This window comes from Streptomyces sp. NPDC001108, from assembly GCF_053598535.1.
The window spans coordinates 227973-285643 of the sequence record NZ_JBSFKL010000004.1 but is presented as its reverse complement, the minus strand read 5'-3'; the positions used below and the strand labels follow the sequence as shown (position 1 = coordinate 285643).

47 protein-coding genes and 2 tRNA genes (2 of these 49 cut by a window edge) are annotated in these 57671 nt (G+C 71.3%); 42 read left to right on the top strand and 7 right to left on the bottom strand.

Features of this window, described 5'->3' with window-relative positions; all coding sequences use genetic code 11:
• From ACWC97_RS12725 to ACWC97_RS12700, 6 genes are all read left to right on the top strand, one after another.
• Nucleotides 1–1198, top strand: partial view of an Rne/Rng family ribonuclease gene (locus ACWC97_RS12725; protein ID WP_450649080.1) — the 3' end only. It extends 2723 nt beyond the left edge of the window; the window shows 1198 of its 3921 coding nt (coding positions 2724–3921); its start codon lies off the left edge, out of view; the stop codon is at nt 1196–1198.
• 380 nt (nt 1199–1578) lie between these two features.
• Nucleotides 1579–2697, top strand: coding sequence for a DegT/DnrJ/EryC1/StrS family aminotransferase (locus tag ACWC97_RS12720; RefSeq protein ID WP_450649078.1), 1119 nt, complete (start codon nt 1579–1581; stop codon nt 2695–2697).
• Nucleotides 2694–3713: a Gfo/Idh/MocA family protein gene (locus ACWC97_RS12715; protein WP_450649076.1), complete on the top strand. Its 1020-nt coding sequence runs from the start codon at nt 2694–2696 to the stop codon at nt 3711–3713. The genes ACWC97_RS12720 and ACWC97_RS12715 overlap by 4 nt, the downstream gene beginning before the upstream one ends.
• Entirely contained in the window at nt 3703–5280 is a 1578-nt protein-coding gene (locus ACWC97_RS12710) for a glycosyltransferase family 4 protein (protein ID WP_450649074.1), read from the top strand. Before ACWC97_RS12715 ends, ACWC97_RS12710 begins: the two co-directional genes overlap by 11 nt.
• Nucleotides 5281–5333: 53 nt before the next feature.
• Nucleotides 5334–6920 (top strand): glycosyltransferase family 2 protein, encoded by a 1587-nt coding sequence (locus ACWC97_RS12705; protein ID WP_450649257.1) that lies wholly within the window; start codon nt 5334–5336, stop codon nt 6918–6920.
• Nucleotides 6921–6922: 2 nt separating this feature from the next.
• Nucleotides 6923–8206, top strand: a complete 1284-nt coding sequence (locus tag ACWC97_RS12700; protein WP_450649072.1) for a nucleotide sugar dehydrogenase — start codon at nt 6923–6925, stop codon at nt 8204–8206.
• A 100-nt stretch (nt 8207–8306) separates the two neighbouring features.
• On the opposite strand, the gene ACWC97_RS12695 is transcribed toward ACWC97_RS12700, so the two are convergent.
• Nucleotides 8307–8909 (bottom strand): acyltransferase, encoded by a 603-nt coding sequence (locus tag ACWC97_RS12695; RefSeq protein ID WP_450649070.1) that lies wholly within the window; start codon nt 8907–8909, stop codon nt 8307–8309.
• Nucleotides 8910–9192: 283 nt separating this feature from the next.
• Between ACWC97_RS12695 and rplU the strand changes: the two genes are divergently transcribed.
• The 10 genes from rplU (at nt 9193) to ACWC97_RS12645 (ending at nt 20760) form a co-directional block, all read left to right on the top strand.
• Nucleotides 9193–9513: a 50S ribosomal protein L21 gene (gene rplU, locus ACWC97_RS12690; RefSeq protein WP_042812502.1), complete on the top strand. Its 321-nt coding sequence runs from the start codon at nt 9193–9195 to the stop codon at nt 9511–9513.
• Nucleotides 9514–9527: 14 nt separating this feature from the next.
• Nucleotides 9528–9785 (top strand): 50S ribosomal protein L27, encoded by a 258-nt coding sequence (gene rpmA, locus ACWC97_RS12685; RefSeq protein WP_018103204.1) that lies wholly within the window; start codon nt 9528–9530, stop codon nt 9783–9785.
• A gap of 178 nt (nt 9786–9963) precedes the next feature.
• On the top strand, nt 9964–11400 hold the full coding sequence (obgE, locus tag ACWC97_RS12680; protein WP_450649067.1) for a GTPase ObgE: 1437 nt from the start codon (nt 9964–9966) through the stop codon (nt 11398–11400).
• A 304-nt stretch (nt 11401–11704) separates the two neighbouring features.
• The gene (locus ACWC97_RS12675; RefSeq protein WP_450649065.1) at nt 11705–13204 is read left to right on the top strand and encodes a D-ribitol-5-phosphate cytidylyltransferase; all 1500 of its coding nucleotides are present in this window, start codon (nt 11705–11707) and stop codon (nt 13202–13204) included.
• Between the two features lie 150 nt (nt 13205–13354).
• On the top strand, nt 13355–15385 hold the full coding sequence (locus ACWC97_RS12670) for a hypothetical protein (RefSeq protein WP_450649255.1): 2031 nt from the start codon (nt 13355–13357) through the stop codon (nt 15383–15385).
• Between the two features lie 141 nt (nt 15386–15526).
• Entirely contained in the window at nt 15527–16756 is a 1230-nt protein-coding gene (locus tag ACWC97_RS12665) for a glycosyltransferase family 2 protein (protein ID WP_352275288.1), read from the top strand.
• A gap of 132 nt (nt 16757–16888) precedes the next feature.
• Complete coding sequence (locus ACWC97_RS12660; RefSeq protein WP_352275286.1) at nt 16889–17959, top strand: glucose-1-phosphate thymidylyltransferase; 1071 nt, start codon at nt 16889–16891, stop codon at nt 17957–17959.
• Complete coding sequence (gene rfbB / locus ACWC97_RS12655; RefSeq protein ID WP_352275285.1) at nt 17956–18942, top strand: dTDP-glucose 4,6-dehydratase; 987 nt, start codon at nt 17956–17958, stop codon at nt 18940–18942. The genes ACWC97_RS12660 and rfbB overlap by 4 nt, the downstream gene beginning before the upstream one ends.
• A gap of 32 nt (nt 18943–18974) precedes the next feature.
• Nucleotides 18975–19823 (top strand): dTDP-4-dehydrorhamnose reductase, encoded by an 849-nt coding sequence (rfbD, locus tag ACWC97_RS12650; protein WP_385205163.1) that lies wholly within the window; start codon nt 18975–18977, stop codon nt 19821–19823.
• Between the two features lie 142 nt (nt 19824–19965).
• Nucleotides 19966–20760: a class I SAM-dependent methyltransferase gene (locus ACWC97_RS12645; protein ID WP_352275281.1), complete on the top strand. Its 795-nt coding sequence runs from the start codon at nt 19966–19968 to the stop codon at nt 20758–20760.
• A gap of 62 nt (nt 20761–20822) precedes the next feature.
• On the opposite strand, the gene rfbC is transcribed toward ACWC97_RS12645, so the two are convergent.
• Entirely contained in the window at nt 20823–21422 is a 600-nt protein-coding gene (rfbC, locus tag ACWC97_RS12640) for a dTDP-4-dehydrorhamnose 3,5-epimerase (protein ID WP_352275280.1), read from the bottom strand.
• Between the two features lie 60 nt (nt 21423–21482).
• Entirely contained in the window at nt 21483–23522 is a 2040-nt protein-coding gene (locus ACWC97_RS12635; RefSeq protein WP_450649062.1) for a glycosyltransferase family 2 protein, read from the bottom strand.
• Between the two features lie 428 nt (nt 23523–23950).
• Between ACWC97_RS12635 and proB the strand changes: the two genes are divergently transcribed.
• The 5 genes from proB to ACWC97_RS12610 all read left to right on the top strand — a co-directional run bounded on the left by proB (nt 23951) and on the right by ACWC97_RS12610 (nt 29116).
• Nucleotides 23951–25084 carry a glutamate 5-kinase gene (gene proB / locus ACWC97_RS12630; RefSeq protein ID WP_352275276.1) on the top strand — a complete coding sequence of 378 codons (1134 nt, stop codon included), beginning with the start codon at nt 23951–23953 and terminating at the stop codon, nt 25082–25084.
• A 154-nt stretch (nt 25085–25238) separates the two neighbouring features.
• Nucleotides 25239–25739, top strand: coding sequence for a hypothetical protein (locus ACWC97_RS12625; protein ID WP_352275275.1), 501 nt, complete (start codon nt 25239–25241; stop codon nt 25737–25739).
• A gap of 82 nt (nt 25740–25821) precedes the next feature.
• The gene (locus tag ACWC97_RS12620; RefSeq protein ID WP_450649060.1) at nt 25822–27105 is read left to right on the top strand and encodes a glutamate-5-semialdehyde dehydrogenase; all 1284 of its coding nucleotides are present in this window, start codon (nt 25822–25824) and stop codon (nt 27103–27105) included.
• A gap of 67 nt (nt 27106–27172) precedes the next feature.
• The gene (locus ACWC97_RS12615) at nt 27173–27757 is read left to right on the top strand and encodes an SCO2584 family spore wall biosynthesis protein (protein WP_450649059.1); all 585 of its coding nucleotides are present in this window, start codon (nt 27173–27175) and stop codon (nt 27755–27757) included.
• 294 nt (nt 27758–28051) lie between these two features.
• On the top strand, nt 28052–29116 hold the full coding sequence (locus ACWC97_RS12610; RefSeq protein WP_450649057.1) for an SCO2583 family membrane protein: 1065 nt from the start codon (nt 28052–28054) through the stop codon (nt 29114–29116).
• Here the strand turns inward: ACWC97_RS12610 and ACWC97_RS12605 are convergent.
• Nucleotides 29103–30236, bottom strand: coding sequence for a M48 family metallopeptidase (locus ACWC97_RS12605; protein ID WP_352275270.1), 1134 nt, complete (start codon nt 30234–30236; stop codon nt 29103–29105). The two genes, ACWC97_RS12610 and ACWC97_RS12605, sit on opposite strands and share 14 nt — an antisense overlap.
• 110 nt (nt 30237–30346) lie before the next feature.
• Between ACWC97_RS12605 and ACWC97_RS12600 the strand changes: the two genes are divergently transcribed.
• The 7 genes from ACWC97_RS12600 to ACWC97_RS12570 all read left to right on the top strand — a co-directional run bounded on the left by ACWC97_RS12600 (nt 30347) and on the right by ACWC97_RS12570 (nt 34740).
• Nucleotides 30347–30499, top strand: coding sequence for a hypothetical protein (locus ACWC97_RS12600; protein WP_352275269.1), 153 nt, complete (start codon nt 30347–30349; stop codon nt 30497–30499).
• A gap of 84 nt (nt 30500–30583) precedes the next feature.
• Entirely contained in the window at nt 30584–30748 is a 165-nt protein-coding gene (locus tag ACWC97_RS12595) for a hypothetical protein (protein WP_352275268.1), read from the top strand.
• 38 nt (nt 30749–30786) lie between these two features.
• Nucleotides 30787–31404, top strand: a complete 618-nt coding sequence (gene nadD / locus ACWC97_RS12590; protein WP_450649054.1) for a nicotinate-nucleotide adenylyltransferase — start codon at nt 30787–30789, stop codon at nt 31402–31404.
• A gap of 19 nt (nt 31405–31423) precedes the next feature.
• Nucleotides 31424–33166 (top strand): LCP family protein, encoded by a 1743-nt coding sequence (locus tag ACWC97_RS12585; RefSeq protein WP_450649052.1) that lies wholly within the window; start codon nt 31424–31426, stop codon nt 33164–33166.
• 280 nt (nt 33167–33446) lie between these two features.
• On the top strand, nt 33447–33878 hold the full coding sequence (rsfS, locus tag ACWC97_RS12580; protein WP_366291371.1) for a ribosome silencing factor: 432 nt from the start codon (nt 33447–33449) through the stop codon (nt 33876–33878).
• Entirely contained in the window at nt 33875–34528 is a 654-nt protein-coding gene (locus tag ACWC97_RS12575) for a histidine phosphatase family protein (protein ID WP_352275459.1), read from the top strand. The genes rsfS and ACWC97_RS12575 overlap by 4 nt, the downstream gene beginning before the upstream one ends.
• A gap of 139 nt (nt 34529–34667) precedes the next feature.
• Nucleotides 34668–34740, top strand: a tRNA-Ala gene (locus ACWC97_RS12570).
• A gap of 110 nt (nt 34741–34850) precedes the next feature.
• Here the strand turns inward: ACWC97_RS12570 and ACWC97_RS12565 are convergent.
• Nucleotides 34851–35732: a helix-turn-helix transcriptional regulator gene (locus ACWC97_RS12565; protein ID WP_450649050.1), complete on the bottom strand. Its 882-nt coding sequence runs from the start codon at nt 35730–35732 to the stop codon at nt 34851–34853.
• Between the two features lie 102 nt (nt 35733–35834).
• On the opposite strand from ACWC97_RS12565, the gene ACWC97_RS12560 reads away from it, so the two are divergent.
• The 9 genes from ACWC97_RS12560 (at nt 35835) to ACWC97_RS12520 (ending at nt 48100) form a co-directional block, all read left to right on the top strand.
• The gene (locus tag ACWC97_RS12560) at nt 35835–37328 is read left to right on the top strand and encodes an MFS transporter (protein WP_450649048.1); all 1494 of its coding nucleotides are present in this window, start codon (nt 35835–35837) and stop codon (nt 37326–37328) included.
• Between the two features lie 274 nt (nt 37329–37602).
• Nucleotides 37603–37836 (top strand): hypothetical protein, encoded by a 234-nt coding sequence (locus tag ACWC97_RS12555; RefSeq protein ID WP_015608461.1) that lies wholly within the window; start codon nt 37603–37605, stop codon nt 37834–37836.
• Nucleotides 37837–37974: 138 nt separating this feature from the next.
• Nucleotides 37975–38047: transfer RNA gene (locus tag ACWC97_RS12550), tRNA-Ala, on the top strand.
• A 278-nt stretch (nt 38048–38325) separates the two neighbouring features.
• Nucleotides 38326–41199 (top strand): leucine--tRNA ligase, encoded by a 2874-nt coding sequence (gene leuS, locus ACWC97_RS12545; RefSeq protein ID WP_450649046.1) that lies wholly within the window; start codon nt 38326–38328, stop codon nt 41197–41199.
• Nucleotides 41200–41363: 164 nt separating this feature from the next.
• A complete protein-coding gene (locus ACWC97_RS12540) occupies nt 41364–42089 on the top strand; it encodes a hypothetical protein (protein ID WP_385204259.1) in 726 nt (241 codons plus the stop codon).
• A 321-nt stretch (nt 42090–42410) separates the two neighbouring features.
• The gene (locus ACWC97_RS12535) at nt 42411–43256 is read left to right on the top strand and encodes a DegV family protein (protein ID WP_352275259.1); all 846 of its coding nucleotides are present in this window, start codon (nt 42411–42413) and stop codon (nt 43254–43256) included.
• A gap of 499 nt (nt 43257–43755) precedes the next feature.
• Nucleotides 43756–44433: a ComEA family DNA-binding protein gene (locus tag ACWC97_RS12530; RefSeq protein ID WP_352275258.1), complete on the top strand. Its 678-nt coding sequence runs from the start codon at nt 43756–43758 to the stop codon at nt 44431–44433.
• Complete coding sequence (locus ACWC97_RS12525; protein ID WP_450649043.1) at nt 44430–47072, top strand: ComEC/Rec2 family competence protein; 2643 nt, start codon at nt 44430–44432, stop codon at nt 47070–47072. The genes ACWC97_RS12530 and ACWC97_RS12525 overlap by 4 nt, the downstream gene beginning before the upstream one ends.
• Before the next feature lie 146 nt (nt 47073–47218).
• Complete coding sequence (locus ACWC97_RS12520) at nt 47219–48100, top strand: YceI family protein (RefSeq protein ID WP_450649041.1); 882 nt, start codon at nt 47219–47221, stop codon at nt 48098–48100.
• 33 nt (nt 48101–48133) lie between these two features.
• On the opposite strand, the gene ACWC97_RS12515 is transcribed toward ACWC97_RS12520, so the two are convergent.
• The gene (locus tag ACWC97_RS12515; RefSeq protein WP_352275253.1) at nt 48134–48379 is read right to left on the bottom strand and encodes a hypothetical protein; all 246 of its coding nucleotides are present in this window, start codon (nt 48377–48379) and stop codon (nt 48134–48136) included.
• Between the two features lie 94 nt (nt 48380–48473).
• Between ACWC97_RS12515 and holA the strand changes: the two genes are divergently transcribed.
• Nucleotides 48474–49460: a DNA polymerase III subunit delta gene (gene holA / locus ACWC97_RS12510; protein ID WP_450649039.1), complete on the top strand. Its 987-nt coding sequence runs from the start codon at nt 48474–48476 to the stop codon at nt 49458–49460.
• Between the two features lie 419 nt (nt 49461–49879).
• Here holA and rpsT read toward each other — a convergent pair whose 3' ends face one another.
• The gene (gene rpsT, locus ACWC97_RS12505) at nt 49880–50146 is read right to left on the bottom strand and encodes a 30S ribosomal protein S20 (protein ID WP_352275249.1); all 267 of its coding nucleotides are present in this window, start codon (nt 50144–50146) and stop codon (nt 49880–49882) included.
• 216 nt (nt 50147–50362) lie between these two features.
• Between rpsT and lepA the strand changes: the two genes are divergently transcribed.
• The 4 genes from lepA to hemW all read left to right on the top strand — a co-directional run.
• On the top strand, nt 50363–52237 hold the full coding sequence (lepA, locus tag ACWC97_RS12500) for a translation elongation factor 4 (RefSeq protein ID WP_352275247.1): 1875 nt from the start codon (nt 50363–50365) through the stop codon (nt 52235–52237).
• Between the two features lie 328 nt (nt 52238–52565).
• On the top strand, nt 52566–54455 hold the full coding sequence (locus ACWC97_RS12495) for an AMP-dependent synthetase/ligase (protein WP_352275245.1): 1890 nt from the start codon (nt 52566–52568) through the stop codon (nt 54453–54455).
• Nucleotides 54456–54683: 228 nt separating this feature from the next.
• Nucleotides 54684–56639, top strand: coding sequence for an ATP-binding SpoIIE family protein phosphatase (locus ACWC97_RS12490; RefSeq protein WP_352275457.1), 1956 nt, complete (start codon nt 54684–54686; stop codon nt 56637–56639).
• A gap of 72 nt (nt 56640–56711) precedes the next feature.
• Nucleotides 56712–57671: the 5' portion of a radical SAM family heme chaperone HemW gene (gene hemW, locus ACWC97_RS12485; protein ID WP_450649036.1), read on the top strand. It continues 273 nt past the right edge of the window; 960 of the gene's 1233 nt are visible here — the first part of the coding sequence; it begins with the start codon at nt 56712–56714; its stop codon lies beyond the right edge, outside the window.

The following is a 57671-nucleotide window of genomic DNA, read 5'->3' as shown; positions in this document are numbered from 1 at the left end:
CCTCGGTGGCATCGTCGTCGTCGACTTCATCGACATGGTGCTGGAGTCCAACCGGGACCTGGTGCTGCGGCGCCTGCTGGAGTGCCTGGGCCGGGACCGTACGAAGCACCAGGTCGCCGAGGTCACGTCGCTGGGCCTGGTCCAGATGACCCGCAAGCGGGTGGGCCAGGGGCTGCTGGAGTCCTTCTCCGAGACCTGTGTCCACTGCAACGGGCGCGGTGTGATCGTCCACATGGAGCAGCCGACGTCGGTCGGTGGCGGCGGCAAGCGTTCCAAGAAGCGCGGCCGGGGCGGTGCGGACCACGAGCACGTGGCCGAGGCCGTGACGGAGACCGAGGTCGAGGCCGAGACCGAGGCGGAGGTCGCCGCCGAGGCGGCCGCCCCGATGGCGCTGCCCGAGCCGGAGTTCGCCCCGGACGAGGAGCTGTACAGCAGCGCGGCCGAGGCCGAGGCGGCGGTGTCCCGCGGCCGTGGCCGCCGTCGGGCGACCCGCAAGGCGACGGCCCCGGCCGGTGCCCCGAAGGCCGTCGAGCCGGAGCCCGTCGTGGCCGCCGAGCCCGCCGAGCCCGAGGCCGAGCCGGTCGTGGTTCCGGAGCCGGTGGCCGAGGCCCCCGCCCCGGTTGCCGAGGAGACCCCCGCGGCCGAGGCCCCCAAGGCCCGTACCCGCCGCCGGGCGACCCGCAAGGCGACCGCACCGGCCGGCTCCCCGGCCCCGTCCGAGGAGGCCCCGGCCGAGGCGGCACCCGTCGAGGCGGCACCTGTCGAGGCGGCCGCCGCGGCGGAGCCCGCCGAGCCCGAGCCGGCTCCGGCCGAGCGGCCCGCCGCTCCGGAGGGCGCACCCGAGGAGGCGCCCGCCGAGGCCGCCCCGCCGCGTGCGCGTCGCCGGGTGACCCGCAAGGTCACCGCCCCCGCGGGTTCGCCCGCGGGTGGAGAGGGGGCCGAGGTCGTCGTGGTGACCGCCCCGTCCGAGCCCGAGCCCGAGGCGACGGCGGACGCGGAGGCCGAGACGGCGGCCCCGGCCAAGAAGGCGGCCCGCAAGACCGCCAAGAAGGCCACGGCCAAGAAGGCGGCCACGAAGAAGACGGCCGCCAAGAAGACCGCCGCGAAGAAGACGACGGCCAAGAAGGCGGCGACGAAGAAGGCCGCCACGGCGGAGAAGGCGGCGAAGGCCGCCGCTCCCGCCGACGTCGAGAGCTGACCGGCGGCCGGAACACGACGGAGGGGGCGCGGACCGATGGTCCGCGCCCCCTCCGCGCTTTCACTCTTTATGGATCACCGCTGAGGCGTGCGTCACGTTGCCTTTTACCTTCACGAAACCTCCTGTGAAAAGCCTGATAATGTGACGCGGCTGCCACCGAACAGTCTGATTTCAGAGGGTTGGGTGGTGTGTCAGCCTGCGTCGGCAGAACCAGAAAGCCTTCCGCCCGGGTGCGTCACACCCGAGGCAAAAGGGCGATTTGTGCACAAATTTTGGTACGGAATCGGCCATGCGCCGGGGCGGCGGAGCCTCATCCGACATTCGCAGGCCCTCGGAGTCATCGCCTTTCACGTGATCTTGCGGTGTCAAGGAGGGTGTCCATGTCGAGCGACAACGGGGAGATGATCCCCGCAGCCCGGCCGGTGATCGGTGAGGAAGAGATCGAGGCCGCCGTGCGCGTACTGCGCAGCGGCCGCGTCGTGCAGGGGCCTGAGGTCGCGGCCTTCGAGGAGGGCTTCTCGGAGCTGGTGGGCGGACGCCACTGCGTGGCGGTCAACTCGGGCACCTCGGCGCTCCATTTGCTGCTGCTCGCGCTCGGGATAGGCCCCGGCGACGAGGTGATCGTCCCGTCGTTCTCCTTCGCGGCCTCCGCGAACGCGGTCCGCCTGGCCGGCGCCGACGTGGTCTTCGCGGACATCGAGCCGGGCAGCTTCGGGCTGGACCCGGCCGCCGTCGAAGCGGCGATCACGCCCCGTACGGCCGCGATCATGCCCGTCCACCTGTACGGCCACCCGGCCGCGATGGACGCGCTCATGCCGATCGCGCAGAAGCACGCCCTGGCCGTCGTGGAGGACGCCTGCCAGGCGCACACCGCGGCGCTGGGCGGGACCCCGGTTGGCGCCTTCGGTTCCGGCGGTGCCTTCAGCTTCTACCCCACCAAGAACATGCACTCTCTTGAGGGCGGCATGATCACCGCGGCCGATGCCGAGGTCGCACGCACCCTCAGGCTGCTGCGCAACCAGGGCATGGAGCAGCGGTACGCCAACGAGATCGTCGGCGCCAACATGCGGATGACCGATGTCTCCGCCGCCGTCGGGCGCGTACAGCTCGGGAAGGTGCTCGGCTGGACCGAGCAGCGACGCGCCAACGCCGCCTATCTCGACCAGCACATCAGCGCGCCCAACATCACGGTTCCACCCGTCGCCGAAGGTGCACGTCACGTTTACCACCAGTACACCATCCGGGTGCAGGGTGACCGGGATGCCGCCATGGCCAGGCTGACCGAGGCGGGCATCGGCAACGCCGTGTACTACCCGACCCCGATCCACCGGCTGAAGCCGTACTGGGAGCCCGACCAGAAGGCCGGGCGTAACTGGGACCTGCCGCAGACCGAGCGCGCCGCTGCCGAGGTCGTCTCCCTGCCCGTGCACCCGTCGCTGACGCAGCACGACCTCGAGCGCATCGTTGCCGCAGTGAACTCGCTGGGAGAAATGCAGTGACCGCAGGACTGAGAGCGGGCCTGGTCGGCCTCGGCTCGATGGGCCGCCACCACGCCCGTGTGCTGGCCGGCCTGGAAGGCGTGGAGCTGGTCGGCGTCGTCGACCCGATGGGGGACAAGAACGGCTGGGCGCAGGGCGCCCCCGTCCTGTCGACGGTCGACGAGCTGATCGCCCAGGGCCTCGACTACGCCGTCGTGGCCTGCCCCACCGCGCTCCACGAGGAGGTCGGGCTCCGCCTGGCCGAGGCCGGGGTCTGCGCGCTGATCGAGAAGCCGCTCGCCGACACTGTGGAAGGCGCTCGGCGCCTGGTCGAGGCGTTCGAGTCGCGGGGCCTGGTCGCGGGCGTCGGCCATATCGAGCGCTGCAACCCGGCGCTCCGGTCGATGCGGGCCAGGCTGGAGGCCGGCGAGCTGGGCGAGGTCTTCCAGGTCGTCACCCGGCGCCAGGGCCCCTTCCCGCACCGTATCGCCGACGTCGGCGTGGTCAAGGACCTCGCCACCCACGACATCGACCTGACGGGCTGGGCGACGGGGCAGACGTACGAGTCGATCGCCGCCCACACCGTGTCGAAGTCCGGCCGTCCGCACGAGGACATGGTCTCGGCCGTGGGCCGGCTCTCCGACGGGACTATGGTCAACCACCTGGTCAACTGGCTGAGCCCGCTGAAGGAACGTTTCACCTCCGTTACTGGCGAGCGCGGCACGTTCATTGCGGACACCCTCACCGCCGACCTGACCTTCCACTCGAACGCCGCGGTCGCCACCGAGTGGGAGGCGCTCCAGGCGTTCCGGGGCGTCTCCGAGGGCGACATGATCCGCTACGCCATACCCAAGCGCGAGCCGCTGCTGGTCGAGCACGAGCTCTTCCGGGACGCGGTACGCGGCATCGAGAAGGACATCTGCACCTTGCGTGACGGTCTCCGCACGGTCGAGGTGGCCGCGGCGGTATTGGAATCGGCGCGGAGCGGACGCACCATCACGACCTCCGCAGGAGAGCTGGCCACACATGGATCCTGAGAACAACACGACGCCGCGCCTCGGTACCCGGGGTCGGATCGTCATGCTCGTCGACAACGCGGTGAACGGGGACTCCAGGGTCCAGAAGGAAGCCCGCTCCGCGGCGGAGGCGGGCTGGGACGTCATCCTGCTCGGCAAGTCGCCCAGCAAGTCCGAGCAGCACTGGATGCTCGGCGACGCACAGGTCCGGCTGCTCAAGGTGCCCGCACCGATGCAGCGCCGCCGCCACGAGTACCGGCGTGCCCCGCTGCGCTCCCCGCTGGCCTATCGGCCTGGACCGCTCGCCGCCTACCGCAAGCAGAAGATGAAGGCATGGCGGGCCGACCTCAAGCTGCGCCGGATCATGGCGAACGAGAACGGCGCGGCGCTGTCGAAGGCGGCGCTCCTTCCCGAGCGGGTCGGGGCGAAGGTGGCCAGCCGCTGGGTCGACACCCGGGTGCGGAGCACTCTTGCCCTGGAGCAGCGGCGCAAGCGGATGGATGCTCCGCTGGACCGGTTCACCACGGCGTTCTGGCAGCGGACGATGGGCGATCGGGCCTGGCGCAAGCTCGACCCCTTCCTCCTCGACCTCGACCTCGCCTACGGCAAGGTGATCGACGAGCTGAAGCCCGACCTGATCCACGCCAACGACTTCCGCATGCTGGGCGTTGGCGCCCGGGCCGTGATGCGGGCGCGCGCGGAGCGGCGTGACATCAAGCTGGTGTGGGACGCGCACGAGTTCCTGCCCGGCATCAAGCCGTGGGACCCGCACCCCCGTTGGCACGCAGCGCAGTGCCTCCACGAGCTGGCTTACTCCAGGTACGCCGACGCGGTCACCACGGTCTCGTCCACCCTCGCGGACATGCTGGTCGAGCGGCACGGGCTCGCCGAGAAGCCCGCGGTCGTCCTGAACGCCCCGGACGCCGAGGTTTCGCCCGAACAGGCCGCGGAGCCGGTCCCTGACCTGCGCGAGCTGTGCGGCATCGGCCCCGATGCGCCGCTCGCGGTCTACAGCGGTGCCGCGGCGCCGCAGCGCGGCCTGGACATCATGATCGAGTCGCTGCCGCAACTGCCGGATCTGCACGTCGCGTTCATCGTGCTGCGCCCGAAGTCCGCGTACATGACCGGGCTGGCGGAGCGCGCGGAGGAGTTCGGTGTCGCCGACCGGGTGCACATCCTCCCGTACGTGCCGCACTACCAGGTAGTCCGCTTCCTGTCGGCCGCGGACCTCGGGGTCATCCCGATCCACCACTGGCCGAACCACGAGATCGCTCTGATCACCAAGTTCTTCGAGTACTCGCACGCCCGGCTGCCGTTCGTGGTCAGTGATGTGAAGACGATGAGCGCCATGGTCGCGGAGACCGGTCAGGGTGAGGTCTTCAAGGCGGAGGACGTGGCGGACTACGTCCGCGCGGTGAAGGCGGTCCTCGCCGACCCGAAGAAGTACCGGGAGGTCTACGACCGGCCCGGTCTGCTCGACCAGTGGACCTGGGAAGCCCAGGCGGCGGAGCTCGACGAGGTGTATACGAAGCTGCTGCCCGGTAGCCGTCGCGTATCCGCCGAGAGACCCGCCGAGGTGACGGTGTGACCGGCAGGACCGCTGCCCCCGATGTCACGGTCGTCGTGGCCGTGTACAACACCATGCCGTACCTCACCGAGTGCCTGAACTCGCTGATGAGGCAGTCCATCGGACTGGACCGCCTGGAAGTCGTCGCGGTCGACGACGGCTCGACCGACGACAGCGGTGCCGAACTCGACCGGTTCGCCGAGCGCTACCCGGACACGGTCAAGGTCGTCCATCAGGCCAACTCGGGCGGTCCGGCCATGCCGAGCAACCGGGCACTGGACCTGGCCACCGGCCGGTACGTCTACTTCATCGGCTCCGACGACTACCTCGGCGAGGAGGCGCTGGAGCGGATGGTGGCCTGCGCGGACGCCAACGGCTCCGACGTCGTCATCGGCAAGATGGTCGGCACCAACGGCCGGTACGTGCGCCAGTCGCTCTACAAGGCCAACGACCCCGACATCAGCCTTTACGGCCCCGAGCTGCCGTTCGCCCTGGCCAACACCAAACTCTTCCGCCGTGACCTGGTGGAGCAGCACAAACTGCGCTTCCCCGAGGATCTGCCGGTCGGCAGCGACCAGCCGTTCACCATCGAGGCCTGCGTACGCGCGCGCAAGATATCGGTGGTCGCGGACTACACCTGCTACTACGCGGTGAAACGCGGGGACGCCAGCAACATCACCTACCGGGCCAACCACCTGGCGCGGCTGCGCTGTACCGCCGAGATCATGGACCGGACGGCGGAGCTGGTCGAGGCCGGACCGAAGCGTGATGCCGTCCTCAAGCGTCACTTCACCTGGGAACTCTCCAAGCTCATCCAGAAGGATTTCGTCGCGCTCGATGGCGAGACGAAGGGGAGCGTCTGCGCCGGAATCGCCCGGCTCGCCGATGCCTATCTGACGGACGCGCTGAGCGACGCGCTGCCGGTGAAGCTCCGGGCGCGCCTCCGGCTCGCACAGCGCGGCGCCATCGACGAGCTCTGCCGAGCCATCACCGAGGAGGCCGAGCACGGAGCGCCGCCCTTCCACCTGGAGGACGGCCGGGCCTTCGCCCGCTACCCCGGTTTCCGCGACGTCGGTCTCGGACTGCCCGACCGCTGCTTCGAACTGGTCGGGGAGGCCGTCCCCGGCCGACTCGCCGACAAGACCGCGCTGGTCGAGTCGGAGTGGTTGCAGAAGGGCGACGAGCTGGCGCTGGCGCTGGCCGTACGGATCGGTGTCGTGGGTGACACCGGCTCCGCGGTGGTCCGCCTTGCCGAAGGGGCCATGCCCAACAGCGCCGACAAGGCGCGCGCCCGACGCCTGCCTGGAGGTCATGAACTGCCGCCGGTCCAGGGAGAGTTCACCACCGAGATGACGTCCGACGGCAACGCCACCCTGCTGCGCGCCCGAATACCGCTCGCGGCACGGAAGGCCAAGCGCGGAGTACGCGTCTACGTGGACGTGGCCGGGAGGACGTACGAGATCCCGGTGCGCGGCGACGGGCAGCCCATGCCGCTCGCCCGCAAATGGCACGGTGAGGATGAGCCGTACCGTGCCGCGGCGCACCTCAACTCCAAGGGGCGCGTGGTGATCGTCACCGGCCCGCTCCACCCGTCCAAGACACCGCTGGGTTCGCGGCTCCGCTCCCGGCTGATCGGCGCCAAGCGCTCCAAGAGGAAATAACCATGAACATCTGTGTAGTAGCCCTCGGCAAGATCGGTCTGCCGCTCGCCGTGCAGTTCGCCGCCAAGGGCCACCGGGTGATCGGCGCCGACGTCAACGAGAAGGTCGTCGAGCTGGTCAACGCTGGTCTCGAGCCGTTCCCCGGCGAGCACGACCTGGACGTCAAGCTCAAGGAGGCCGTTGGGGCCGGCCTGCTCACCGCCACCACGGACACCGCCGCCGCGGTCGCGCAGTCCGAGGCCGTCGTGGTCGTCGTCCCGCTCTTCGTGGACGCCGAGGGCACCCCGGACTTCGGGTGGATGGACTCCGCGACCAAGACGATCGCCGCCGGCCTCAAGCCCGGCACCCTGGTCAGCTACGAGACCACGTTGCCGGTCGGCACCACCCGCACCCGCTGGGCGCCGATGCTGGAGGAGGGCTCCGGGCTGAAGGCCGGCGACGGCTTCCACCTGGTGTTCTCCCCGGAGCGGGTGCTCACCGGCCGGGTCTTCGCGGACCTGCGCCGCTACCCGAAGCTGGTCGGCGGTATCGACGCGGCCTCGGCCGAGCACGGCGTGTCGTTCTACGAGTCGGTCCTCGACTTCGACGACCGCGACGACCTGCCGCGCCCCAACGGTGTCTGGGACCTGGGCACCGCCGAGGCGTCCGAGCTGGCCAAGCTCGCCGAGACCACCTACCGGGACGTCAACATCGGCCTGGCCAACCAGTTCGCCCGCTTCGCCGACCAGCAGAACATCGACGTCCTCAAGGTCATCGACGCCTGCAACTCGCAGCCCTACAGTCACATCCACCAGCCGGGCATCGCCGTCGGCGGCCACTGCATCCCGATCTACCCGCGGATGTACCTCTGGAACGACCCGTCGGCCACCGTGGTCCGCTCGGCGCGCGAGGCCAACGCCGCCATGCCGGAGTACGCGGTCGACCTGCTCGCCGCCGCCTACGGAGACCTGGACGGGGTGGGCGTGCTGGTGCTGGGCGCCGCCTACCGGGGCGGCGTGAAGGAGACGGCCTTCTCGGGCGTCTTCCCGACCGTCGAGGCCCTCAAGGCCCGGGGCGCGGTTCCGTTCGTCTCGGACCCGATGTACACGTCCGAGGAACTGGCCGCGCACGGCCTCGTCCCGCACGAGGGCCAGACGGTCACCGCGGCCATCCTCCAGGCCGACCACGCCGAGTACCGCGAGCTGGCCGCAGCCGACCTCCCGGACGTCCGCGTCCTGGTCGACGGCCGCCGCACCACGGACCCGGCCCGCTGGGAGGGCGTCCGCCGCGTAGTCATCGGCGGCTGACCCCAAAACCGGTACGGGGGAAGGGGACCGGACGGCGCTCAGGTCGTCCGGCGCCCTTCCGTACATCTGTCCGATACGACGTCCCGGACGGGCCGTGGGGCTACGCGGTGTGCTCCGTCAGGGCCCCGTCCTTCTCCGCGTACAGGGCGCCGGTCTGCGGGCACTCCCACACACCCGGCTCGCCCTCGCGTTCCACGAGCTTCACGCCCGCGTGGCCGACCCAGCCGACCCGGCGGGCCGGGACGCCGACGACCAGGGCGAAGTCGGGGACGTCCTTGGTGACCACCGCGCCGGCCGCGACCATGGCCCAGCGGCCGATCCGGACCGGGGCGACGGCGACCGAGCGGGCGCCCAGGGAGGCGCCCTCGGCGATCTTCACGCCCACGGCCTCCCAGTCGCCACCGCGCTTCTGCTTGCCGTCGGGGTCGACGGAGCGCGGGTTGTGGTCGTTGGTGAGGACCACTGACGGGCCGATGAAGACCCCGTCGGCCAGTTCGGCGGGCTCGTACACGAGCGCGTAGTTCTGGATCTTCACGTTGTCGCCGATCCGGACGCCCGTACCGACGTAGGCGCCGCGTCCGACCACACAGCCCTCGCCCAGCCGGGCGCCCTCGCGGATCTGGGCGAGCTCCCAGACGCTGCTTCCGGCGCCGATCTCGGCGGTCTCGTCGACCTGGGCGGTGGGCTGGACTCTGTAGTTCACTGAACGTCTGCCTTTCGGAGTAGGGCCTCGCGCGGCGAGCCTACGACCTGGTGCGACAAGCGTTCGCGTGAGGCATCCGGCAGCGTCCCGGTTTGACCGGCTGCGGGCAGCCCCGTAATCTTGCCCATCGGCGTGTTTCCTATGCGCGCCTTCCCCTGAGCACATTCCTCCTGGTGGCTCCGTCCGCCGGGAGAGGCCGCTCGTCCATTCGGATCATTCCGGGCCCCGGCCCGGGTGAGTGGCTGGCATCAGGGGTTCCGTTCCGAGCGAGAGAGAGATCCGCGTGTACGCCATCGTGCGCAGCGGTGGCCGCCAGCACAAGGTTGCTGTCGGTGACATCGTCGAGGTTGACAAGATTTCCACCGCCAAGGTGGGCGACACGGTCGAGCTCTCGACCCTGCTCGTGGTCGACGGCGACGCCGTGACCAGCGACCCGTGGGTGCTGGCCGGCATCAAGGTCCAGGCCGAGGTCGTGGACCACCACAAGGGCGCGAAGATCGACATCCTTCGCTACAAGAACAAGACCGGCTACCGCCGTCGCCAGGGTCACCGTCAGCAGTACACGGCGATCAAGGTCACCGGTATCCCCGCGGCTGCGAAGTAAGGGACTGAGGAGACATGGCACACAAGAAGGGCGCATCGTCCACCCGGAACGGGCGCGATTCCAATGCTCAGCGGCTCGGCGTGAAGCGCTTCGGCGGCCAGGCCGTCAACGCCGGTGAGATCCTGGTCCGCCAGCGCGGCACCCACTTCCACCCGGGCACGGGCGTCGGCCGTGGCGGCGACGACACGCTGTTCGCGCTCGCCGCGGGTGCGGTCGAGTTCGGCACGCACCGTGGCCGCAAGGTCGTGAACATCGTTCCGATCGCCGGCTGACACCCCGGCGCTCGTCGAGCGGTTCCTGCGGAGGCGGACCTCACTTCCCGTTACGGGAAGCGGGTCCGCCTTTCGCGTGTTCCTCCGATGAGGAACGCCGTCCCCCGGCCGTCACGCAGGCGCGGAGGGGCGGCACGAGTGAGACATTTCTGTACGGATGTAACTGGAGGTTCCACCCATGACCACCTTCGTGGACCGCGTCGAACTGCATGTCGCCGCGGGTAACGGAGGCCACGGCTGTGCCTCCGTACACCGCGAGAAGTTCAAGCCGCTCGGCGGCCCGGACGGCGGCAACGGCGGCCGTGGCGGCGATGTGACCCTGGTCGTCGACCAGGCGGTCACCACGCTCCTCGACTACCACCACCACCCCCACCGCAAGGCCACCAACGGCCAGCCCGGCGCGGGCGACCACCGCTCCGGCAAGGACGGCCAGGACCTGGTCCTGCTGGTCCCCGACGGCACGGTCGTCCTCGACCGGAACGGCGAGGTCCTCGCCGACCTGGTCGGCCAGGGCACCACGTTCGTCGCCGGTCAGGGCGGCCGGGGCGGCCTCGGCAACGCCGCGCTGGCCTCCGCCCGGCGCAAGGCCCCCGGCTTCGCGCTGCTCGGCGAGCCCGGCGAGGCCCGGGACATCGTCCTGGAGCTGAAGACCGTCGCCGACGTCGCGCTGGTCGGCTACCCGAGCGCGGGCAAGTCCTCGCTGATCTCGGTCCTCTCCGCGGCCAAGCCGAAGATCGCCGACTACCCCTTCACCACCCTCGTCCCGAACCTCGGCGTGGTCACCGCGGGCAGCACGGTCTACACCGTCGCCGACGTCCCCGGTCTGATCCCGGGCGCCAGCCAGGGCCGGGGCCTCGGCCTGGAGTTCCTGCGCCACGTCGAGCGCTGCTCGGTCCTGGTGCACGTGCTGGACACCGCGACGCTGGAGTCCGACCGCGACCCGGTCTCCGACCTCGACATCATCGAGGAGGAGCTGAAGCAGTACGGCGGGCTGGAGGACCGGCCCCGCATCGTCGTCCTCAACAAGATCGACATCCCGGACGGCCAGGACCTCGCCGACATGATCCGCCCGGACCTGGAGGAGCGCGGCTACCGCGTCTTCGAAGTCTCCGCGGTCGCCCGCACCGGCCTGAAGGAGCTCTCCTACGCGCTCGCCGGGATCGTCGCCGAGGCGCGCGCGGCCAAGCCGGTCGAGGTGGCGACCCGGATCGTCATCCGCCCGAAGGCCGTCGACGACGCGGGCTTCACCGTCACGCAGGAGGAGGACGGCCTGTACCGGGTGCGCGGCGAGAAGCCGGAACGCTGGGTGCGCCAGACCGACTTCAACAACGACGAGGCCGTCGGCTACCTGGCCGACCGGCTCAACCGCCTCGGGGTCGAGGACGCGCTGCTGAAGGCCGGGGCCCGGTCCGGCGACGGAGTCGCGATCGGCGTCGAGGACAACGCGGTCGTCTTCGACTGGGAGCCGTCGATGTCCGCCGGTGCGGAGATGCTCGGCCGCCGCGGCGAGGACCACCGCTTCGAGGCGCCGCGCCCGGCCGCGCAGCGCCGTCGCGACCGCGAGGCGGAGCGCGACGAGGCGCAGCAGGACTACGAGGGGTTCAATCCGTTCTGATCCGGACACCTTGTTCCGGCCACCCGGGATGCGTTCCGAGGAATCCACACGGGTTCCGGGTGGTCGGTGGAACGGTTCCTTTGTCACACGTCCGAGGGAACCAAACCTGCTCAGGGGTGATTCGTGGCGCTCGGTCGTGTGGTGTCGATCACCTGCCGGGGAGGCGCGGATTCCGGTATTCGCCCTGATGGCAAGGGAACGAAAGGTGTCGAGGGGGCGTGCGACGGCCATCGTCCACCTTGCGAGACGGTAACGGAGAGTGCAACCATCGCTGTATCTCCCAGCCTCGCAAGGTAGGTCGTCTGTGTCTGCTCAGCACATAGCCAAAGCCCGAACCACAGCAGTCGTGCTCGCCGGCGGCACCGGCCAGCGCGTGGGTCTGTCCATTCCCAAGCAGCTGCTGAAGATCGCTGGCAAGGCCGTCATCGAGCACACGCTGTCGATCTTCCAGCAGGCCGACTCCATCGACGACATCATCGTGCTGATGGCGCCGGGCTACGTCCCCGACGTGGAGAAGATCGTCGCCAAGGCCGGCCTCACCAAGGTCGTCAAGGTGATCGAGGGCGGCTCGACCCGCAACGAGACCACCGAGCGCGCCATCGAGGCCCTCGGCGAGGGCCTGGCCGAGGGCGAGGACCGCAACGTCCTCTTCCACGACGCCGTGCGCCCGCTGCTCTCGCAGCGCGTCATCAAGGACTGCGTCGACGCCCTCGACCGCTACCAGGCGGTCGACGTCGCCATCCCGTCCGCGGACACGATCATCGTGACCCGCACCCATGGCGACGACGGCGAGTTCATCACCGACGTGCCGGACCGCTCCCGGCTGCGCCGGGGCCAGACGCCGCAGGCGTTCAAGCTCTCCACGATCCGCCGGGCCTACGAGGTCGCCTCGGGCGACCCGAACTTCCAGGCGACCGACGACTGCTCGGTCGTCCTGAAGTACCTTCCCGACGTGCCGATCTACGTCGTGGCCGGCGACGAGTACAACATGAAGGTCACGCAGCCGGTCGACGTCTTCATCGCGGACAAGCTGTTCCAGCTGGCCTCCACGGCGGCTCCGCAGCCCGCCGACGACGCCGCCTACCGCGAGCTGCTCACTGGCAAGACCCTGGTCGTCTTCGGCGGTTCGTACGGCATCGGCGCGGACATCGCGGCGCTCGCCGAGTCCTACGGCGCCACCGTCTACGCCCTGGGCCGCTCGACCACCGGCACCCACGTGGAGAACCCGGCCCACGTCGACGAGGCGCTCTCCAAGGCGTACTCCGAGACCGGCCGGGTCGACTACGTGATCAACACCGCCGGGGTGCTCCGCATCGGCAAGCTCGCCGAGACCGACAGCGCGACCATCCAGGAAGCGCTGAACGTCAACTACCTGGCCCCCGTGCAGATCGCCCGCGCCTCGTACAAGTACCTCGCCGAGACCAAGGGCCAGCTGCTGCTCTACACCTCCAGCAGCTACACCCGGGGCCGCGCCGAGTACAGCCTCTACTCCTCGACCAAGGCCGCCATGGTGAACCTCACCCAGGCGCTCTCGGACGAGTGGGCGGCCGACGGTGTGCGGGTGAACTGCGTGAACCCCGAGCGCACCGCCACCCCGATGCGCACCAAGGCGTTCGGCCAGGAGCCGGCGGGCACGCTGCTCTCCTCCGAGGCGGTCGCCAGGACCTCGCTCGACGTCCTGCTCTCCGAGCTGACCGGCCATGTCATCGACGTACGCCAGCAGGACCCGACCAAGGGCGCGTCCGAGGCGTCCGGCTTCGAGCAGGCCCTTGCCGCCGTCCTCGACCGTCAGGCCGATGTGTAATAATTCTGGATAATCGACTATTCGGACCCCTGTTGTCGCTTCGTTGCGAACCGCAGGGGTCCGAATTCGTGAAGCTCTGCCTTCACAATCCCCTCGTAACGTAAAGCAAGTCGGCACCCTCGGGAGCGGTACTTCGTGATTTCGAAAGCCATGCGCTTGGCTCGGGTGGGCAGCGGCTCGGAGCTGGCCGCAGCGCTCCTGATGGCTGTGGGATTCCCGTGCATAATGCTCGCGGCGATAATCCCCAACCTCTGGTTCTTTGCGGCGGCCGCCGCGGCCACTTACCTCGCGGACCGCTACCTGCACCATCGCGGGAGCTACCTGCTCAACCGGCTCACCGCCGTCCGGGCCGGGATCTCGATCCGCTTCCTGGTCCGACAGCTGCTGCTGATCCTCCTGCTGTCCCGCATGGGACTCGGTGAGGAGACGCTGTTCTACGTCACGGTTGCCTGCCTGCTGGCGTTCTACGGGCTCCAGGCGCCGCAGAGCGCGGTGGTCACCCTGATCCGGCTGCGCCGGAAGCTGCCGGTGGCCACTCGCAACGTGGACCTGGAGCGGCTGCGCGTTCCGGACGCCCCGCCGTCGCTCCTGATGAACCGCCCTGCGGAAAAGATGCTCCACCTGGACGTCTTCGCCGTCATCGGCGTGCTGATCGCGATCGAGACGGGTGTGGACGGCATCGCCTACGCGGGCTTCGCCGTCACGCTCGTCGCGGCCCTCGGGTACCTGCTGCTGCTCGTGCCGTACATCGGCCGGAAGCGGCGCGTGCCGTCCGCGGAGCAGACGCTGGCCGCGGTGGACACCTGGCTCGCCGAGTACCGGCCGACCGTGGTGCTGTACTTCTCCGGCTCCAAGGAGTCCGCCTACCAGGCCAACATGTGGCTGGAGACGATGGCGCAGCTCGGCGGGCGGCCGATGATCCTGCTGCGTGAGCGCAACATCCTGCCGCAGCTCGCCACCACCTCGGTGCCGGTGCTCTGCGTGCCCGGTGGTGTGCACCTGATGAACCTGGACCTCTCGTCGGTGCGGGTCGCGCTCTACGCGGCCAACGTCGGCAAGAACATCCACCTGCTCCGGGTGCCGACGATGAAGCACGTCTTCATCGGCCACGGCGACAGCGACAAGCTCGCCAGCGTCAACCCGTTCAGCAAGGTCTACGACGAGGTGTGGACCGCGGGCCGGGCCGGCCGCGACCGTTACGCGCTGGCCGACGTCGGAGTGCGCGACGAGGACATCGTGGAGGTGGGCCGTCCGCAGCTGGCCTCCATCCAGACGTGGACCGGTACGCAGAAGAACCCGATCCCGACCGTGCTGTACGCCCCCACCTGGGAGGGCTGGGACGACAACCCGGGCAACACCTCCCTGCTGCTGGCCGGCGAGAACATCGTCCGGCGGCTGCTGGAGGCCGAGCGGCCGGTCCGGTTGCTCTACAAGCCGCACCCCTTCACCGGCACCCGCAGTGCCAAGGCCAAGGCCGTCCATCTGCGCATCACCGCGATGATCGAGCAGGCCGCCGCCGAGCGCGCCACCGATCCCCGCTGGGCGGAGCAGGCCGCGGCGCTCAAGGGCGACCAGGCCGCGGCGCGGGCCGAGCTGGCCCGTATCGAGGCCCGGCTGGCCGAGCTGGAGGGCGGCGCGGGCGCCGGCCGCGACGAGGCGGAGACGTCCCGCGACTCGCTGGCCGACCCGGCGCGCGAGGCCGAGACGGCGCGGCTCAAGGACGAGTGGAACGCGGCGTCCTGGCGTGCGCGGGGCTGGTGGGAGCACCGGGTCATCACCGGTGCCCGGATGCGGCTGTACGACTGCTTCAACGAGTCGGACGCGATGGTCTCGGACATCTCCAGCGTGGTCTCCGACTTCATCGCGAGCGGCAAGCCGTACGCGGTCACCGACTCCGCCGAGCTGGGCGAGGAGGAGTTCCGTCGGCAGAACACGGCGGTCCGTGCCGCCGTGATCCTGTCCAACTCGGCGGCCGAGCTGGACGAGCTGCTCGCCGCGGTGACGGACCCGGCCGCGGACACCCGTGCGGAGGGCCGGCGCGAGCTCAAGAACTACCTGCTCGGCCCGGACGAGCCCACCTCGATCGTGCAGTTCGACAACGCGGTCAAGGCGCTCTCGGCCAAGTCCGAGGCCCGGAACACCGGGGTCGCCAAGAGCCTCGGGGAGCCCGTGGGCGGCTGAGGATCGGCCATTCGCATTACGTGATCGCAGAAGGCCCGGCGCAACCCGCAAAAGGTTGTACCGGGCCTTTGTGATGAGTGTCACCATGTATTCATGTCACGGAAGACAACCGATGGAGACGGTCGACTGTCTTCTTTTTACGTGAGCCAGACCCGAATTCCCGACGTGACCGTGGTCGTCGGTGCGTATGAGGCGATGCCCTACCTCGTTCGTTGCCTCGAATCGGTGGAGGCGCAGACGATCGGCGCCGACCGGATTGAAATCGTCGCGGTCGACGACGGTTCCACCGATGGCACCGGTGAGTATCTGGAGGAATTCGCGGCGAGATCGAAAATCCGGACCAGAGTGGTCCGGCAGAAGAACTCCGGTGGCCCCAGTGGGCCGCGGAACGTGGGGCTCGGTCTCGCGCGCGGTCGCTACGTGTTCTTCCTGGACGCGGACGACTACTTCGGCGAGGAGGCCCTGGCCCGCATGGTGGCCATGGCGGACAAGGCCGGAACCGATGTGGTGCTCGGCAGGGTGGTCGGCGTGAACAGGGGAGCGCCGCAGTCGATGTGGGGCGCCACCGCGGAGCGCGTCGACGTCTACAACTCCAAGGTCATCTACACCCTGAGCGCGCAGAAGCTCTTCCGGCGCGAACTCCTGGAACGGCTCTCCTTGAGGTTCGACGAGAATCTCAGGACCGGTGAGGACGCCCTCTTCACGATGGAGGCGTATCTGCGGGGGTCCGGCGTCTCGGTCGTCGCCGATTACGTCTGCTATTACCTGGTGGGCCGCGACGACGGAAAGCACGTCACGAAGAGCGGCACCTATGAATGGCGCTTCGACTCGGTGCGCGCCATGATGGAGCTCATTCATCGCATCGAACCGCCGGGGCCCAAACGGGATTTCCTGATGGTCCGCCCCTTCACGGTCGGGATGCTCCAGCAGTTCGGCCCCGTCGTGCTGCGGGATTCCGAAGAGGTCCGGCGGCACAAGATGGAACTGGCGCGTCCGCTGATGGACGCGTACTGGCACAGCGGCGTGGCCCGGCTGATCAAGGTCCCGGAGCGGCTGCGGCTCGCCTGCGTGGCGTACGGCAGCCCGGACCTGCTGGTCGAGGTGGTCCGGTACGTCCGGGCGAAGAAGGTGCCGGACCTCGTCTGCTCGCCCGACGGCAGGACGCTCTACCTCGCGTACCCCCGCTTCCGCGACCGGGCGGCCGCGCTGCCCGACTTCCTGTACGAGGTCACCGTGCCCGACTGGCGCGGTGGCGAGCGCGTCGAGAGCCCGCGGGCCGCCGCCCGCCGTGCCTCGCTGTCCAGGAGGGTGGCGCGCCGGATGCGGCGCGACGCGAAGCGCTGGAAGGGGCGCCTGAATGTGGGGGAATGACCCCTTGTAAAGGGTGCGCGTTTCTGGGGGGTGAGTGCGGCGGATTCCCCGAATAACACATCGAATCTCAGTAAAGTCGATCGGACGTCGCGGATGCGACGGGTCCGACAGATCATCATGGGGACTGGTCAAGTGAAGGCTCTCGTACTGTCCGGAGGGGCCGGCACCCGCCTGCGTCCCATCACCCACACCTCGGCCAAGCAGTTGGTGCCGGTGGCGAACAAGCCCGTGCTGTTCTACGGGCTGGAGGCCATCGCGGAAGCCGGGATCACCGAGGTCGGCATCATCGTGGGTGACACGGCCGCGGAGATCCGGGAAGCCGTCGGCGACGGTTCCGCGCTCGGCATCGAGGTCACGTACATCCCGCAGGAGGAGCCGCTCGGGCTGGCCCACGCGGTGCTGATCGCCCGCGACTTCCTGGGCGACGACGACTTCGTCATGTACCTGGGTGACAACTTCATCGTCGGCGGGATCACCGGCCTGGTGGAGGAGTTCCGCTCGGACCGGCCGGACGCGCAGATCCTCCTGACGCGGGTGCCCAACCCGACCTCCTTCGGTGTCGCGGAGCTGGACGCCGCGGGCCGGGTGGTGGCGCTGGAGGAGAAGCCGAAGGAGCCCAAGAGCGATCTGGCGCTCGTCGGCGTCTACCTCTTCACCCCCGTGATCCACGAGGCGGTCCGCGCCATCGAGCCGTCCTGGCGCGGCGAGCTGGAGATCACCCACGCCATCCAGTGGCTGATCGACCAGAAGCGCGACGTGCGCTCCACCACGATCCACGGCTACTGGAAGGACACCGGCAACGTCACCGACATGCTGGAGGTCAACCGGACGGTCCTGGAGACCGTCGAGCCCACCCACGAGGGCGCCGAGGTCGACGCGGACAGCGAGATCATCGGCCGGGTGCGGATCGAGCCGGGCGCCCGGGTCAGCGGCAGCCGGATCGTCGGCCCCGCGATCATCGGCGCCGGTTCGGTGATCAGCGGTGCCTACGTCGGCCCCTTCACCTCGGTCTCGGAGAACGTCCGCATCGAGGACAGCGAGATCGAGTACTCCATCGTCCTGCGGGGCGCCTCCATCGTCGGTGTCCGCCGCGTCGAGGCATCGCTCATCGGCCATGACGTCGAAGTGACCCCCGCCCCCCGTTCCCCGTCCGCCCACCGACTCGTGCTCGGCGACCACAGCAAGGTGCAGATCTCCTCATGACCACGAACATCCTGGTGACCGGCGGTGCCGGCTTCATCGGCTCGCACTACGTCCGTACGGTGCTCGGCCCCGAGGGCCCCGGGGACGTCGCGGTCACCGTGCTCGACAAGCTCACCTACGCGGGAAATCCGGCCAACCTCGACGAGGTGCGCGAGCATCCCGGCTTCCGGTTCGTGCAGGGCGACATCTGCGACGCCGGGCTGGTCGCCAAGCTGATGGCCGAGCACGACCAGGTGGTGCACTTCGCCGCCGAGTCGCACGTGGACCGCTCCATCGACGGGGGCGCCGAGTTCGTCCGCACCAACGTCGTGGGCACGCACACCCTGATCCACGCCGCGCACCTGGCGGGCATCCGGACCTTCGTGCACATCTCCACCGACGAGGTGTACGGCTCGATCGACGAGGGCTCCTGGCCCGAGACCCACCCGCTGGCGCCGAACTCGCCGTACTCCGCGGCCAAGGCGTCCAGCGACCTGATCGCGCTCTCCTACCACCGCACCCACGGCCTCGACGTGCGGGTGACCCGCTGCTCCAACAACTACGGGCACCACCACTTCCCCGAGAAGGTCATCCCGCTCTTCGTCACCAACCTGCTGGACGGGAAGACGGTCCCGCTCTACGGCGACGGCGCCAACGTCCGCGACTGGCTGCACATCGACGACCACGTCCAGGGCATCGAGCTGGTCCGTACCCGGGGCCGGGCCGGCGAGGTCTACAACATCGGCGGCGGCACCGAGCTCTCCAACAAGGAGCTCACCCAGCTGCTGCTGGACGCCTGCGGCGCCGACTGGGACACCAGCGTCACCTACGTCGAGGACCGCAAGGGCCACGACCGCCGTTACTCGGTCGACTGCACCAAGATCCGCGCGGAGCTGGGCTACGAGCCCCGCAAGGACTTCCGCACCGGCCTCGCCGAGACGGTCCAGTGGTACCGCGACAACCGCGCCTGGTGGGAGCCGCTGAAGGAGAGGGCCGCCCTGTGAGCGCCGTCTGGCTGGTCACCGGCGCCGCCGGGATGCTGGGCCGGGACGTCCTGGCCCGGCTCGCCGCGGAGGACGTGACCGCGGTCGCCGCGGACCGCGCGGCCCTGGACGTCGCGGACGCGGACGCGGTGCGGGCCGCCTTCGAGGAGCACCGCCCCGCCGTCGTGGTGAACTGCGCCGCCTGGACCGCGGTCGACGACGCGGAGTCCCAGGAGGAGGCCGCGCTGCGGGTCAACGGCACGGGCCCCGAGGTCCTCGCCCGGGCCTGCCGCGAGCACGGCGCCGTACTCCTCCAGGTCTCCACCGACTACGTCTTCGCCGGCGACGCCGACAAGCCGTACGCCGAGGACGACCCGACCGGACCGCGCGGCGCCTACGGCCGCACCAAGCTCGCCGGCGAGCGGGCCGTGCTCGGCACCCTGCCGGAGACCGGCTACGTCGTCCGCACGGCCTGGCTGTACGGCGCGGGCGGCGGCAACTTCGTCCGGACGATGATCAGGCTGGAGGGCGTCAAGCAGACCCTCGACGTGGTGGACGACCAGCGCGGCCAGCCCACCTGGACGGTCGACCTGGCCGACCGGCTGGTCCGGCTCGGGCAGGCCGCCCTCGCGGGCACCGCGCCCGCCGGCGTCTACCACGGCACCAGCGGCGGCGAGACGACCTGGTTCGGCTTCACCCGGGAGATCTTCCGGCTGCTTGGCACCGACCCGGAGCGGGTCCGCCCCACCACCAGCGCGGCCTTCGTCCGGCCGGCGCCCCGGCCCGCGTACAGCGTGCTGGGCCACGACCGCTGGGCCGCGGCCGGAATCGAACCGGTCCGGGACTGGCGGGAGGCGCTGACGGAGGCGTTCCCGGCGCTGCTCGCGGCGGAACGCCCCTGAGTGCGGAGCATCGACCGACCGGCCCACACGAAAGAGACACAACACGGATTTACCTATTGACGAATGCTCAGGTCGTGAAGTGGTCATGAGATAACTTCGCGGGACACCAAGTCATTTTGGTTTCTGCGAAGGGCCGCTCCACGTGAACCGCCATGACTTCCTTCGTCATCTGCACCGTGTCTACCGCCCCCGGAACTATCTGGAGATCGGGGTCAACGACGGCAGAAGCCTGGCCCTTTCACGGGTTCCTTCCGTCGCCGTCGACCCCGCTTTCCGGGTGGTGACCGCCATCAGCTGCGACGTCCACCTGATCAGGGCGACGAGCGACGACTTCTTCGCCCGCGCGGATCCGTTGATCCATCTGCGCACCGGCCGCAACCCGTTCCGCGCCCTCGCCCGTCGCGACGCGTTCGGTCTGTTCGGCGGGGACCCGAAGGTGGAACTGTCGTTCATCGACGGGATACACCTCTTCGAATACGCCCTGCGCGATTTCATGAACGTCGAGCGGCATTCCCGCTGGTCGAGCGTGATCGTGCTGGACGACATGCTGCCGCGCGACGTGGACGAGGCCGCCCGCGAGCGGCACACGAAGTACTGGACCGGCGACGTGTACAAGCTGGTGCGGGTGCTGCGCCGCCACCGGCCCGATCTGCTGGTCGTCGAGGTGGACACGGAGCCGACCGGCGTGGTCGTCGTGTTCGGCGCCGACCCGGCGGACACCACCCTGAGGAACGCGTACGAGCGGATCGTCGACGAGTACGTCGTCCCCGACCCGCAGGACGTGCCCGAGGAGGTGCTGGGCCGGAAGAGCGCCGTACGGCCCGAGGCGCTGCTCCGCGCCGAATTCTGGCCGGCCCTCGTCCGGGCACGCGATCTGCGCCGCCCGCGCTCCGCGTTCACCTCCCTGCGCCCGCGCATCGAGCGGGTGACCGGCTGACACCGGCCGTACGCCGAAGCCCCGCGGGCCGTCCCGCGGGGCTTCGGCGTACTGTCCGGGGCTCAGCCGCGGGCGCGCAGCAGCGCGTAGTACTCCTGGCAGGTCGCGTACGTGGGCAGCAGGCCCGTCCGCTCGGCCTCGGCCAGCGAGGGGGCCGCCGCGTCCTTGTCGGACAGGAGCGGGGTGATGTCCGACGGCCATTCGATGCCCAGGTCGGGGTCGAGCGGGTGGAGGCCGTGCTCGCGGGTGGGCGCGTAGCCCTCGGAGCAGAGATAGGCCACCGAGGCGTCGTCGGTCAGCGCCATGAAGGCGTGGCCGAGCCCCTCGGCAAGGTAGACGGAGCGGTGGTCGACGTCGTCGAGCCGGACGGCCTCCCACCGCTTGTACGTGGGGGAGCCGACCCGGATGTCCACGATGACGTCGAGCACCGCACCGCGCACGCACTTGACGTACTTCGCCTGGCTCGGCGGCACGTCGGCGAAGTGCACCCCGCGCAGCGTGCCCCGGCTGGAGACGGAGAAGTTGGCCTGCGCCAGCCGCAGCGTGTGCCCGACGGCCTCCTCCAGCTCCGCGGCCCTGAACCACTCGTGGAAGCTGCCGCGGCTGTCCGGGAAGACCTTGGGCTCATGCACCCAGGCTCCGTCGATGGAGAGCTGCCGCATGCGATCACGTCCTTGTTCTGTGTTCTGGTGCTGATGTGGGGTACGGGGGAGGGGCGGCGCTCAGCCGGTGAACCGGGCGGCCAGCCGCCGGACCTTCTTGCGCCCCGCAGGGGGGAGCCGGCGCACGACCGGGCCGCCGACGGCGCGCAGCGCACGGCGCAGGGCGGCCCTGCGGCGCTTGGCGGCCACGTCCGCCATGAGGGCCGCGGGGATCTCGGGCAGCCCCGGGTCCACCTTGAGCCGGCCGTCCCCGGTGACCGTGACGGCACAGAGGTCGAGCGCGGGGCGCTTCTCGCCGTCCAGCCGGACGGCGAGCTTCCAGGACCCCGCCGTCACGCCGGGCGCGCGGCCGGGCACGTCGATGTGGGCCCGGCCCCCGGTGGGGCGCAGCGAGGTCCGCAGCGTGTGCGCCGCCGCGCCGGAGTCGTCGGCGGGGCTCAGGACCAGCTCGACGTCGGAGGAGGCGGTCGCCGCGGTGGTGAGCAGGTCCAGCCGGAGCTCGTTGCCGCGCCCGGCGGCCCGCATCACCGGCCGGTCGGCCAGGTAGGTGGCGAGCGTCTTGCTGCGCCGGGCGACATCGAGCGTGAGGTTGCCGAACGGATCGGTGAAGTACGGGATGACGGCGCGGGCCGGTGAGCCCAGCGAGGCGGGCAGGCAGGCGGCGTCCACCTCCGGAGCGCGGTCGGCGCCCAGCCGGGCCTTGCGGACCAGGCCGAGGCCGCGCAGCGGCACCCAGAGGTCCCAGAAGCCGCGTCCGAGCCGGCCGCGGCCCTTGACCGCCTCCGGGGAGACCCGGCCGCTGCCGTGCAGGACCACTTCGCAGGCCCCGTCGCCGAGATCCTCGATCCGCCGGGTGAACGTCGACGGGCACGGCCACTCGACGGCCGTCTCACGGTTGCGCACGGACATCTCGGCGGAGAAGGAGCCGAGGTCGTCGGTGACGTCGAGGAGCTCGGCCCCGGCCGCCTGCGCGCCCTCGTTGTCCGGGTGCAGGAAGTAGCGGTCGCCCCGGCGCAGCAGCTTCACCGGCTCCTCGTCCTCGCCCCGGACCAGCCGGGCGGTGACGGTGATGGCGGCGCTGCCGTCGGGCTGCCAGGCGAACTCCTCCAGCCGGGCCGCGGCCTTGACGGAGCCGGCGAACCGGGCGATCCGCAGCAGCCCCTCCCGGTCGTCGGCGCGCAGCAGGTCGGAGCGGAGCCGCAGCAGCGGGCCGAGCCCGTCGTGCACGCCGTCGCCCATGTACTCAAGCGCCAGCGGCCGGATCGCGTCGCACATCTCGGCGAAGAACGCGGGCTGGTACTTGACCACCGCGGGTTCGCTGAGCCTGCTGAGCATCTCGACCCGGTAGAAGCGGCGCAGCAGCAGGTCGCGGAAGTCGCCCGGCTCGGTGTTGGCCATCACCACGTCCAGGACCTCGCGAAGGTTCCCGTAGTAGGCGGCGGGGACGATCCTGGTGGAACCCGCGTTCTTGCCGTCGTCGCGGCGGGAGTAGTAGTAGCAGGTGTAGTCGCCCAGGATGGAGACGACCTCCGCCGGGAAGTACGCCTCCATCATGTAGAGCTGGTCCTCCAGGCGGCGCTTCCCCTCGGGGTAGGCGATGCCGTTCTTCCGGAGGAACTCCGTGCGGAACATCTTGTGCGGGGTGAGGCTGTCGTACAGCGGCGCGTCGTGCAGCGTGCACTTCTCGCGGTTCTGCTTGAACACCCCGTGCGGGACGCCGCGGAAGTTGCTGGCCACCTTGCCGATGACGATGTCGGAGCCGTTGCGCCGCCCCATCTCGTACAGCCGCCGCAGGGCGTCGGGGGCGAGGTGGTCGTCCTGGTCGACGAACTGGATGTACTCGCCCTTGGCCTCGCCCACGCCGATGTTGCGGGGCTTCCCCGGCCAGCCGGAATTCGGGATGGTGATGACGCGGAAATGAGGGTGCTCCCCGGCCAGCTTCTCCAGCCGCTCGCGCGTGTCGTCGGTCGAGCCGTCGTTGACGAAGAGGACTTCGAATTCCTCCGCCGGGAGGGTCTGCCGCAGAAGCGAGTCGATGCAGGGGGTGATGTATTCCCCCGGGTTGTACACAGGAATGACGACACTTACTTTGACTGGCATTGCTGCGGTCCCATGTCTGTAGAAGTCCCTCTGGCGGCGTTCGATACGGGGTCCATGCCGCTGGAAACGGGCATGGCGCGTCGCCCGCCGTGCACCCTATCGGCTGTTAGATGATCCGGACGCCCCAATGGTTGCCTGTACGGACAGTTGTGATTTGGCCATATGTGAACCGGCGTCCAACAGATGTTCGCCGGGCGGCCGTCCGAGGTCGGGGCAGGTTAAGAACAGGTATTTTGATATTCACGATTCCTTCGCATCGGCGGGGCAACGGTGTGCCGGTCCGGTACGTCCGCGTGCGGAGAGGGTGGACGGGGCGGTCCACCGGTGGGACCCGGGCCGGCGGGAGGGGTCCAGGGGGCGGAACACCCGAGCGCCCCCGCCCCGGCTCGCGTAGATTGCGTGGGCCGGAGCGGCCGAAACATTTGGGGATGGACGTGTCAGGGGCAAGGCAGGGCGTCACGGAGGCCCGCAGGATCGTGGTCAAGGTCGGTTCCTCCTCCCTCACCACCGCGGCGGGCGGCCTCGACGCCGACCGCGTCGACGCGCTCGTCGACGTACTGGCCAAGGTGCGCAGCGGCGGGGAACGCGAGATCGTGCTGGTCTCCAGCGGCGCCATCGCGGCCGGGCTCGCCCCGCTCGGCCTGCTGCGCCGCCCCAAGGACCTGGCCAGGCAGCAGGCCGCCGCCAGCGTCGGCCAGGGGCTCCTCGTGGCCCGCTACACCGCCTCCTTCGCGCGGTACGGCGTACGGGTCGGCCAGGTGCTCCTCACCAGCAACGACACCAGCCGCCGCGCCCACTACCGCAACGCCTGCCGCACCCTCGACCAGCTCCTGGACATGGGCGCGCTCCCGGTCGTCAACGAGAACGACACCGTGGCCACGGACGAGATCCGGTTCGGCGACAACGACCGGCTCGCCGCGCTCGTCGCCCACCTCGTCCGCGCCGACCTGCTGGTCCTCCTCTCCGACGTGGACGGCCTCTACGACGGCGACCCCAGCACCCCGGGCACCTCGCGGATCGCCGAGGTGGCCGGCCCCGAGGACCTGGCGGGCGTCGTCATCGGCAGCGCCGGGAAGGCGGGGGTCGGCACCGGAGGCATGGTCACCAAGGTCGAGGCCGCCCGGATCGCCACGGCCGCCGGGGTCCCCGTCGTCCTCACCTCGGCCAGCCGGGCCGCCGACGCCCTCGCGGGCCGTGACACCGGTACGTACTTCCACCGCACCGGACGCCGCTCGGCCGACCGGCTCCTCTGGCTTGCCCACGCCTCCACCCCGCAGGGCTCGCTGACCCTGGACGACGGCGCCGTGGCCGCGGTCGTCGAGCGCCACAGCTCGCTGCTGCCCGCGGGGATCGCCTCCGTCGAGGGCGAGTTCACCGCCGGCGACCCGGTGGAGCTGCGCGACCTCGAAGGCCGTCCGGTGGCCCGCGGGCTCGTCAACTTCGACGCCAAGGAGATCCCGCAGCTGCTCGGCCGCTCCACCCGCGATCTGGCGCGGGAGCTCGGCCCGGCCTACGAACGCGAGATCGTACACAGGGACGATCTGGTCGTCCTGGACCGCTGAAGTCCGCCCGGAGACACCCTGAATCGGCTGAAAGTCCAGCCTCGGGACGGAGACCTTCACGAAAACCGCCCCATTTCCCGCCGCGGACTGGTCAACTCTGTAGTGGGGAACAGCGGGGTTACAGCACAGCGAACGCATTCACAGGAGGCCGCCGGTGAGACGAGCGCGCCCGGGGGCGGCGCCCCGAGGAACGAGTGGCCGGGCCCTGACCAGCGTCGGAACGGGGGCCGACTACGACGGGAGCCGGACGGCGGACCGGGCCGACGACGGCCGGGCCACCGCGCCCGAGCGGACGGCGAGGGAGGAGCGCACCCCGTCGAAGCTGTGGCACATCACGCTCAGCGTCTCGGGGGACGCCACGCCGCTGAAGGAGGTCAGGCGCGGACTCGAACAGCTCGCGCACGACCACCCCTTCCTGCTGACCAGCAGGTACGCCGACGACCACGCGGAGATCCGCTACTGGGAGGAGGCCCGGGACCTGCACGACGCGGCGGCCGTGGCCCTGCGGCTGTGGGGCGAGCACCGCTCCACGGCCAGACTCCCGCCCTGGAAGATCGTCGGCCTGGAGGTCATCGACCGCGAGACGTACCACCAGCGCGTCGCCGAGGGGTACGGGCCGCCCCCGGCCGCCCCGGTCGGCGTGCATCCCTACTGAGCGCCGGGGCCGTCGGCGGGGAGTCGTCTCGCATCACGGGATACGCGCCGGATGCCCGCAGTGGGCGCACTACCCTGCGGGCATGACCACGCTCTCGCCGTACGACAACATGTCCCCGGTCGCTCAGGCCGCCTACCGGGCCCGCGCCGCCGCCGCCGACATCGCGCCACTGCCGCGCGCGGCGAAGGACGACGCACTGCTCGCGATCGCGGACGCGCTGGAGGTGCGGACCGCCGAGATCGTCGAGGCCAACGCCGAGGACGTCGCCCGCGCCCGCGAGGCCGGCACCAGCGAGTCGATCATCGACCGGCTCACCCTCACCCCGGAGCGCATCCGCGCCATCGCCGCCGACGTGCGCCACGTGGCGGCGCTGCCCGACCCGGTCGGCGAGGTCGTCCGCGGCTCGACCCTCCCCAACGGCATCGACCTGCGGCAGGTGCGGGTACCGCTCGGCGTGGTCGGCATCATCTACGAGGCCCGGCCCAATGTGACGGTCGACGCCGCCGCGCTCTGCCTGAAGTCCGGCAACGCGGTCCTGCTGCGGGGTTCCTCCTCCGCGTACTCCTCCAACACCGCCCTCGTCCGGGTACTGCGCGACGCGGTCGGCGGCGCCGGGCTCCCGGCCGACGCGGTGCAGCTGGTCCCGGGCGAGAGCCGCGAATCGGTGCGGGAGCTGATGCGCGCCCGCGGTCTCGTCGACGTCCTCATCCCGCGCGGCGGCGCCTCGCTGATCCGCACCGTCGTCGAGGAGTCCACCGTTCCGGTCATCGAGACCGGAACCGGCAACTGCCACGTCTACGTGGACGCCGAGGCCGACCTCGACATGGCCGTGGACATCCTGATCAACTCCAAGGCGCAGCGCCCGAGCGTCTGCAACGCCGCCGAGACGCTCCTGGTCCACCAGGACATCGCCGACCGGTTCCTGCCCCGCGCCCTGGACGCGCTGGCCGACGCCGGAGTGACGGTCCACGCCGACGCGCGGGTCCGTGCCCACGCCGAGGGCTCCAAGGCCACGGTGGTGGAGGCGGTGCCGGAGGACTGGGAGACCGAGTACCTCTCGTACGACATCGCCGCCGCCGTCGTCGACTCGCTGGACGCCGCCGTCGCGCACATCCGGCTCTGGTCCTCCGGCCACACCGAGGCGATCGTGACCACATCCCAGGCCGCGGCCCGCCGCTTCACCCAGTTGGTCGACTCCACGACGGTGGCGGTCAACGCCTCCACCCGCTTCACCGACGGCGGCCAGTTCGGCTTCGGCGCCGAGATCGGCATCTCCACGCAGAAGCTGCACGCCAGGGGCCCGATGGGGCTGCCGGAGCTCACCTCGACCAAGTACATCGTCACCGGCGACGGACACGTGCGGTGACGATCCGGGCACGGTGAATGTCGCGGGCTCCCTGCCCAGAACGACCCGGCGGGTCTAGTCTGGAGACGTGCCGGACGACGTGGGGGGCGGGCCGTTCCCGGACGGCTGGGAGCCCGACGACGACCGCGGGGGCGCGGACGAGGACTTCGCCTCCGTGGTGTTCGACGAGGACTTCGTACGGGCCGCCGAGATCCATGAGCCGACCGCCGTCGAGCGGCTGCTGGCGGCGGCCCAGGCGCGCGCCGAGGCCGAGGCCGCCCGCGCGGCGTCGCGCGGCGGCCCCCTGGACGACGACCTCCCCGACGAGGGGTACGGCTCCGGCGGGTACGCGCGCCATCCCAAGGGCGACCCCCCGGAGCTGGACGACGACGGGTACGACGACGGCCCCTACGGGCGGCACGGCGGCGGTCTGCGGCCGTACCGGGGCGCCGCACGCTGGCACCGGCCGGTGGCCTGGCTGCTTGCGGTGCTGATGGGCATCGGGATGGTCGCGCTGGCCTTCGGCGCCGTCTACCGGAACAACTCGGGCGGCCGCCAGGACCCCGCTCCGCCACCCGCCACGACGGGGGTGGACACCGCTCCGGGCACCGCCCCGCGGAGTTCGCCGGAATATCCGCGCCCCACGGCGTCCGTGGCCCCGGGGACCGGCTGAGCCGTACCGGCGGCCGTCCGCGGTCCGGCCCGCCTCCACCGTTCTCCACGCTCGCGTCCGTGGTTCTTCACGGTCCTCCGTGGTTCCTCGGCGACCGGGCGTTTACCCAGGCCCCGATCGACCTACCCTGAAAGTGTGGCCCCTTTCGCCGAGAGGGCTCCTCAGCCGTCCGTCGTACGCGTAGCCGGGCGGCGCCATGCGCATTCATGACGGGCAGGCCCTGTCCGAGGCCGCTCGGCCGGGGCGGAGCGAAGCGTTCCGGCCGTGGTCGGTGACGTGGAGTCGGGAGAAGTCATGGCAGACCGCGGAGAACCACCGGATGGGCCCGGCAACCCTGCGGGAGGCGGTGACGACGAGTACCGGTCACTGGTCTTCGACGAGTCGTTCGTCCGCGCCGCCCGGCTGCGCGAGTTCTCCGCCCAGGAGCGCATGGAGGACCATGCTCCCGCCGTGCGCAGCCTGCCGTCCCGGCGCTGGCGTACCGGTCCCAGGGCTGCCGTCGTCCTGGTCCTCCTGATCGCGCTGGCCTTCGGCACCGCCGTCTTCATGGGGCTGAGCAGGCCCTACCAGGCATCCTCCGCCCGCCCGGCCGAGCCGCTCAGATCGACCGTGATCCCCCTCGCGCCCCGGGGCACCGTGCCGGGCGGCACCCCCGCCTCGCTCCTCGCCAGGAGCCCCGCCGCGCAGTTCGACACCGGCGCCGACGGCATCAACCTGCCTCCGGCCGGCCCGACGGACAACTTCTCCGAGAGCCAGGTGATGGCGGCCCTGAACACCGCCAAGGAGTACCTCGTCGCCTCCTCGCTCGACCCCGACGTCCTCACCGGAGCCCAGGTGCGCCCCGTGGAGATGCTGCTGGACCCGGGCCAGACCGCCCAGTTCGAGCGGAGCGTGGACCGGCCGAAGGACGACGGCGCGCACGCCACCGCCGGGTGGCTGGTGCGGTTCGACCCCGCGAAGGTGGCGCTGGCCGCTCCGGACGTGAAGGTCCGGGGAACGCTGAAGTACCGGGAGGAGGGCGCCAACACGCTGCAGGTGACCTCGGACCACACCTTCACCTACACCCTGCGCCCGGCCGCCGGAGGCCCCCACCGGACGGGTGACGCCTCCCTCTTCACCGTGCGGCGCGAGCTGACCTTCCGCTTCGACCAGGAGGACCTGCGACTGCACCGGTTGGAGGTGCGCGCCAGCTACGTCGAGGCCGGACCGCAGGCCTGCCCGGCGGACACCACCGGCGCGCTCCGCCCCCTGCTCGCCGGGCAGCATGCCGCCCCCCGAGGCCCCGCGGGCACCGACCCCTACGCGACGGGCCGGTCCGCGGCGGCGCTCTGCGGCACCCTGTCGTTCAGCTCCCGCTAGCCCCCGGCCCCTCGGTGTCCCCCGGCTCCTGGGGCCGGGCCGAGTCCGACGACCCGTCGGCGGCACCGTCCTTGCCCGCCGGGCCCCGGCCCTGGCCGGTGAACCTGTCGCGGAGCTTGCCGCCCAGGTCGCCGGCGCCCCCGGCTATGTCGCCGACCAGCTTCATCAGCGGGTCCTTGCTGGAACGCACCGTGTCCGCGTAATGGGCCGCGGACTCACGGAAGGAGTCGGTCACCGAGGTGTCCTTGTCCTCCTCGCGCCGCGGGTAGTGGCCGTCCATGATCCGCTGGTAGTCACGGGTCTCGGACCACTTCTTCAGCTCTGCGGCGCGCACCGTGGTGAAGGGGTGCGAGCGGGGCAGCAGGTTGAGGATCTTGAGCACCGAGTCGCGCAGATCGCCGCCCTTCTCGTACTCGTCCGCCTGGGCGAGGAAGGCGTCCACGTTCATCTCGTGCAGATGGTTGCCGCCCGCGATCTTCATCAGACCGCGCATCGACGCCTGGATGTCCTGGCCGACGAGGAGCCCGGCCCGGTCCGCTGACAGCTCGGACTTGCGGAACCACTCGCGCAGCGCCGTCACGATCGCCATGATCGCTACGTTGCCGAGCGGGATCCAGGCGACCTTCACCGCGATGCTGGTGAGGAAGAGGAGGATCGTGCGGTACACCGCGTGCCCGGAGAGCGCGTGCCCCACCTCGTGGCCGATGACGGCCCGCATCTCCTCCTCGTCGAGCAGTTCGACCAGCCCGGTCGTCACCACGATGATCGGCTCGTCGAGGCCGATGCACATGGCGTTGGGCCGCGGGTCCTGGGTGACGTACATCGGCGGGACCTTCTCCAGGTCCAGGATGTAACAGGCGTCGCGCAGCATGTCGTTGAGGTGGGTGAACTGGGCGTCGCTCACCCGGACGGAGTCGGAGAGGAAGAGCAACCGCAGACTGCGCTCGGGCAGCAGACCGCTCAGCGTCTTGAACACGGTGTCGAAGCCGCTCAGCTTGCGCAGAGCCACCAGGGCGGAGCGGTCCGCCGGGTGTTCGTAGGCACGGGACGAGATGTCCGGGAACCGCCGCCGCTGCCTGCTCGGCACGTTCTCATGGCTCTCGTGGCTGCGTTCGGTCATGAATGGGCCCCCTTTTCGTACACGATGTCGCTCGCCCCCTGACACAGCCCAGCGTAGGTGCTGGGGCTACGGTGTGCGGGGGGCTGTGGATAACTGAGGAGACGCCCGACATGCCGCACACCGTTGCTCTGCTCGCCGCTGCTTCCGGGGCGCAAGGACCCGGCGGCACGCTCCGTGTCGCGCTGCTCGTCTCGATCGTCGGGGCCGTGCTGCTCGCCTGGTTCCTGCTCCGCGGATACCGCAACAACGACGACAACGACTGAGTCGGCGTGAGCGTGCCCGGGGCGCACGCATACGATGTGCGCGACGTCTTCCTTCCGACTCCCGATCGATAGGTCCTGCCGAAGATGAGCCTCACGAGCACCGCGCACCAGCTGGTCACCCTCGCCTCCGAAGGCGGCGAGCACGGTGGCAACCACGAAAGCCTCAACCCGCTTCTCACCGGGGGCGGTGCGTTCGTCGCGCTGCTGCTCCTGCTCTGGATCACCACGCGCTTCAACCGCGACCGCTGAGGCGGAGGCGTACAGCTGTGCCAGTAGGCTCTGCACGCATGGGAGAGCAGGAAGTGCCTACCGGCCGCGTGAAGCGCCGACTCGGCGTGATGGGCGGGACGTTTGACCCGATCCATCATGGACACCTGGTGGCGGCCAGCGAAGTGGCCGCCCAGTTCCACCTCGACGAGGTGGTCTTCGTCCCGACCGGGCAGCCGTGGCAGAAGAGCCACAAGCACGTCTCCCCGGCCGAGGACCGCTATCTGATGACGGTCATCGCGACCGCGTCCAACCCGCAGTTCTCGGTCAGCCGGAGCGACATCGACCGCAGCGGCCCCACGTACACCATCGATACGCTGCGGGACCTGCGCGCCCTCCACGACGACGCGGACCTCTTCTTCATCACCGGCGCCGACGCGCTCTCCCAGATCCTCACCTGGCGGGACGCGGACGAGCTGTTCTCGCTCGCCCACTTCATCGGCGTGACACGGCCCGGGCACGTGCTCACGGACGCCGGACTGCCGGCGGGCGGGGTCTCCCTGGTGGAGGTTCCCGCGCTCGCGATCTCGTCCACGGACTGCCGTGAGAGGGTCGCGCAGGGGGAGCCGGTCTGGTACCTGGTGCCGGACGGCGTGGTCCGTTACATCGACAAGCGCCAGCTGTACCGCGGCGAATGAGCGAGGCAGAGGGGCACCGGTGAACGACCGACAGAATCCGTACGATCCGTACTATCAGCAGCCGCAGATCGTCGGTTACGACGAGTACGGGCAGCCGGTGTACCAGCAGCCGCAGCACGAACAGCCGCATCAGCAGTACGACCCGTACGGCGGACAGCAGCAGTCGCAGCAGACCGGTCAGGGTTACGGCTACGACCCGTACGCCCAGCCCCAGCAGAGCCAGCAGCCCCAGCCCGCACAGCCGCAGGCGTACGACCCGTACGGGCAGCAGCCGCAGCAGCAGGGGTACGGCGGGTACGACGGTTACGGCTACGACACCGGGCAGCAGCCGGCCGCGGTCGACACCACCCAGCAGTGGAACATCCCGCAGCAGGCCGCCGCTCCGCCCGTTCCCCCCGCCCCGCCCGAGCCCGCACCGGCCCCGCGGCCCGCGCCGGAGTCCGGGCCGGGGCCGGACGACGGCGCGGACCCCGACCCGGCCGTCCCCGGACAGCGCAGGGCCGACCGCGACTACCGCACCGAGCAGTTCTCCTTCATCGAGGAGCCCGACGAGGACTCCGAAGACGTCATCGACTGGCTGAAGTTCACCGAGAGCCGGAGCGAGCGGCGCGAGGAGGCCCGGCGTCGCGGCCGCAACCGCATGGTCGCGCTCATAGTCGTGGTGGCCCTGCTGGTGGTCGGCGGGATCGGCTACCTCTGGTCGGCCGGAATGATCCCCGGCCTGTCCGACACGGACAAGGACACCACGGCGTCGACGGGCCCGCAGAAGCGGGACGTCATCGTGGTCCACCTGCACAACACCAAGAAGGGCGGCACCTCCACGGCGCTGCTCGTCGACAATGTGACGACCAAGCAGGGCACCACCGTCCTGCTCCCCAACTCGCTCGCGGTGGCCGACGAGGACGGTGTCGGCACCACCCTCGGCAAGTCCGTCGACGCCGACGGCACCACCGGCACCCGCGAATCCCTCGGCAACCTCCTCGGCACCGACATCACGGGCACCTGGCGCCTCGACACCCCGTACCTGGAGACCCTGGTCGACCTGGTCGGCAACATCGAGGTCGACACCGACACCGACGTACCGGACACCAAGAAGGGCGCCTCCCCGCTCGTGAACAAGGGCGAGGCGCAGACGCTGAGCGGCCAGATGGCCGTCGCCTACGCCACCTACCGGGGGCCGGGCGAGGCCGAGGCCAAGCAGCTCACCCGGTTCGGGGCGGTCATGCGCGGCGTGCTGCGGAAGGTCTCGGACGATCCGAAGGCCGCCACGGTCACCGTGCAGACGCTGGGACAGATCCTCGACCCGTCGCTCCCCGAGAAGGACCTGGGCGCCTCGCTCGCGAAGCTCGCCCAGCACGCCAAGCTCGGGGACTACAAGACGACCCTGCTGCCGGTGCAGGCGGACGGATCGCTCACCGACGAGGCCACCGAGGACGTCGTCAAGAACATCCTGGGCGGCTCGGTCAAGGCTCCGGCGGCCGACGCGGCCGTGCGGGTCGGCGTCAAGAACGGCACCGGGGACCAGGAGGCGCTGGGCTCCGCCCGGGTCAAGCTGATCAACGGCGGCTACACCTTCGTCAGCGGCGGCTCGTCCACGGCCACGCCCCTGTCCGAGGTCGTCTACCGGGCCGCGGGGGACAAGGAGAAGGCGGCACAGGTCGCCGCGACCCTGGGACTGCCGGACAGCGCGGTGAAGCAGGGCAAGCCCGCCGCCAACGCGGACGTGTCCGTACTGCTCGGCCAGGACTACAAGATCAAGTGAGCCGTGCCCGGCCGCCCGGACCCCGCCGGTCCGGGCGGCCGGCCGTCACTGCGGTCGCTGTCGGTGGTCCGTGAGACCCTAAGGACAGACCCCGCGATCCCTGGCGGGCGCGCGACGACGGCTACGGCGCCTCGCGGCGTTGTCGGAACGTCCGCACACTTCCGGTGTGCGGACGGCCCCTCCGCCCCGCGACGCACCGCGTCCGACGCCGCGCGCCGATCCGCCACGGATGACGGGACAGCCCTTAGAGGCCGACCTGACCTCCGACGAAAGCCTGCATGTGACCGCCACGGACCGCTCCATCGAGCTCATCACCGCCGCCGCCCAGGCGGCCGCCGACCGGCTCGCGCACGACATCATCGCGTACGACGTCAGCGACGTGCTGTCGATCACGGACGCCTTCCTGCTCGCCTCGGCCCCCAACGACCGCCAGGTCAAGTCGATCGTCGACGAGATCGAGGAGCGGCTCCAGAAGGAGCTGGGCGCCAAGCCGGTGCGCCGCGAGGGCGACCGCGACGCCCGCTGGATCCTTCTCGACTACGTCGACATCGTCATCCACGTCCAGCACAGCGAGGAGCGGGTCTTCTACGCGCTGGAGCGCCTCTGGAAGGACTGCCCCGAGATCGCGCTTCCCGAGGACGCCGTCAAGACCCGCGGCAAGGCCGAGGAGCACGCCAGGCTCACCGGCGGCACGGAAGGTGAGCAGAGCTGAACAGCAGCGGAAGCGGCAGGGGCCGCAGGATCGTTCTCTGGCGCCACGGTCAGACGGCCTGGAACCTGGAGCACAGGTTCCAGGGGTCCACGGACATCGCGCTCACCGAGACCGGAGTCGGGCAGGCCCGCCGGGCCGCCCGGCTGCTCGCCTCGCTGAGGCCCGACGCGATCGTCGCCTCCGACCTCCAGCGGGCGGCGGACACGGCGGCCCAGCTCGCCGTGCTCACCGGCCTGGAGGTAGCGCACGACGCGGGCCTGCGGGAAACGTACGCGGGCGCCTGGCAGGGGCTCACCCACGAGGAGATCGTCGCGCGCTACGGCGAGCAGTACGCCGCGTGGAAGCGCGGCGAGCCGGTGCGGCGCGGGGGCGGCGAGCTGGAGACCGAGGTCGCCGACCGGGCCGCCCCGGTCGTGCTGGGCCACGCCGACAAGCTGCCGGAGAACGGCACGCTGGTCGTGGTCAGCCACGGGGGCACCATCCGCACCACCATCGGCCGGCTCCTGGGCCTGGAGGCGCACCACTGGGAAGGGCTCGGCGGTCTCTCCAACTGCTGCTGGTCGGTCCTGGGCGAGGGCGCGCGGGGCTGGCGCCTGCTGGAGCACAACGCCGGCACGCTGCCGGAGCCGGTGCTCGGCGACGACACCTGAGCCCCGCCGCACGGGCCGGACCGGACCCGGTCCGGCCGGGAGACCGGGGCCCACCGGCCGGATTTCACTTTCCGGCAGGTCACAGGCTAAAGTTCTTCTTGTTCGCAGCGCGGGAGCGCAGAGAAAGACCGCGAATGACGGGGCTATAGCTCAGTTGGTAGAGCGCCTGCATGGCATGCAGGAGGTCAGGAGTTCAATTCTCCTTAGCTCCACAGTCAAGATCCCGTCCCCGACAGGGGGCGGGATCTTCTGCATCCCCGGAGTGCTCGCCGCGCCGACCGGCCCCGGTGGTCCCGTACCCCGCCGGACGTCCGCCCCGGGCTCAGGCTCTGCGGCGGCTCCGCAGCACGGCCATCCGCTCCCGGCTGTCCGCGTCCGCCGGGGTGTACGCCACGATCCGGCACTCCGGCATCCCGTTGATGGACAACGACACCGAGGTCATCCGGATGTCCCCGGCCACCGCCCGGTGCCGGAAGACCTTCACCCGTGGCCCCGGCGGCGTGACGTCTCCGCTGCGCCACAGCTCCGCGAAGTACGGGCTGGCGGCCGAGAGCCGCTCGACGAACGACTCCCAGGCCGGTTCCCCCATGTGGCGCCCGTACGCGCCGCGCAGGGTCGCCACCATGATCGGCAGCTCCCGGGACCGGTGGACGACGGGGCAGCCCTCCTCGGAGACCGTGAACAGCGTCCACAGCACATTGCGCACCCGCGCCCCGATAGCGACCGTTTCCGGGACCGCGAAGAGGTCGAGGTAGGCGGGATTGGTGGCCAGGACGTCGTAGCGGGAGTTGTAGACCACGGCGGGATGCGGGTCGAGCGCGTCGATGATGCCCTGGATCTCCGGCCCCACCTCGATGACGTCGGACTGCCGGTCGGGCGCGTGGGCCACCTCCGCCAGGTGGTAGAGGTGCTCGCGCTCCGAGGGATCCAGCCGGAGCGTACGGGCCACGGCGTCCAGCACCTGCGGCGACACATTGATCGGTCTTCCCTGCTCCAGCCAGGTGTACCAGGTGATACCGACACCGGAGAGCTGCGCGACCTCCTCGCGGCGCAGACCCGGCGTGCGGCGGCGCAGCCCGGGGGCCATGCCGACATCGCCCGGCGTCACCCGCGCCCGGCGGTTGCGGAGAAAGGCCGCCAGCTCCGGACGCCGCCGGTGCCGCCCCGTACCGTTCGCCGCCTGATGCGTCGTCACCGCTGTCACACCCCCATGTTCGGTGACCGGCAGGGGAGTTGCCAGGTGCTGTCGGTACCAGCATCGGCGGGCTCTCGTTACCCGTATGGGACCGGGGCCAGGCTCGACCTCATGACGACGGCATCCGAGGCAACTCCACTTTCCGCACCCAGTAAAGACCCCGCCACTGACAACGGGCACCCGAACGGCGGGCGCGACCGCGGGAACCGGCCCCGCAGGATCCTCGCCCTGGTGCTCGCGGCCCAGTTCATGGCGCTGCTCGACCTCTTCATCGTCAATGTCGCCGCCCCGACGATCCGGACCGAACTCGGTGCCTCGGGCGCCGGTTTGCAGCTCGTCGTGGCCGGCTACACCATCACGTACGCCGTCCTGCTGGTCACCGGCGCCAGGCTCGGCGACCTGCTGGGGCACGGCCGGGCCCATCTGATCGGGCTCGGTGTCTTCACCGTGGCCTCGCTGGCCTGCGGGCTCGCGTCCGGGGCCGGGCAGTTGATCGCCTTCCGGCTGGTCCAGGGCGCGGCGGCCGCGGTGATGATTCCGCAGGTGCTCAGCCTCGTCCAGCGCCACTTCACCGGTGAGGCCCGGGTCCGGGCGCTCGCGGCCTACAGCGCGGTGCTGGCCGTCGGGGCGGCCGCCGGGCAGGTGGTCGGCGGGGTGCTGGTCAGCATGGACCTGTTCGGCGCGGGCTGGCGGCCGGTCTTCCTGGTGAACGTGCCGATCGGGATCGTCCTGCTGGTGCTGGGCGCGAGGACGCTGCCCCGTGAACCGCGCACCGCGCCCGGCAGGGCACGGGCCCGGGAGCGTGGCCTCGACCTGCCGGGGCTGCTGCTGCTCGCCGCCGCCGTCACCCTGCTCACCGTCCCCCTGGTGCTCGGGCAGGAACTGGGCTGGCCGGTCTGGTCGCTGGTCTGCCCGGCGGTCTCCGTCGCGGTGTTCGCCGGCTTCGTGGTGTACGAGTCCCGGCTCGCCGCGCGCGGCGGCGCGCCCCTGATCGCGCCCCGGGTGCTCCGCCTGCCCGGCATGGCCCCGGCGGCGCTGCGCGTCCTTCTCACGATGGCGGTCAATGCGGGATTCCTGTTCCTGATGACGCTGCACGTCCAGGCGGATCTGGGCTACTCGCCGCTGCGGGCCGGGCTGGTGTTCGCGCCGACCGCGCTCGTCTTCGGGGCGGTCGGGCTGACCTGGCGGCGGTGGCCGGCGGGGTTGCGGCGGTTCCTGGTGCCGGGCGGATTCGTACTGCTGGCCGTGTCCGTAGCGGCCGTCGGGCTGCTGATGCGCGACGGTGGGGACGGCGGGCCCCTCCTCTATGTGGCGTTCATGACGGTGGGGGCCGGGCTGGCGCTGGGCTTCAGCCCCACCCTGACCGGAGCGCTGGCGGACGTCCGTCCCGAGGACGCGGCCGACGCGAGCGGCGCCCTGGTGACCGTCACTCAGCTCGGCCAGCTGACCGGGGTCGCCGCGTTCGGCACCCTCTACCTCAACCGCCTTGGCGCGCAAGGGCCGCAGGGATCGGGGCAGGCCCTGTGGGTGTGCGCCCTCGCACTGACCGCGGCCTCGCTGGCGGGCGCGGCGGCGGGGCTCGTACGGCGTCGTCGAACGGCCTGAACTCCGACGGGCTGTTCCCCTTGCGGGGGCATGGCAGAATCGGAACGCCGGAGGGGGCGACGGATCGAACGGGAGGGGGCGCGCGATGCCTGCGAGCGGCCGCACGATCCCGGACCTGCTCCTCGTTTCCGCGTTCCCCGTCTCCGTGCTTCCCGTTCCGGGGCTCGTGCCGGCTTCCGTGAGCCGTGGTCACGTCGGCCTTCTCCCCGCCCCCGGCCGGTCCCCCGCGATCCGCCGCGCGGGCGCCGCCCGCAGCTCCGGTCGGAGCTGATCCATGGGCGCGCACAGGCGGAAATGCGACTGGTGCGGCAGCGGCACGCCCATCGTCAGGGACATGGACCCGATCAATCCGGAGTACCAGTACTGGTGCGAGGAGTGCGCGCGGGCGCTGATCATAAAGGGCGACCCGATCGAGACCTATCGGGAGCTGGAGGGGGAGCCGATCTACGGTCGGCTGCTGGAGGAGCACTGCACGCTCAAGCGCTTCTACTCCTTCGCCACCGCCTGACCGTCCCGTGGTCCCTCTGGCCCGGAACGGTACCGCAAAATCGGGCAAACCGGAGCGGTGGGGAATCGATTTGGTGGACTGGTGGGGTCACCGGTAATGTTCTCGATGTCGCCAGGGAAACCGGGCGGAACACAGCAAGGGGCTATAGCTCAGTTGGTAGAGCGCCTGCATGGCATGCAGGAGGTCAGGAGTTCAATTCTCCTTAGCTCCACAGTGAAACAGGAAGCGGGTCACTCATCGCGAGTGGCCCGCTTCCTTGCTCATTTCCTGACCGTGTCCGGACCGGCTCCGATGTCGTGCGGTACCCTGACGCCATGCGTGCCGTACGCCTTCTGCTTAGCGAGCCGCGCTGATCAGTCCCGACCGGTGAGAATGCCTGGTCGGAATCGGCGCGGCGTCCCCTCCTGTGCGAGGGGATTTTTCGTTTCCCGAGACGCGTGTCCGTAGGCACGGCGTCGGCAGATGTCGATCGATGGAGCTTTGAGGATCATGAGCGAGACGAATTCCGCAGCCGAGACGGCCGCGCCGCACCGCTACACGGCGGCGATGGCCGCCGACATCGAGGCACGCTGGCAGGACTTCTGGGACGCCGAGGGGACGTACGAGGCGCCGAACCCGAGCGGTGACCTGGCGGGCGATCCGGAGCTGGCCGCCCGGCCGAAGAAGTTCATCATGGACATGTTCCCGTACCCCTCGGGCGCGGGTCTGCACGTCGGCCACCCGCTGGGCTACATCGCCACCGACGTCTTCGCCCGCCACCAGCGGATGACCGGCCACAACGTGCTGCACACCCTGGGCTTCGACGCCTTCGGGCTGCCCGCCGAGCAGTACGCGGTGCAGACCGGCACGCACCCCCGGGTCTCCACCGAGGCCAACATCGCGAACATGACCGCCCAGCTGCGCCGGCTGGGACTGGGCCACGACAAGCGCCGCTCCTTCGCCACGATCGAGGCGGACTACTACAAGTGGACCCAGTGGATCTTCCTGCAGATCTTCAACTCCTGGTACGACACCGAGGCCGACAAGGCCCGCCCGATCTCCGAGCTGGTCGCGCAGTTCGAGAGCGGTGCGCGTCCCACCCCGGACGGCCGTGACTGGAGCGCGCTGAGCGCCGTCGAGCGCGCCGACGTCCTGGGCGAGTACCGACTGGCGTACGCCTCCGACGCGCCGGTCAACTGGTCGCCCGGCCTGGGCACCGTCCTGGCCAACGAGGAGGTCACGGCCGACGGCCGCTCCGAGCGCGGCAACTTCCCGGTGTTCAAGGCGAAGCTGCGGCAGTGGAACATGCGCATCACCGCCTACGCCGACCGGCTGCTGAACGACCTGGACGGCCTGGACTGGCCCGAGGCCATCAAGCTGCAGCAGCGCAACTGGATCGGCCGCTCCGAGGGCGCCCGCGTCGACTTCCCGGTGGACGGCGCCGACAGCATCACCGTCTTCACCACCCGCCAGGACACCCTGTTCGGCGCCACCTACATGGTGCTGGCGCCCGAGCACGAGCTGGTCGAGCGGATCACCCCGGCCGTCTGGCCCGAGGGCACCCACCCCGTGTGGACCGGCGGGTACGCCACCCCGGCCGAGGCCGTCGCCGCCTACCGCAAGCTGGCCGCCGCCAAGTCCGACGTGGAGCGGCAGGCCGAGGCCAAGGACAAGACCGGCGTCTTCACCGGCGCGTACGCGACCAACCCGGTCAGCGGCGAGAAGGTGCCCGTCTTCATCGCCGACTACGTCCTGATGGGCTACGGCACCGGCGCGATCATGGCCGTACCGGCGCACGACGCGCGCGACTTCGCCTTCGCGCGCGCCTTCGAGCTGCCGATGCGCTGTGTCGTCGAGCCGTCGGACGACCGCGGCACCGACCCCTCGACGTGGGACGACGCCTTCGCTTCGTACGACGCGAAGCTGGTCAACTCCGCCAACGACGAGATCTCGCTGGACGGCCTGGGCGTCGTCGACGCCAAGGCGCGGATCACCGCGTGGCTGACGGAGCACGGCGTCGGCGAGGGCACCGTCAACTTCCGGCTGCGCGACTGGCTGTTCAGCCGCCAGCGCTACTGGGGCGAGCCCTTCCCGATCGTCTACGACGAGGACGGCGTCGCCCACCCGCTGCCCGAGTCGATGCTGCCGCTGGAACTGCCGGAGGTCGACGACTACTCGCCGCGCACCTTCGACCCGGACGACGCGGACACCCAGCCCGAGACCCCGCTGTCCCGGAACGCCGACTGGGTCAACGTCACCCTGGACCTGGGCGACGGCAACGGCCCGAAGAAGTACCGCCGCGAGACCAACACCATGCCCAACTGGGCCGGCTCCTGCTGGTACGAGCTGCGCTACCTGGACCCGAACAACGACCGGCAGCTGGTCGACCCGGCGATCGAGCAGTACTGGATGGGGCCGCGCGAGGGACAGCCGACGGGCGGTGTCGACCTGTACGTCGGCGGCGCCGAGCACGCCGTGCTGCACCTGCTGTACGCCCGTTTCTGGTCCAAGGTGCTGCACGACCTGGGGCACATCTCGTCCGCCGAGCCGTTCCACAAGCTGTACAACCAGGGCATGATCCAGGCGTTCGTCTACCGGGACAGCCGCGGCATCGCGGTCCCGGCGGCCGAGGTCGAGGAGCGCGACGGGGCGTTCTACCACCAGGGCGAGAAGGTCAGCCGCGTCCTGGGCAAGATGGGCAAGTCCCTGAAGAACGCCGTCACCCCCGACGAGATCTGCGCCGAGTACGGGGCGGACACGCTGCGCCTGTACGAGATGGCGATGGGGCCGCTGGACGTGTCGCGGCCGTGGGACACACGCGCGGTCGTCGGCCAGTACCGGCTGCTGCAGCGGCTGTGGCGCAATGTCGTCGACGAGGAGACCGGCGAGGTCACCGTCGTCGACGGCGAGCCGGACGAGGAGACGCTGCGCGCGCTGCACAAGGCGATCGACGGCGTCGGCCAGGACATGGCCGGGATGCGCTTCAACACGGCGATCGCCAAGGTCACCGAGCTGAACAACCACCTGACCAAGGCGGGCGGCCCGCTGCCCCGGTCGGTCGCGGAGTCGCTGGTGCTGCTGGTGGCCCCGCTGGCCCCGCACATCGCCGAGGAGCTGTGGCGCCGTCTGGGCCACACGGAGTCGGTCGTGCACCAGGACTTCCCGGTCGCCGACCCGGCGTACGTGGTGGACGAGACCGTGACCTGCGTCGTGCAGGTCAAGGGCAAGGTCAAGGCCCGCCTGGAGATCTCCCCGTCGATCACCGACGCGGAGCTGGAGGCCCTGGCCCTGGCCGATCCGGCCGTGGTCGCGGCCCTGGGCGGCGCGGGCATCCGCAAGGTGATCGTGCGGGCGCCGAAGCTGGTCAACATCGTCCCGGCGTGATGGCGCGGCGCCCCGTGGGAGCGGGGCGCCGCAGTGCCGGGCGGTGAAGTGGGGGCGTTCCCCTACGGGCAGGTTGGGGGTTCCGGGGGAACCCCCGGCCGCCCTTTTCCGTTTACGGTGGAGGAGCCGGCACCGGCAGCCGAAACAACCTCCGAGGGGCGCTCATGCTAGCCGTGGTCCTGATCCTGGGATTGCTCTTTCTCGCGTTCGTGGCCCTGGGTGTGTACGCGGGCGTCAAGGCGGTCGGCGCGGCGAAACGCGGCGTGGACCGCACGATCACGCAGGCCCGGCGGACGGTCGAGGAGACCACTCTGCGGGCCAAGAGCTATGGCCAGACGGGCGTGGGCGGTGAGCTGGCACAGCTGCGGCTCTCGCTGCGCACCTCCATGCGGGCCACGCAGGACGCCCTGAGACAGGGCGTCGCCGAGGACGCCTCGCTCGCGGAGTCGCTGAGCCTCTTCGAACGCCTGAGCGCGCACGGGCGGCAGCTCGACGAGGAGCTGAGGAAGCTGGAGCGCGACCCCGACCGGAGTACGGTCGCCTCGCTGCTGCCCGGCCTGAAGCAGCGCACGGAGCGGATCACCCAGTCGGCGGACGCACTGAGGTGGGCGGCGCGCGATCGGGCCCAGCGCATGACCGACGACGATCTCGACGCGCTGAACGCGCAGATCGGCCTGGAGGCGGACGCGCTCCGGCACTGGACGGCGGCGGAGGACCAGCCGGCTGCGGACGGGAACCCGCCCCGGCGGGAAAGCACGGGACGGCCGGAGCGCAGGCGGGAGAACGGTCCGGCGGCCGACGGCACGCCCCGCTCGATCACGCCTCCGGACCCGCTCCGGAACACCGGATACCCCTGGCAGAAGACGGCCCGGCCCGAGGCGACGAACTGACCGGCCCGTTCGGAACCACGCGTCGTGCGTCCGGGGTCGGAACGCGCGTCGTGCGTCCGGGGCCGGAGAGCCGGCGGGAGTCCGGGGCCGGAACGACGCGTCGTACGGCTAGGCTCGAAACGGTGGGCCGACCCGGAACGTCCGACAGCCCCTTCGGCTCTTTCCGGCCCTCGGTGAACCTGCTGGAGACGGGTGAGCTTTCCGACCTTCCCGGACGTTCGACGACCCCCGGTGACAGGAAGTGATCCGAAGCGATCAGCGGGGATCGTTCGGTCGGGGTCGGACTGCCAGGACACGGACTTGCCAGGTAACCTCCCGCTCATGTCCCGCCATGTCGCGATCGTCACCGATTCCACGGCCTACCTGCCGCCCGAGACGATGGAGCGGCACGGCATCACCGCGGTGCCGCTGACCGTCGTCCTCGGTGATCAGGCACTGGAGGACGGTACGGAGGTCTCCGCCCGCTCGCTGGCGGTGGCGCTCCAGAAGCGCCGGCCGGTGACCACGTCCCGGCCGAGCCCGGAGATGTTCGCCGCCGCGTACCGGGCCGCGGCGGACGCCGGAGCCGTCGGCGTCGTCTCGCTGCACCTCTCGGCGGAGATCTCGGGTACGTACGACGCCGCCGTGCTCGCGGCGAAGGACGCGCCGGTTCCGGTCCGGGTGGTGGACACCGGGATGGTGGCGATGGCGCTCGGGTTCTGTGCCCTGGCCGCGGCGGAGACGGTGGAGACGGGCGGAAGCCTCGACGAAGCGGTCGCCGCCGCGGAGAAGCGGGCCGCGGGCACGTCCGCCTACTTCTACGTCGACACCCTGGACTACCTGCGCCGCGGCGGCCGGATCGGCGCCGCGCAGGCGCTGCTGGGTTCGGCGCTCGCGGTGAAGCCGCTGCTCCAGCTCGACGGCGGCCGCATCGAACTGCTGGAGAAGGTGCGGACGGCGTCGAAGGCGATCGCCCGTCTGGAGGAGATCGTCGCGGAGCGGGCGGGCGGTGGGCGGGTGGACATCGCCGTGCATCATCTGGCGTCGCCCGAGCGGGCCGAGCGGCTCGCCGAGCGGCTGTGCGAGCGGGTACCGGGGCTGGTCGATCTGCATGTGAGCGAGGTCGGCGCGGTGATCGGCGCGCACACCGGGCCCGGCCTGCTCGGTGCCGTGGTCTCGCCGCGCTGAGCCCCGCCGGCTCTCGTTCCCCGCTCCCACCCCTCACTCCCAAGGGTGACCGAGTTGTCCACAACTCATGGGACATCCACAGGGATTGAGGCTGCTCAGCGGGTTCGGACGGATGTGCCTAACGTCGTGAGGCATGGCTCTCCGAACACATCGTGCAAGCAGTCGCGCAGGCAGGGGCAGCGGCCCCGGCCGTGCTCCGGTCTCGGACGTCCGGGTGCGCAGTGGTCCCGGCCGCCGACGGCACGGCGACACGGATGCCGCCCTGGCCGCGGCATCGCGCCGCCGGGCGGACGCCTTGATGGCGGGCGGGTACGTCGGGCGGGGCGCGCGGCCGACGCCCGACACGGGTCCGGGGAGCGGTACGAGGGCGGGCCCGGACCCTGATCCGGGTGGGGCCGCGTCCGTCGCCCCGGTCGCTGCTTCCGTCCCCGCTCCGGCCCCCGGTGCCGCCGGACCGGGCGGGCGGTGGGAACGGCTGGCCCCCGCGTTGTGGGAGCGGGTGCCGGTCTGGGTGCGGCTCCGGTGCGGCCTGGATCCCAGGGCCCTCGCCGCCCTGACCGTGGTCCTGGTCGCGGCCGGGGCCTTCGCCGCGGTGCACTTCTGGTCGGCGCGTCCGCACTCCGTACGGGTGCCCGAGGTCGCCGAGGCCGGGTCCGTGCGGGCACCGTCCCCGGTGGCCGAGGGCGCCGGGGCGCCGGAACCGTCGAGCGGTCCCGCACCGGCGGGAGGGCCCGGCGGACACGTGGTCGTGGACGTGAGCGGCAAGGTGCGCAGGCCCGGTGTCCGTACGCTGCCGTCCGGGGCGCGGGTCACCGACGCGTTACGGGCGGCGGGAGGGGCCCGGGAGGGCACCGACCTCAGCGGCCTCAACCGGGCGCGGGTACTCGTCGACGGCGAGCAGATCGTGGTGGGCACCCCTCCGGAGAGCTCGGTGCCGGGCGGGACGGGTGGAGCCGCCACGGTCGGCGGCGGATCCCCGCCGACCGGGCCGGTCAGCCTCAACACGGCGACCGCCGAACAACTGGAGACGCTGCCCGGCGTCGGCCCCGTCCTTGCCCAGCGCATCGTGGGCTACCGCGCACAGCACGGCGGATTCCGGTCCGTCGACGAGCTGCGCGAGGTCAGCGGGATCGGTGACCGCAGGTTCGCCGACCTCAGGCCGCTGGTGGGGCCATGAGCGCCGAGGACACCCACGTGTCGCCGCCCGACCGGCCCGGCGCCCTTGAGCCGCGCCGGGAGGGTCCGGTCGACCTCCGTCTGGTTCCGCCGGCCCTGGCCGCCTGGGCCGGGGCGGCCGTGGCGCTGAGCGCGCCGGGGCGGTGGACGGTCGTGGGCGTGGTGCTCTGCACGGGTGCGGCCATGGTCCTCCTGGCCCTGTCCGGAGCCCGGAGCGCCCGCGCCGCGTCGCGCGGCCCCGCCACGAACCCCCGGCGGTGGTCCCGGGACGCGGCGACCGCGACCGCCATCGCCGCGGCGCTGCTCTGTGCGGCGGCCGGGGCCACCTCCGCCGGGCTGCGCGGCGCGGACGTACGGGAGGGGCCGGTCCATCGGCTGGCCCAGGACTACGAGCGGGTCGAGGCGGAGGTGACGGTGGTGTCCGACGCCCGGCGGACCCTGCCCCGGGTGAGCGGCGACCGTGGCATGCCCGTCTCGCTCCTGGTGGACGCGGAGGTGAACCGGCTGACCGGGCCCGGCGGTACGGTCACCGGGCTCAGCACGCCGGTACTGCTCGTCGTCACGCCAGGAGGAGCCGGGCCGGACGGAGCCGGTCTGGATGGAGCCGGGCCGGACGGAGCCGTTCAGGAAGGAGCCGGGCCCGGTGCGGCCGGGCCCGGCGGGGCGGCGGACCGGTGGCAGCGGCTGCTCCCGTCCACCCGGCTGCGCGTCGACGGCCGACTGGCGCCACCGCTGCACGGCGGCGAGCGCAGTGCCGCCGTACTGCGGGCCGAGGGCAAGGGCCCGCCCCGTGTCATCGGCCCGCCGTCCCTCCTCCAGCGCACGGCGGGCACGCTGCGGGACGGTCTGCGACAGGCGACCGAGCCGCTCGGCCCCGACGCGCGGGCGCTGCTGCCGGGCCTGGTGGTCGGCGACACCTCGCGGGTCGGTCCCGAACTCCACGAGGCGTTCAGGGCCACCGACCTCACCCACCTGATGGCGGTCTCGGGCGCCAATCTGGCGATCCTGCTGGTCCTTCTCATCGGACCGCCCGGCACGGCCACCCGCGCCGAACGCCGCGGCCTGGCGCCCCGGCTGGGGATTCCGCTCCGGCTGACGGCACTGCTCGGCGGCGGGCTCACCCTGGCCTTCGTACTGGTCTGCCGGCCCGAGCCGAGTGTGCTGCGGGCAGCGGCCTGCGGGCTGATCACCCTGCTCGCCATCGGCACCGGACGGCGCAGATCCCTGATCCCCGCCCTGGCCGCGGCCGTGCTGCTGCTGGTGCTGTACGACCCGTGGATGGCGCGGAGCTACGGTTTCGTCCTCTCCGTGCTGGCCACCGGGGCCCTGCTGACCGTCGCCCCGGTGTGGAGCGGCGCGCTGCGACGGCGCGGGGTGCCGCCCCGGCTCGCGGAGGCGCTGGCCGCGGCCGCGGCCGCGCAGGCGGTGTGCGCCCCGGTCGTCGTGCTGCTCGCCTCCCGGGTCAGCCTGGTGGCGATCCCGTGCAATCTCCTGGCCGAATTCGCGGTGGCTCCGGCCACGGTGCTCGGGTTCGCCTCGCTGGCCGTGGCCCCGGTGGCCATGCCGGTGGCGGAGCTGCTCGCCCGGGTCGCGGGATGGCCGGCCAGGTGGATCGCCACCGTGGCCCGTACCGGGGCGGCCCTGCCCGGCGCGGGGATCGACTGGCCGGACGGCGGCAGGGGAGCGGTACTGCTCGCCGCCCTGACCCTGGTGGTGGCGCTTCTGGCCCGCCGCCTCGTCCGTCACCCCTGGGTCTGCTCGGCGGCGGCGTTGCTGCTGGTCCTCGCGGTACTGCGCCCCGTGCCGCTCACCCGGGCCCTGACCGGATGGCCGCCGCCCGGCTGGGCGTTCGCGATGTGCGACGTGGGGCAGGGGGACGCCCTGGTGCTGGCCGCGGGGGAGGGGGCGGCGGTGGTCGTCGACGCCGGACCGGACCCGCTGCTCGTCGACCGGTGCCTGCGCGAACTCGGTGTCGACGAGGTGCCGTTCCTGATCCTCACCCATTTCCACGCCGACCATGTGCGCGGGCTGCCCGGTGTGCTGCGGGGCAGGGCGGTCGGCGCGATCGAGACGACGAGCCTGGACGAACCGCCGGACCAGGCCGCCTTCGTACGCAGAACGGCGGCCTCGGCGCACGTACCGCTGGTCCGGGCCCTCCCGGAGGAACACCGCAGGATCGGGGCGCTCGACTGGCAGGTCCTCTGGCCCGCCACCACGGCCGGAGGGGGCGGCGGTTGGGCGGCTTCCGGTGCCGAGCCCGCGCCCCGGGACCCGAACGACGCCAGCGTGACCCTGTACGTCCGGTCCGGCGGGCTGACCCTGTTGCTGCCCGGGGACCTCGAACCCCCGGCCCAGCAGGGGCTGTTGCGCAGATACCCGGCACTGTCGCGGGTGGACGTGCTCAAGGTCGCCCATCACGGCTCGGCCTACCAGGATCCCGCCCTGCTGCGTGCGGTGCGCCCGAGACTCGCTCTGGTGAGCGTGGGCCGGGACAACCCGTACGGTCATCCGGCCGCGCGTACCGTCGACGCGCTCCGGGCGGGTGGGGCCACGGTGCTCCGTACGGACACCGAGGGGGCGATCGCGGTGTCGGGCGCCGGAGCGGGGCTGCGGGCGGTCGGCGATTCGGGGCTTTGGTGATGTCTCGTAACCAGTCGCCCTCAGTCGCTCCGTTTGCCTCGAACGCCACAATGATGGTCGAATGCATGGTCGTCGGTGGGCCGCTGCTCCGACAGGAAGGTTCAGCCGCCGGGCCCAGGCGAACCGTTCCCGGGGAGAGGTGGAAGATGTTCGGGCGTTGGCTGAAGAACCGAGCGGCGGGGCCCGGGCAGGGCAACGCCCTCGCCGGGGTCAAGGTGCCGCGGACCGCCGGGCTGCTCAGCTGCCGTGTGCTCGACCCCGTCAACGAGATAGTTCCGATGGCCGAGTTCGCCGTCATGGACAGGTCCGGGCACCGGATCTTCAGCGGTGGGACGGACCCGTTCGGCAGTGTGCTCGCCACCGTCCCGGCCGGTGAGTACCGGCTGGTCGTCACGGCCGAGGGCTTCACCCCGTTCCATGGTTCGGCCACGGTGGTCGAGGGCGGTCACGCCGACCTCGGGGACGTGACCCTCCAACTGTCCCCGCCCCCGCAGCTGCCCGCCCCGGGCGAGTGGGCGATCGAGCCGATGCACTCGCAGATCGGCTTCACCGCCCGGCACATCGGCCTCGCGCGGATCCACGGCCGGTTCAACACCTTCGCCGGGGCCGTGCGGATCGCCGACCGCATGGAGGACTCGGCCATGCACGTGATCATCGATGCCGCGTCGATCGACACCAACGTCCAGATGCGCGACGACCACCTGCGCTCCAGCGACTTCCTCGATGTCGGGCGGTACCCGACGATGGAGTTCTACAGCGACCGCTTCGTCCACCGGGGCGGCACCCGCTGGGGCGTGACCGGCGCGCTCACCCTGCACGGTGTCAGCCGGACGGTCACGCTGGACAGCCAGTACCTCGGTCTCGGGAGCGGCCTGGAGGGCGAGACCCGCGCCGCCTGCCGGGCCACCACGGAACTGCACCGTGAGGACTTCACCCTGACCTGGCAGACCATGCTGGCCCGGGGCATCGCTGCCGTCGGCTCCAGCATCGCCATCGACCTGGACATGCAGATAGTCCCCAAGGGCTGAGCCGCAGGGTCGCCCCGGGAACGGGCTCCAGGGCTACGGGGCTTCGAGCCACCCCTCGTACTCCGCCGCGAGGGCGTCGAGCGCGGTGGCGTCCAGCCGTGCGGCGGCGTCCTCCACGACCACCAGCCACTGGGCGTCCTCGGCGTCGTCCTCGCCGGCCAGCGCGTCGCGCACGAGCTGGGGCTCCTCGGCGACCCCGAAGCGCAGGCCGAGTTCCTCGGCCACCTCCTCCGCCGCGTCGCGGTCGGGCAGCACCAGCACATGTCTCACATCGCTCACCGGGCCATTCTCCTGTACCCGGGAGGTGCCCGGGGAAGCGGTGGGGGAGGGAGCCCGGGGCCGTTGTCGGAGGTGCGTGGGATGCTGGACGGCGATGGCCACCAGAAAGAGTTCCACCGACGACCCGCTCGCTCCCGTCACGCTCGCCGTGGGCCAGGAGGACCTGCTCCTGGACCGCGCCGTGCAGCAGGTGGTGGCGGCGGCCCGCGCCGCCGACCCCGACACGGACGTCCGCGACCTCACCTCCGACCAGCTCCAGCCGGGCACCCTCGCCGAGCTGACGAGCCCCTCGCTCTTCGCCGAGCGCAAGGTGGTGATCGTCCGCGGGTCGCAGGACCTCTCCGCCGACTCGGTCAAGGACGTCAAGGCGTACCTCGGCGACCCGGTCGAGGAGATCACTCTGGTCCTGCTGCACGCGGGCGGCGCCAAGGGGAAGGGGCTGCTCGACGCGGCGCGCAAGGCCGGGGCGCGGGAGGTCGCCTGTCCGAAGACGACCAAGCCGGCCGAGCGGCTGTCCTTCGTACGGTCGGAGTTCCGGGCGCTGGGCCGGTCGGCCACGCCCGAGGCGTGCCAGGCCCTGGTCGATTCCATCGGCAGCGACCTGCGGGAGCTGGCGAGCGCCGTCTCGCAGCTCGTCGCGGACGTCGAGGGCACTATCGACGAAGCGGTCGTCGCCCGCTACTACACGGGCCGCGCCGAGGCGTCGAGCTTCACGGTCGCCGACCGCGCGGTGGAGGGGCGGGCGGCGGAGGCGCTCGAGGCGCTGCGCTGGTCGTTGTCGACGGGCGTGGCGCCCGTACTGATCACGAGCGCGCTGGCCCAGGGCGTGCGGGCGATCGGCAAGCTGTCCTCGGCCCGTGGCGGCCGCCCCGCCGATCTCGCCCGTGAGCTGGGCATGCCGCCCTGGAAGATCGACCGGGTGCGGCAGCAGATGCGCGGCTGGACGCCGGACGGGGTGGCCCTCGCGCTGCGCGCGGTCGCGGACGCGGATGCCGGGGTCAAGGGCGGTGGCGACGACCCGGAGTACGCGCTGGAGAAGGCCGTGGTCGCGGTGGCCCGGGCCGCCCGGTCGGGCCGCTAGGCGTCGCGGAGCAGGTCGCGGAGTCGATCGTGTGGGCGGTCGGCGAGCCACCCGGAACAGACGTCAACACGCTGGTGATCCGTCCGATCGGCCAGCCCGTCTGACGCAGGCGACGGGCCGGGGCCGGGCCGCCGCCCCCTGCGTCCCAGGTGGCGCCCGCCTGCCTCCTCCGGCCCGCCCTGCCTCCGGCCCACCGGGTCTCGCCCCGCAGGTGCCTCGTAAGCCCAGGGGAACCACGCGTACGCACGCCGAAGGCCCCGGCAGCCGCCCTGGGGGAGGGCGGAGGCCGGGGCCTTCGGTTCACGCTTCGGTGCGCCGCACCCGCGTGGCGAACGCAGGTTCGGTGTGCGGCGCGGGGTGCCGGTCAGGAGCGGGAGAGAGGGCCCGCTGGGTCCGTTCCGGCGATCACATCAGAATGCTCAGCCCTGGAGGGTGGCAACCTTGGAGGCCAGCGCCGACTTCTTGTTGGCGGCGGCGTTCTTGTGGATGACACCCTTCGAGACGGCCTTGTCGAGCGCACGGGAAGCGTCGCGGGTGGCCACGGTGGCCTTCTCGACGTCACCGGCGGCGACGGCCTCGCGGGCCTTGCGGATAGCGGTCTTGAGCGAGGACTTGACGGCCTTGTTGCGCAGGCGCGCCTTCTCGTTCGTCTTGTTCCGCTTGATCTGGGACTTGATGTTCGCCACGAAAAGAGCCTTTTCAGGTTCGTTGGATCTTCGGTGTGCGCCCCGCGGCCCGAAAGAGTCGCGAGACACAGCTGTCAACGGTACCAGCACCGCTCCGACCGGCCCAAACCGGTCTCCGCCCGGCAACCATGGGACGATGGAGGCTGCGTATCGATCCGACCGACCCGACATCGACCCGAGACACGGCGTTCGGCGTCTCAAGAATCAGGACCCTGCGTGCCCGCGACCCCTACCCACGTGCCCGAGCCGAGCCGTACCGACCCGGCGCTGATCCGCAACTTCTGCATCATCGCGCACATCGACCACGGCAAGTCGACCCTTGCCGACCGGATGCTCCAGCTGACCGGGGTGGTCGACCAGCGGCAGATGCGCGCTCAGTATCTCGACCGTATGGACATCGAGCGCGAGCGCGGCATCACCATCAAGTCCCAGGCGGTCCGTCTGCCCTGGACGCCCGAGACGGGCGAGGGACAGGGCCGCACCCATGTCCTCAACATGATCGACACCCCGGGCCACGTCGACTTCACCTACGAGGTCTCGCGTTCGCTGGCCGCCTGTGAGGGCACGATCCTGCTGGTCGACGCGGCCCAGGGCATCGAGGCCCAGACACTCGCCAACCTCTACCTGGCGATGGAGAACGACCTCACCATCGTCCCGGTGCTCAACAAGATCGACCTGCCGGCCGCGCAGCCAGAGAAGTTCTCCGAGGAACTGGCCAACCTCATCGGCTGCCAGCCGGAGGACGTGCTCAAGGTCTCCGCGAAGACCGGCATCGGCGTGGACGCGCTGCTCGACCGGGTGGTCCGGGACGTTCCGGCCCCGGTCGGCGTCGCGGACGCCCCCGCCCGCGCGATGATCTTCGACTCGGTCTACGACTCGTACCGGGGCGTCGTCACGTACGTCAGGGTCGTCGACGGGCAGCTCAACAAGCGCGAGCGCATCCGGATGATGTCGACCGGCGCCACCCACGAACTGCTGGAGATCGGGGTTTCCTCCCCGGAGATGACCCCGGCCGACGGTCTCGGCGTCGGCGAGGTCGGCTACATCATCACGGGTGTGAAGGACGTCCGGCAGTCCAAGGTCGGTGACACGATCACCTCCCTCAACAAGGGCGCGACCGAGGCGCTGGGCGGCTACAAGGACCCCAAGCCGATGGTGTTCTCCGGGCTCTACCCGCTGGACGGCTCTGACTACCCGGACCTGCGCGAGGCCCTGGACAAGCTCCAGCTCAACGACGCCGCCCTGGTGTACGAGCCGGAGACCTCCGCCGCCCTCGGCTTCGGCTTCCGCGTCGGCTTCCTCGGCCTGCTCCACCTCGACGTGATCCGCGAGCGGCTGGAACGCGAGTTCGGCCTCGATCTCATCGCCACCGCCCCCAACGTGGTCTACCGCGTCGACATGGAGGACGGCACCGAGCACACCGTCACCAACCCGAGCGAGTTCCCCGAGGGCAAGATCGACAAGGTGCACGAGCCCGTCGTGCGCGCCACGGTCCTGGCCCCCAGCGAGTTCATCGGCGCGATCATGGAGCTCTGCCAGCAGCGCCGCGGCACCCTCCTCGGCATGGACTACCTCTCCGAGGACCGGGTCGAGATCCGCTACACCCTGCCGCTCGCCGAGATCGTCTTCGACTTCTTCGACCAGCTGAAGTCCAAGACGCGCGGGTACGCCTCGCTCGACTACGAGCCCACCGGCGAGCAGACCGCCCAGCTCGTCAAGGTCGACATCCTGCTCCACGGCGACAAGGTCGACGCGTTCTCCGCCGTCACCCACAAGGACAAGGCGTACGCGTACGGCGTGCGGCTGGTCGCCAAGCTGCGCGAGCTGATCCCCCGGCAGAACTTCGAGGTGCCGATCCAGGCCGCCATCGGCTCCCGGGTCATCGCCCGTGAGACGGTCCGAGCCATCCGCAAGGACGTCCTCGCCAAGTGCTACGGCGGTGACATCTCCCGTAAGCGGAAGCTGCTGGAGAAGCAGAAGGAAGGCAAGAAGCGGATGAAGATGGTCGGCAGCGTGGAGGTCCCGCAGGAGGCCTTCATCGCCGTGCTGTCCACCGACGACTCCGGTGCGGAGGGCAAGGGCAAGAAGTAGGCCCGCGCCCAGCCCCCCGGGCCGTCCGGACGGGCCCCCGCACCGCAGCGTCCTGCGGCGGCGGGGGCCCGTTCGTTATCAAGCGGCGGCCCCTTGCCTCTTACGCGGCGGACCCGGGGCCTCTACCCTGATCACGGCCTCGTAGTTACTCGCCAGTTAAACAAGCGGGACCGGGAGCCACCGGACCGGCGGACGGCCGTACGCGGAGCACACCGTACGCGGGACACCAGACACAGCAGGACGAAGAAGAAGCAGGAACAAGCAGCAACAGCAGTCAGCAGCAAACAGCAGCCGGTCGTGAAGCACTGCCGCAGGCCCGGAGGACGTCGTGAGCGACACACTGACCTTGATCGAGAACCGACCGCCCTCCGTGGCGAACCTCTTCATCGACCGCGTGGCGGCCACCCCCGACGGGGAGGCGTACCGCTACCCCGTCCCCTCGGCCACCGGGCAGGGCCCCGACGAGTGGAAGTCGCTGAGCTGGGCGCAGGCCGCCGAGCGGGTCTACGCCGTCGCCGCCGGGCTCATCGCCCTGGGCGTACGGCCCGAGGAGCGGGTCGCGCTCGCCTCCTCCACCCGGGTGGAGTGGATCCTCGCCGACCTCGGCGTGATGTGCGCCGGCGCCGCGACCACCACGGTCTACCCGTCGACCAACGCCGAGGAGTCGGCGTTCATCCTCGCCGACTCCGACAGCCGGGTGCTGATCGCCGAGGACGCCGGCCAGCTCGCCAAGGCCCGTGAGCGCCGCGCCGAGCTGCCCGGTCTCGCCCATGTCGTCGTCATCGACCCGGAGGGCGCCGAAGCCGCCGAGGACGACCCCGAGGGCTGGCTGCTCACCCTCGCCGAGCTGGAGGCCCGCGGCACCGCGTACCTGGCGGAGCACCCCGAGGCGATCAAGGAGCGGGTCGCCGCCATCACCCCGGAGCAGCTCGCCACCCTGATCTACACCTCGGGCACCACCGGCCGTCCCAAGGGCGTGCGGCTGCCGCACGACAACTGGTCGTACATGGCCAAGGCGACCGTCTCCACCGGCCTCATCACCTCCGAGGACGTCCAGTACCTCTGGCTGCCGCTCGCGCACGTCTTCGGCAAGGTCCTCACCTCCGGCCAGATCGAGGTCGGCCACGTCACCGCCGTCGACGGCCGGGTCGACAAGATCATCGAGAACCTGCCGGTCGTCCAGCCGACGTACATGGCGGCCGTGCCCCGCATCTTCGAGAAGGTCTACAACGGTGTCGCCGCCAAGGCGCGGGCCGGGGGCGGGGCCAAGTACAAGATCTTCCAGTGGGCGGCCGGGGTCGCCCGGGAGCACGCCAAGGTCTCGCAGGACAACTTCCGGCGCACCGGCACCGCCTCCGTCCCGTTCGCGCTCGGCGCCAAGCACAAGGTGGCCGACACCCTGGTCTTCGCGAAGATCCGGGAGGCGTTCGGCGGCCGGCTGCGGGCCTGCGTCTCCGGCTCCGCCGCGCTCGCCCCGGACATCGGCCTCTTCTTCGCCGGCGCCGGGATCCACATCCTGGAGGGGTACGGACTCACCGAGTCCAGCGCCGCCTCCTTCGTCAACCCGGGCGAGGCGTACCGCACCGGCACCGTCGGCAAGCCGCTCCCCGGCACCGAGGTACGGATCGCCGACGACGGCGAGATCCTGCTGCGCGGCCCCGGGATCATGGAGGGCTACCACGGGCAGCCGGAGAAGACCGCCGAGGTCCTGGAGTCGGACGGCTGGTTCCACACCGGCGACATCGGTGAGCTGTCCGTGGACGGCTACCTGCGGATCACCGACCGCAAGAAGGACCTCATCAAGACCTCCGGCGGCAAGTACATCGCTCCGGCGGAGGTCGAGGGGCAGTTCAAGGCGGTCTGCCCGTTCGTCTCCAACATCCTGGTGCACGGCGCCGACCGCAATTTCTGCACCGCGCTGATCGCCCTCGACGAGCCGACCCTCCTCGGCTGGGCCGCCGAGAACGGCCTGGGCGGCAAGTCGTACGCCGACGTGGTCGCCGCCCCGCAGACCGTCGCCCTCGTCGAGGGGTACGTGAAGCGGCTCAACGAGGGCCTCCAGCGCTGGCAGACCATCAAGAAGTTCCGGCTGCTCCCGCGCGACCTCGACATCGAGCACGGCGAGCTGACCCCCAGCCTCAAGCTGAAGCGGCCGGTCGTCGAGCGCGCGTACAAGGACCTGATCGACGACATGTACGCGGGAACCCGCGAGGCGTAGGCACGCGCTGACCCACCACGCCCCACCGGCGCGGTCGCGAGTACGGATCTTGCGGCCGCGCCCGTTCCGTCCCGCTCATTTTCTCCGCCCACTTCGGCAACTCGCTGCTTATGGGCATGGTCCATCTGTCACGCTGTCGGTGTCGCCCGCGCAGACGAGAACCGACAGACGGCAACGAGAACAGACAGAGCGAGACAGGTCAGGAGCTGCACCGTGGGGTCCATTCCCTTGCAGCGGGACATCGTTCAGCGTCCCGGAAATCCCGCAGACCGCGCGGACACGCGGCCGACCGCCCACACGTCCCTGCCCGGCAACCTCCTCGCCCCCTCCGCCGCCCGCCGGTTCGTCCGGGCCGCGCTGGAGGAGTGGGCCGGGCTCGGGCTCCCGGCGGCCGTGGGCTTCAGCGGGCGCCTGGCGGAGGACGCGGAGGTCGTCGTCAGCGAGCTGGTGACCAACGCGGTCGTGCACGCCGGGACCACCGTGGAGCTGGTCGTCCGGCTGGAGGAGGCCGACGACGACGAGGCCGCGGCCCTGTCGCTGGAGGTCTCCGACCACCACCCCGCCCGCGCGGTGCGCAGCGACCGCCCCGAGTCCGGAAGCGCGGCCGACGCGGCGGAGGGCACCCGCGCCGTCGGCCCCGACGAGCCCGCCGAGTACGGCCGGGGCCTCCAGCTCGTCGGCACCCTCGCCGAACGCTGGGGGATCACCTACCGCACCGGCCTCAAGACCGTCTGGGCCCGGCTCCCGGTGGACGACTGGAACCCCTTCCCGCAGGCGCCCGCCGATCCCGTCCTTCCGCACGGGCTGCGCGAGGCCGAACTCCTCGCCCCCTCCGCCCGGCGCGCGCTGCGCGACGACGCGGACTGGGCCGGCCGGGGCGCGCTCTCCTTCCTCGCCGAGGCGTCGGACCTGCTGGCCGGTCAGCTCGACGAGGACATCGTTGCCGCGCTCTCCGGACAATTACTGGTACCCCGCCTCGCGGACTGGTGCGCGATCTGGCTGGAGCCGGAGAACGGCGGCCCCTCGGCGGTTCCCCGGCTCGCCAGCGTCTGGCACCGGGACGAGACCGAGACCGGCGGGCTCCGCGCCCTGCTGGAGCAGGGCCCGATACGGCTGCCCGAGCGGGTCGGCACCGGCCCCGTCTCCATGCCCTGGCCCGGCGGCGAGGAGCCCTGGCCCGGCGGTACGGAGGAGACCGGGAAGGACGAGGAGGGAGACGGCCCCGCCGTCTCCGCCCTCGCCTACCGGATCACCTCCGGCGGCCGGACCCTGGGCGCGGTGCTCCTCGGCCGGGAAGGGCTCGCCCGCGTCCCCGACGAGGTGACCGCGCTCATCGAGGACTTCGTACGCCGGGTCGGCCTCGCCGTCGGAGCCGCCCGCGAGTACAGCCGGCAGGCCACCATCAGCCGCATCCTCCAGCGGGCCCTGCTGCCCGGGAAGGTCGCCGACATACCCGGCGTCGCCAGCTCGCTGGTGTACGAGCCCAGCGACGACGGGGTGGTCGGCGGTGATTTCTACGACATCTTCCCCTGCCCCGGCGACCGCTGGTGCTTCGTCCTCGGCGACGTCCAGGGCAGCGGCCCCGAGGCCGCCGTCGTCACCGGCCTCGCCCGGCCCTGGCTGCGGCTGCTGGCCCGGGAGGGCTTCGGCGTCGGCGAGGTCCTGGACCGGCTCAACCGGCTCCTCCTCGACGACGCCATGGAGGCCGCCGAGGCCGCCGCGCTGATGGTGGCCGCCGCCGGCGGCCAGCAGACCCCGGACACCGGCCAGTCCCGCTTCCTGTCCCTGCTGTACGGCGAACTCGTCCCGCTGCCCGGCGGCGGCGCCCGCTGCACGCTGGCCAGCGCCGGCCATCCGCTGCCGCTGCATCTGCGGCCCGACGGCGAGGTGCGCCCGGCCGCCGAACCGCAGATGCTGCTCGGGATCTTCGACGACGTCGCGTACGAGAGCCAGAGCTTCGAGCTGGCGCCCGGCGACAGCCTGCTCTGCGTCACCGACGGGGTCACCGAGCGGCGCTCCGGTACGCGGATGTTCGACGACGGGGACGGGCTGGCCCGGGCGCTGGCCGGATGCGCCGGACTGCCGGCGGACGGCATCGCGGACCGGATCAAACGGGCGGTGCACGAATTCGCCGAGCGGCCGCCCGACGACGACCTGGCCCTGCTGGTCCTCCAGGCAGGCTGATCCCGTACCGGGAAGAGGGGAGCGGACCGCGCGTGGCCGGGAACGCCCCGGCGGCGCGCGACAATGGGCGGTATGCCTTCCGTACTGCCCGATGGTGAACCCGTGCCCGACGACGGGGCGCTGCCCCGCCATGCCCTGGAAGGCGCCGCCGACCGGCCGCTCGGCTTCTACCTGCACGTGCCCTACTGCGCGACCCGCTGCGGCTACTGCGACTTCAACACCTACACCGCGACCGAGCTGCGCGGCTCCGGCGGCGCCCTGGCCTCCCGGGACAACTACGCCGCCCATCTGATCGGCGAGGTCCGCCAGGCCCGGAAGGTCCTCGGCGACGACCCGCGCCCGGTCCGCACGGTCTTCGTCGGCGGCGGCACCCCGACGCTGCTCGCCGCCGCCGACCTGGTCCGGATGCTGGCGGCGATCCGCGAGGAGTTCGGGCTCGCGGACGGTGCCGAGATCACCACCGAGGCCAACCCCGAATCGGTCGGCCCGGCCTACCTCGCCGAACTGCGCGAGGGCGGCTTCAACCGGATCTCCTTCGGGATGCAGAGCGCCCGGCAGCACGTCCTGAAGATCCTGGACCGCACGCACACCCCCGGGCGCCCCGAGGCCTGCGTCGCCGAGGCCCGGCAGGCGGGCTTCGAGCACATCAACCTCGACCTGATCTACGGCACCCCCGGCGAGTCCGACGACGACTGGCGGGCCTCGCTGGACGCGGCGATCGGCGCCGGACCCGACCATGTGTCGGCGTACGCCCTGATCGTCGAGGAGGGCACCCAGCTGGCCCGCCGCATCCGGCGCGGCGAGGTCCCGATGACCGACGACGACGTCCACGCCGACCGCTACCTGATCGCCGAGGAGGCGATGGCCGCGGCGGGCTACTCCTGGTACGAGGTGTCGAACTGGTCCCGCACCCCCGAGGGCCGGTGCCTGCACAACGAGCTGTACTGGCGCGGCGCCGACTGGTGGGGCGCCGGCCCCGGGGCGCACAGCCACGTCGGCGGGGTCCGCTGGTGGAACGTGAAGCACCCCGGC

Bases quoted from the DNA above. Each gene is read 5' to 3' on its own strand.
- ACWC97_RS12595 (WP_352275268.1), top strand. From the start codon at position 30,584: ATGAGCCTCACGAGCACCGCGCACCAGCTGGTCACCCTCGCCTCCGAA.
- ACWC97_RS12610 (WP_450649057.1), top strand. From the start codon at position 28,052: ATGGCAGACCGCGGAGAACCACCGGATGGGCCCGGCAACCCTGCGGGA.
- ACWC97_RS12535 (WP_352275259.1), top strand. From the start codon at position 42,411: ATGTCCCGCCATGTCGCGATCGTCACCGATTCCACGGCCTACCTGCCG.
- rfbD (WP_385205163.1), top strand. From the start codon at position 18,975: ATGCTGGGCCGGGACGTCCTGGCCCGGCTCGCCGCGGAGGACGTGACC.
- ACWC97_RS12670 (WP_450649255.1), top strand. From the start codon at position 13,355: ATGCGCTTGGCTCGGGTGGGCAGCGGCTCGGAGCTGGCCGCAGCGCTC.
- obgE (WP_450649067.1), top strand. From the start codon at position 9,964: ATGACCACCTTCGTGGACCGCGTCGAACTGCATGTCGCCGCGGGTAAC.
- ACWC97_RS12560 (WP_450649048.1), top strand. From the start codon at position 35,835: ATGACGACGGCATCCGAGGCAACTCCACTTTCCGCACCCAGTAAAGAC.
- proB (WP_352275276.1), top strand. From the start codon at position 23,951: ATGGACGTGTCAGGGGCAAGGCAGGGCGTCACGGAGGCCCGCAGGATC.
- ACWC97_RS12525 (WP_450649043.1), top strand. From the start codon at position 44,430: ATGAGCGCCGAGGACACCCACGTGTCGCCGCCCGACCGGCCCGGCGCC.
- ACWC97_RS12635 (WP_450649062.1), bottom strand. From the start codon at position 23,522: ATGCCAGTCAAAGTAAGTGTCGTCATTCCTGTGTACAACCCGGGGGAA.
- rpmA (WP_018103204.1), top strand. From the start codon at position 9,528: ATGGCACACAAGAAGGGCGCATCGTCCACCCGGAACGGGCGCGATTCC.
- ACWC97_RS12710 (WP_450649074.1), top strand. From the start codon at position 3,703: ATGGATCCTGAGAACAACACGACGCCGCGCCTCGGTACCCGGGGTCGG.
- holA (WP_450649039.1), top strand. From the start codon at position 48,474: ATGGCCACCAGAAAGAGTTCCACCGACGACCCGCTCGCTCCCGTCACG.
- ACWC97_RS12720 (WP_450649078.1), top strand. From the start codon at position 1,579: ATGTCGAGCGACAACGGGGAGATGATCCCCGCAGCCCGGCCGGTGATC.
- rfbC (WP_352275280.1), bottom strand. From the start codon at position 21,422: ATGCGGCAGCTCTCCATCGACGGAGCCTGGGTGCATGAGCCCAAGGTC.
- ACWC97_RS12600 (WP_352275269.1), top strand. From the start codon at position 30,347: ATGCCGCACACCGTTGCTCTGCTCGCCGCTGCTTCCGGGGCGCAAGGA.
- ACWC97_RS12540 (WP_385204259.1), top strand. From the start codon at position 41,364: ATGCTAGCCGTGGTCCTGATCCTGGGATTGCTCTTTCTCGCGTTCGTG.
- ACWC97_RS12605 (WP_352275270.1), bottom strand. From the start codon at position 30,236: ATGACCGAACGCAGCCACGAGAGCCATGAGAACGTGCCGAGCAGGCAG.
- leuS (WP_450649046.1), top strand. From the start codon at position 38,326: ATGAGCGAGACGAATTCCGCAGCCGAGACGGCCGCGCCGCACCGCTAC.
- ACWC97_RS12705 (WP_450649257.1), top strand. From the start codon at position 5,334: ATGCCGTACCTCACCGAGTGCCTGAACTCGCTGATGAGGCAGTCCATC.
- ACWC97_RS12620 (WP_450649060.1), top strand. From the start codon at position 25,822: ATGACCACGCTCTCGCCGTACGACAACATGTCCCCGGTCGCTCAGGCC.
- ACWC97_RS12555 (WP_015608461.1), top strand. From the start codon at position 37,603: ATGGGCGCGCACAGGCGGAAATGCGACTGGTGCGGCAGCGGCACGCCC.
- nadD (WP_450649054.1), top strand. From the start codon at position 30,787: ATGGGAGAGCAGGAAGTGCCTACCGGCCGCGTGAAGCGCCGACTCGGC.
- ACWC97_RS12520 (WP_450649041.1), top strand. From the start codon at position 47,219: ATGTTCGGGCGTTGGCTGAAGAACCGAGCGGCGGGGCCCGGGCAGGGC.
- rfbB (WP_352275285.1), top strand. From the start codon at position 17,956: ATGACCACGAACATCCTGGTGACCGGCGGTGCCGGCTTCATCGGCTCG.
- ACWC97_RS12700 (WP_450649072.1), top strand. From the start codon at position 6,923: ATGAACATCTGTGTAGTAGCCCTCGGCAAGATCGGTCTGCCGCTCGCC.